Origin of the sequence: Bacillus crepusculi, from assembly GCF_014764715.1 — a bacterium.
Taxonomy (GTDB): domain Bacteria; phylum Bacillota; class Bacilli; order Bacillales; family Bacillaceae; genus Bacillus.
On record NZ_JACXXE010000006.1, the window covers coordinates 1 to 57671 of the forward strand.

55 protein-coding genes and 3 other annotated features (1 of these 58 running past the window's edge) are annotated in these 57671 nt (G+C 42.3%); of the genes, 50 read left to right on the plus strand and 5 right to left on the minus strand.

Annotated elements, in window-relative coordinates; all coding sequences use genetic code 11:
* Window positions 1-18 precede the first annotated feature (18 nt).
* Window positions 19-1062 (minus strand): lactonase family protein, encoded by a 1044-nt coding sequence (locus IEE86_RS11665; protein ID WP_191097381.1) that lies wholly within the window; start codon window positions 1060-1062, stop codon window positions 19-21.
* 432 nt (window positions 1063-1494) lie between these two features.
* Between IEE86_RS11665 and ilvE the strand changes: the two genes are divergently transcribed.
* The 17 genes from ilvE to IEE86_RS11750 all read left to right on the plus strand — a co-directional run bounded on the left by ilvE (window position 1495) and on the right by IEE86_RS11750 (window position 21845).
* Window positions 1495-2409, plus strand: coding sequence for a branched-chain-amino-acid transaminase (gene ilvE / locus IEE86_RS11670; RefSeq protein WP_191097382.1), 915 nt, complete (start codon window positions 1495-1497; stop codon window positions 2407-2409).
* A gap of 8 nt (window positions 2410-2417) precedes the next feature.
* Window positions 2418-2664: a binding site (T-box leader), on the plus strand.
* A gap of 122 nt (window positions 2665-2786) precedes the next feature.
* Window positions 2787-4511 (plus strand): acetolactate synthase large subunit, encoded by a 1725-nt coding sequence (ilvB, locus tag IEE86_RS11675; RefSeq protein ID WP_191097566.1) that lies wholly within the window; start codon window positions 2787-2789, stop codon window positions 4509-4511.
* On the plus strand, window positions 4508-5026 hold the full coding sequence (ilvN, locus tag IEE86_RS11680) for an acetolactate synthase small subunit (RefSeq protein ID WP_007501584.1): 519 nt from the start codon (window positions 4508-4510) through the stop codon (window positions 5024-5026). Before ilvB ends, ilvN begins: the two co-directional genes overlap by 4 nt.
* 18 nt (window positions 5027-5044) lie before the next feature.
* Window positions 5045-6073 (plus strand): ketol-acid reductoisomerase, encoded by a 1029-nt coding sequence (gene ilvC / locus IEE86_RS11685; RefSeq protein WP_099726960.1) that lies wholly within the window; start codon window positions 5045-5047, stop codon window positions 6071-6073.
* Entirely contained in the window at window positions 6060-7613 is a 1554-nt protein-coding gene (locus IEE86_RS11690) for a 2-isopropylmalate synthase (protein ID WP_191097383.1), read from the plus strand. The genes ilvC and IEE86_RS11690 overlap by 14 nt, the downstream gene beginning before the upstream one ends.
* Window positions 7614-7631: 18 nt before the next feature.
* Window positions 7632-8729, plus strand: a complete 1098-nt coding sequence (gene leuB / locus IEE86_RS11695) for a 3-isopropylmalate dehydrogenase (protein WP_191097384.1) — start codon at window positions 7632-7634, stop codon at window positions 8727-8729.
* Between the two features lie 42 nt (window positions 8730-8771).
* Window positions 8772-10187, plus strand: coding sequence for a 3-isopropylmalate dehydratase large subunit (gene leuC, locus IEE86_RS11700; RefSeq protein ID WP_191097385.1), 1416 nt, complete (start codon window positions 8772-8774; stop codon window positions 10185-10187).
* A gap of 13 nt (window positions 10188-10200) precedes the next feature.
* Window positions 10201-10800 (plus strand): 3-isopropylmalate dehydratase small subunit, encoded by a 600-nt coding sequence (leuD, locus tag IEE86_RS11705; RefSeq protein ID WP_191097386.1) that lies wholly within the window; start codon window positions 10201-10203, stop codon window positions 10798-10800.
* A 125-nt stretch (window positions 10801-10925) separates the two neighbouring features.
* Window positions 10926-11933 carry a DNA damage checkpoint antagonist DdcA gene (gene ddcA, locus IEE86_RS11710; RefSeq protein WP_191097387.1) on the plus strand — a complete coding sequence of 336 codons (1008 nt, stop codon included), beginning with the start codon at window positions 10926-10928 and terminating at the stop codon, window positions 11931-11933.
* Between the two features lie 240 nt (window positions 11934-12173).
* Window positions 12174-13448 carry a trigger factor gene (gene tig / locus IEE86_RS11715; RefSeq protein WP_191097388.1) on the plus strand — a complete coding sequence of 425 codons (1275 nt, stop codon included), beginning with the start codon at window positions 12174-12176 and terminating at the stop codon, window positions 13446-13448.
* A gap of 251 nt (window positions 13449-13699) precedes the next feature.
* Window positions 13700-14965 (plus strand): ATP-dependent protease ATP-binding subunit ClpX, encoded by a 1266-nt coding sequence (clpX, locus tag IEE86_RS11720; RefSeq protein WP_191097389.1) that lies wholly within the window; start codon window positions 13700-13702, stop codon window positions 14963-14965.
* A gap of 137 nt (window positions 14966-15102) precedes the next feature.
* Complete coding sequence (gene lonB, locus IEE86_RS11725; protein WP_191097390.1) at window positions 15103-16764, plus strand: ATP-dependent protease LonB; 1662 nt, start codon at window positions 15103-15105, stop codon at window positions 16762-16764.
* Between the two features lie 171 nt (window positions 16765-16935).
* Window positions 16936-19260 (plus strand): endopeptidase La, encoded by a 2325-nt coding sequence (gene lon / locus IEE86_RS11730; protein ID WP_191097391.1) that lies wholly within the window; start codon window positions 16936-16938, stop codon window positions 19258-19260.
* Entirely contained in the window at window positions 19257-19844 is a 588-nt protein-coding gene (gene yihA, locus IEE86_RS11735; protein ID WP_191097392.1) for a ribosome biogenesis GTP-binding protein YihA/YsxC, read from the plus strand. Before lon ends, yihA begins: the two co-directional genes overlap by 4 nt.
* 245 nt (window positions 19845-20089) lie before the next feature.
* Window positions 20090-20230, plus strand: a complete 141-nt coding sequence (locus IEE86_RS11740) for a hypothetical protein (RefSeq protein ID WP_017367733.1) — start codon at window positions 20090-20092, stop codon at window positions 20228-20230.
* A gap of 70 nt (window positions 20231-20300) precedes the next feature.
* Window positions 20301-21449, plus strand: a complete 1149-nt coding sequence (locus tag IEE86_RS11745) for an MFS transporter (RefSeq protein ID WP_191097393.1) — start codon at window positions 20301-20303, stop codon at window positions 21447-21449.
* Window positions 21450-21845, plus strand: a complete 396-nt coding sequence (locus IEE86_RS11750) for a glycine-rich domain-containing protein (protein WP_191097394.1) — start codon at window positions 21450-21452, stop codon at window positions 21843-21845.
* 227 nt (window positions 21846-22072) lie between these two features.
* Here the strand turns inward: IEE86_RS11750 and IEE86_RS11755 are convergent, their stop codons facing one another.
* Window positions 22073-22558 (minus strand): hypothetical protein, encoded by a 486-nt coding sequence (locus IEE86_RS11755; RefSeq protein WP_191097395.1) that lies wholly within the window; start codon window positions 22556-22558, stop codon window positions 22073-22075.
* A gap of 243 nt (window positions 22559-22801) precedes the next feature.
* On the opposite strand from IEE86_RS11755, the gene hemA reads away from it, so the two are divergent.
* The 8 genes from hemA to ysxE all read left to right on the plus strand — a co-directional run bounded on the left by hemA (window position 22802) and on the right by ysxE (window position 31612).
* On the plus strand, window positions 22802-24169 hold the full coding sequence (gene hemA / locus IEE86_RS11760) for a glutamyl-tRNA reductase (RefSeq protein ID WP_191097567.1): 1368 nt from the start codon (window positions 22802-22804) through the stop codon (window positions 24167-24169).
* A gap of 7 nt (window positions 24170-24176) precedes the next feature.
* Window positions 24177-25007 carry a cytochrome C assembly family protein gene (locus tag IEE86_RS11765; RefSeq protein ID WP_191097396.1) on the plus strand — a complete coding sequence of 277 codons (831 nt, stop codon included), beginning with the start codon at window positions 24177-24179 and terminating at the stop codon, window positions 25005-25007.
* A 37-nt stretch (window positions 25008-25044) separates the two neighbouring features.
* Entirely contained in the window at window positions 25045-25980 is a 936-nt protein-coding gene (gene hemC / locus IEE86_RS11770) for a hydroxymethylbilane synthase (protein WP_191097397.1), read from the plus strand.
* Complete coding sequence (locus tag IEE86_RS11775) at window positions 25977-26768, plus strand: uroporphyrinogen-III synthase (RefSeq protein WP_191097398.1); 792 nt, start codon at window positions 25977-25979, stop codon at window positions 26766-26768. The genes hemC and IEE86_RS11775 overlap by 4 nt, the downstream gene beginning before the upstream one ends.
* Complete coding sequence (hemB, locus tag IEE86_RS11780) at window positions 26765-27736, plus strand: porphobilinogen synthase (protein ID WP_191097399.1); 972 nt, start codon at window positions 26765-26767, stop codon at window positions 27734-27736. Before IEE86_RS11775 ends, hemB begins: the two co-directional genes overlap by 4 nt.
* Before the next feature lie 27 nt (window positions 27737-27763).
* Window positions 27764-29056: a glutamate-1-semialdehyde 2,1-aminomutase gene (gene hemL, locus IEE86_RS11785; RefSeq protein WP_191097400.1), complete on the plus strand. Its 1293-nt coding sequence runs from the start codon at window positions 27764-27766 to the stop codon at window positions 29054-29056.
* A 254-nt stretch (window positions 29057-29310) separates the two neighbouring features.
* On the plus strand, window positions 29311-30543 hold the full coding sequence (locus IEE86_RS11790) for a LysM peptidoglycan-binding domain-containing protein (protein WP_191097401.1): 1233 nt from the start codon (window positions 29311-29313) through the stop codon (window positions 30541-30543).
* A gap of 37 nt (window positions 30544-30580) precedes the next feature.
* Window positions 30581-31612, plus strand: a complete 1032-nt coding sequence (ysxE, locus tag IEE86_RS11795; RefSeq protein WP_191097402.1) for a spore coat protein YsxE — start codon at window positions 30581-30583, stop codon at window positions 31610-31612.
* A gap of 66 nt (window positions 31613-31678) precedes the next feature.
* On the opposite strand, the gene IEE86_RS11800 is transcribed toward ysxE, so the two are convergent.
* Complete coding sequence (locus IEE86_RS11800) at window positions 31679-31867, minus strand: hypothetical protein (RefSeq protein WP_003216497.1); 189 nt, start codon at window positions 31865-31867, stop codon at window positions 31679-31681.
* A gap of 169 nt (window positions 31868-32036) precedes the next feature.
* Window positions 32037-32266, plus strand: a binding site (T-box leader).
* Between the two features lie 60 nt (window positions 32267-32326).
* Here IEE86_RS11800 and IEE86_RS11805 point away from each other — a divergent pair.
* The 20 genes from IEE86_RS11805 (at window position 32327) to pheA (ending at window position 50385) form a co-directional block, all read left to right on the plus strand.
* The gene (locus IEE86_RS11805) at window positions 32327-34969 is read left to right on the plus strand and encodes a valine--tRNA ligase (RefSeq protein WP_191097403.1); all 2643 of its coding nucleotides are present in this window, start codon (window positions 32327-32329) and stop codon (window positions 34967-34969) included.
* 65 nt (window positions 34970-35034) lie between these two features.
* Window positions 35035-36342, plus strand: coding sequence for a bifunctional folylpolyglutamate synthase/dihydrofolate synthase (locus IEE86_RS11810; protein WP_191097404.1), 1308 nt, complete (start codon window positions 35035-35037; stop codon window positions 36340-36342).
* Between the two features lie 181 nt (window positions 36343-36523).
* Window positions 36524-37219 (plus strand): prepilin peptidase, encoded by a 696-nt coding sequence (locus tag IEE86_RS11815; protein WP_411955698.1) that lies wholly within the window; start codon window positions 36524-36526, stop codon window positions 37217-37219.
* Window positions 37220-37375: 156 nt separating this feature from the next.
* Entirely contained in the window at window positions 37376-38392 is a 1017-nt protein-coding gene (locus tag IEE86_RS11820) for an SPOR domain-containing protein (RefSeq protein WP_191097405.1), read from the plus strand.
* Window positions 38393-38569: 177 nt separating this feature from the next.
* Window positions 38570-39139, plus strand: coding sequence for a Maf family protein (locus tag IEE86_RS11825; RefSeq protein ID WP_191097406.1), 570 nt, complete (start codon window positions 38570-38572; stop codon window positions 39137-39139).
* A gap of 48 nt (window positions 39140-39187) precedes the next feature.
* A complete protein-coding gene (gene radC / locus IEE86_RS11830) occupies window positions 39188-39862 on the plus strand; it encodes a RadC family protein (RefSeq protein WP_191097569.1) in 675 nt (224 codons plus the stop codon).
* 90 nt (window positions 39863-39952) lie between these two features.
* Window positions 39953-40972: a rod shape-determining protein gene (locus IEE86_RS11835; RefSeq protein WP_191097407.1), complete on the plus strand. Its 1020-nt coding sequence runs from the start codon at window positions 39953-39955 to the stop codon at window positions 40970-40972.
* A 27-nt stretch (window positions 40973-40999) separates the two neighbouring features.
* On the plus strand, window positions 41000-41899 hold the full coding sequence (gene mreC / locus IEE86_RS11840) for a rod shape-determining protein MreC (RefSeq protein ID WP_191097408.1): 900 nt from the start codon (window positions 41000-41002) through the stop codon (window positions 41897-41899).
* Window positions 41896-42414 (plus strand): rod shape-determining protein MreD, encoded by a 519-nt coding sequence (gene mreD / locus IEE86_RS11845; protein WP_191097409.1) that lies wholly within the window; start codon window positions 41896-41898, stop codon window positions 42412-42414. The genes mreC and mreD overlap by 4 nt, the downstream gene beginning before the upstream one ends.
* Window positions 42415-42468: 54 nt before the next feature.
* Entirely contained in the window at window positions 42469-43152 is a 684-nt protein-coding gene (gene minC, locus IEE86_RS11850) for a septum site-determining protein MinC (RefSeq protein WP_191097410.1), read from the plus strand.
* A 2-nt stretch (window positions 43153-43154) separates the two neighbouring features.
* Window positions 43155-43958, plus strand: coding sequence for a septum site-determining protein MinD (gene minD / locus IEE86_RS11855; protein WP_191097411.1), 804 nt, complete (start codon window positions 43155-43157; stop codon window positions 43956-43958).
* 109 nt (window positions 43959-44067) lie between these two features.
* Window positions 44068-44859, plus strand: coding sequence for a M23 family metallopeptidase (locus tag IEE86_RS11860; protein WP_191097412.1), 792 nt, complete (start codon window positions 44068-44070; stop codon window positions 44857-44859).
* Window positions 44852-45721 carry a M50 family metallopeptidase gene (locus IEE86_RS11865; RefSeq protein ID WP_191097413.1) on the plus strand — a complete coding sequence of 290 codons (870 nt, stop codon included), beginning with the start codon at window positions 44852-44854 and terminating at the stop codon, window positions 45719-45721. The genes IEE86_RS11860 and IEE86_RS11865 overlap by 8 nt, the downstream gene beginning before the upstream one ends.
* A 66-nt stretch (window positions 45722-45787) precedes the next feature.
* Window positions 45788-45860: a sequence feature (ribosomal protein L21 leader region), on the plus strand.
* A gap of 12 nt (window positions 45861-45872) precedes the next feature.
* Window positions 45873-46181, plus strand: coding sequence for a 50S ribosomal protein L21 (gene rplU / locus IEE86_RS11870; protein ID WP_041090936.1), 309 nt, complete (start codon window positions 45873-45875; stop codon window positions 46179-46181).
* Window positions 46182-46195: 14 nt separating this feature from the next.
* Entirely contained in the window at window positions 46196-46534 is a 339-nt protein-coding gene (locus tag IEE86_RS11875) for a ribosomal-processing cysteine protease Prp (RefSeq protein ID WP_191097414.1), read from the plus strand.
* Window positions 46535-46546: 12 nt separating this feature from the next.
* Window positions 46547-46831, plus strand: a complete 285-nt coding sequence (rpmA, locus tag IEE86_RS11880; protein WP_003216586.1) for a 50S ribosomal protein L27 — start codon at window positions 46547-46549, stop codon at window positions 46829-46831.
* 257 nt (window positions 46832-47088) lie between these two features.
* Entirely contained in the window at window positions 47089-47682 is a 594-nt protein-coding gene (locus tag IEE86_RS11885) for a sporulation initiation phosphotransferase B (RefSeq protein WP_191097415.1), read from the plus strand.
* A 21-nt stretch (window positions 47683-47703) separates the two neighbouring features.
* On the plus strand, window positions 47704-48990 hold the full coding sequence (obgE, locus tag IEE86_RS11890) for a GTPase ObgE (RefSeq protein WP_191097416.1): 1287 nt from the start codon (window positions 47704-47706) through the stop codon (window positions 48988-48990).
* 55 nt (window positions 48991-49045) lie between these two features.
* The gene (locus IEE86_RS11895) at window positions 49046-49489 is read left to right on the plus strand and encodes an ACT domain-containing protein (protein WP_059375694.1); all 444 of its coding nucleotides are present in this window, start codon (window positions 49046-49048) and stop codon (window positions 49487-49489) included.
* Between the two features lie 17 nt (window positions 49490-49506).
* Window positions 49507-50385, plus strand: coding sequence for a prephenate dehydratase (gene pheA, locus IEE86_RS11900; protein ID WP_191097417.1), 879 nt, complete (start codon window positions 49507-49509; stop codon window positions 50383-50385).
* A 23-nt stretch (window positions 50386-50408) separates the two neighbouring features.
* Here pheA and IEE86_RS11905 read toward each other — a convergent pair whose 3' ends face one another.
* Together IEE86_RS11905 and IEE86_RS11910 are read right to left on the minus strand one after the other, a co-directional pair.
* Window positions 50409-50951: a transcription repressor NadR gene (locus IEE86_RS11905; protein WP_191097418.1), complete on the minus strand. Its 543-nt coding sequence runs from the start codon at window positions 50949-50951 to the stop codon at window positions 50409-50411.
* 3 nt (window positions 50952-50954) lie between these two features.
* Window positions 50955-52097 carry an IscS subfamily cysteine desulfurase gene (locus tag IEE86_RS11910; protein ID WP_191097419.1) on the minus strand — a complete coding sequence of 381 codons (1143 nt, stop codon included), beginning with the start codon at window positions 52095-52097 and terminating at the stop codon, window positions 50955-50957.
* A gap of 97 nt (window positions 52098-52194) precedes the next feature.
* On the opposite strand from IEE86_RS11910, the gene nadB reads away from it, so the two are divergent.
* The 5 genes from nadB to IEE86_RS11935 form a co-directional block, all read left to right on the plus strand.
* Window positions 52195-53766, plus strand: a complete 1572-nt coding sequence (gene nadB / locus IEE86_RS11915) for an L-aspartate oxidase (RefSeq protein ID WP_191097420.1) — start codon at window positions 52195-52197, stop codon at window positions 53764-53766.
* Window positions 53748-54611 (plus strand): carboxylating nicotinate-nucleotide diphosphorylase, encoded by an 864-nt coding sequence (gene nadC / locus IEE86_RS11920; RefSeq protein WP_191097421.1) that lies wholly within the window; start codon window positions 53748-53750, stop codon window positions 54609-54611. The genes nadB and nadC overlap by 19 nt, the downstream gene beginning before the upstream one ends.
* Entirely contained in the window at window positions 54598-55707 is a 1110-nt protein-coding gene (gene nadA, locus IEE86_RS11925; RefSeq protein ID WP_191097422.1) for a quinolinate synthase NadA, read from the plus strand. Before nadC ends, nadA begins: the two co-directional genes overlap by 14 nt.
* A 131-nt stretch (window positions 55708-55838) precedes the next feature.
* Window positions 55839-57065 (plus strand): SafA/ExsA family spore coat assembly protein, encoded by a 1227-nt coding sequence (gene safA / locus IEE86_RS19620; RefSeq protein ID WP_191097423.1) that lies wholly within the window; start codon window positions 55839-55841, stop codon window positions 57063-57065.
* Between the two features lie 133 nt (window positions 57066-57198).
* A protein-coding gene (locus tag IEE86_RS11935; protein ID WP_224740956.1) for a YhcN/YlaJ family sporulation lipoprotein crosses the window boundary here: on the plus strand, window positions 57199-57671 show its 5' portion. Its footprint extends 151 nt past the window's final position; the window shows 473 of its 624 coding nt (coding positions 1-473); the start codon lies at window positions 57199-57201; the stop codon falls past the right edge of the window.

Consider the following 57671-nt stretch of genomic DNA (forward strand, 5'->3'; position numbering starts at 1 on the left):
AAATTGAAGGCTTTTTAATTACCCTAAAAATTTCACGCAAACCGGATGGGGAACGGTGATGTCTGATTGTAAGACAGTGAGTCGTCCGGTTTCTTTGTCGCGTTTGTATAACACAAGGTTGCTAGATTCTTGGTTTGAACAGACGAGGAATTCTTCTGTTGGATCAAGCACAAAGTCTCTAGGCCAGCTTCCTTCAGAAGAAGCAATCTCAACAAGGCTTAGTTTGCCGTCATCGTCTGCTTTGAAAATCGCAATGCTGTCATGTCCGCGATTTCCCGCATATACAAATTGGCCGTCTGAAGAGACATGAATCGCGCTGCCTTGATTGTTCTCTGTAAAGTCGCTTGGAATGGTTGCAATGGTTTGGATCTCTTCAAAATGCCCGTCTTCAAAGTAACGAAGCACAATTACCTCTGAGCTTAGCTCTGTCATCACATATGCCACAGGTTTCGTTGGGTGGAATGTAATATGACGAGGTCCGCTACCTGGTTTTGCTTCAAATGTATGAGCAAGCTCGAGTTTGCCGTCTTCTTTCTTATACGTATAAATGCCATCTGTTCCTAGGTCAACAGCCACTGCAAATTGTTCATCTGGTGTCAGACCCATAAAGTGGGTGTGCGGTTTTTCCTGACGGTCTTCGTTTGGTCCAGTTCCTTCATGCTGCGCCTGTGAAAGCGTGCGGATGACTGAGCCGTTTTCAGCATCAATTTCATACATCTCTGCTGTTCCTTTATGATAATTCGCTGTAAAAGCTGTTTTTGTTTGACTGTCCACGCTGACGTGACAAGGAGAAGCGCCATCGGCAAGCTCTTGGTTGATGAAACGAAGTGCGCCGGTTTCAGGATCAATTTGATACGCAGCAAGACCGCCCTGTGATTCTTTTTTCACCACAGCATACACAAATTTTTGAGAATCTGAGACGGTTAAATATGTAGGGTTTTCAAGTTCAGCAGCTACTTCTACTTGTTCAATCTGCTGCTTGTCCGTATTTAATGTAAAAGTATAGATGCCTTTACTGTCTCCCTTTGTATACGTTCCGATATAACCTCTGATGTTAGCCATGTATTGCCCTCCTTCTATTAGATGCTCTCATTCTATCATAAATTCATAGGAAAACGCTTTAGAAAGGTATGTCGAAGGAAAAACAAAAGCGGTGAAATCTAACAACATTTATGAAAAACAATGTGAAAAAATATCACAAAAGTTTGTTCAAAAGAAAACCGGTCATGTAAAGTAAATAAATTGAAGAAAAAATACAAAAAATTTTAAGTTTTTTCATTCCTTGTCTAGCAAAGGTGTAAGCGTATACATTCTATTTTGATTAGTCTAAATTGTCTAATAATTTTAAAAATGCTGTTGACACTGTATGGAAAGCGGCGTAAGATGGGTTCAACAAAAGCTAAACAAACACCGAGAGCAAGCGTCAGACGCTTCAAAGTAAAGTGTCTGAAAATTCAACTACTTTTTGTTTGAAAGAGAGGGTGCTCACTGAAAATGGAAGACCAAAAGGAACAGTGGATCTTTTTAAACGATGAACTCGTGAAAAAAGAGGATGCGAAAATTTCAGTTTATGATCATGGCTTCTTATATGGTGACGGTGTGTTCGAAGGTATACGCGTGTATAACGGAAATATCTTTCGAATGAAAGAACATTTAGACCGCCTGTATGATTCCGCCAGATCCATTATGCTGAACATTCCATATTCACTTGAGGAACTCACTGAAAAAATGATTCATACAGTTGAAAGGAACGGCCTAAAGGATGCCTATATCCGCCTTGTCGTCTCAAGAGGAGCTGGTGATCTTGGTTTAGATCCAAACAACTGCGGGAGAGCCAACACAGTGATCATTGTAGAGCCGCTGGCCATCTTTCCAAAGCACCTATATGAAACAGGTATTGATATTGTGACGGTACCGACAAGGCGAAATCGTCCTGATGTACTAAGTCCAAAAGTGAAATCATTAAACTACTTAAATAACATTCTTGTCCGAATCGAAGCCCATATGGCCGGTGTGAGTGAAGCGCTGATGCTGAACGATCAAGGGTACGTGGCAGAAGGTTCTGCAGACAACGTGTTTATTTATAAAAAAGGCAAGCTTTATACACCACCAGGTTATATCGGCGCTCTTGAAGGCATCACACGAAACGCCATCATGGAGATTGCAGAAGACTTAGGCTATGAAGTGAAAGAAGAGCCATTCACAAGACATGATGTGTATACAGCAGAAGAAGTTTTTCTGACAGGAACCGCAGCCGAAGTCATCGCCGTTGTAAAAGTTGACGGCCGTACAATCGGTGAAGGGAAGCCTGGGCTCCATACAAACAAACTTCTTGAACAATTCCGCAAGCGAGTCGTTGAAGAAGGAGAAAAAGTCGTCTTTACAGATGAAAACATTCACGCAAGCTAAATAGATATCGATAAACGTTGAAGAGGACTAGTAGCTTTAGAGTCAGTATCTACAGAGAGCCGGTGCTAGCTGGAAACCGGTGTTACTTTCTAAAGTGAACTCACCTCTGAGTGTCTGCTTGAAATGATAGTAGGGCAGACCGAGTGAATAGCTTCACTCGTTACCAAAATGGACGAAAGATGTCCATGAGACGGCAGCATGATTTGCCGTGAACAAGGGTGGTACCGCGAAAAAGAAAGCTTTTTCGCCCCTTTGACCTAGTGAAAAGTAGTGTCATTGTGGGGTGAGAAGGCTTTTTTATATGGTCTCATATCTCTATCTTGAATAGAAAAGGGGGAAAGGACTTGACTGAAGCAAGACAAAGAGGAGGAAATCAAATGGGGACAAATGTACAAGTGGAGACGGAAAAATCAAAAGCACCACAAACGATGAACGGTGCACTCATGTTAATTGAAGCACTCAAAAGAGAGAAAGTAGAAGTCATTTTCGGATATCCAGGCGGAGCCGTTTTACCGATCTACGATAAAATTTATGATTCTGGTTTATTTCATGTCCTGCCAAGGCATGAGCAGGGAGCAATTCACGCAGCGGAAGGGTACGCAAGAGTATCTGGTAAACCGGGCGTTGTCATTGCAACGTCAGGACCTGGTGCGACAAACCTTGTCACAGGAATTGCAGATGCGATGATTGATTCACTTCCTCTAGTTGTATTCACTGGACAGGTGGCAACCTCAGTCATTGGCTCGGATGCTTTCCAAGAAGCAGATGTACTCGGCATTACAATGCCCATCACAAAGCACAGCTATCAGGTAAGACGTCCAGAGGATTTACCGGGTGTCATTAAAGAGGCATTCCACATTGCAACAACAGGCAGACCTGGTCCAGTTTTGATTGATATTCCAAAAGATGTTGCAGGCATTGAAGGAACGTTTGAGTACGATCAGCCAATTGATTTACCTGGCTATCAGCCTAAAGTTGAGCCAAACTATTTGCAAATTCGCAAGTTAGTAGAAGCTGTAAGCAGAGCAAAGAAACCTGTTATTCTAGCAGGAGCTGGCGTTCTTCATGGCAAAGCGTCTGAAGAATTAAGACAGTATGTAGAGCAGCAGCAAATCCCAGTCGCTCATACATTGCTTGGACTTGGCGGATTTCCAGCAAAGCATCCTCTTTTCCTAGGAATGGCGGGCATGCACGGCACATATGCGGCGAACATGGCGCTTCACCAATGTGACTTACTCATTTCAATCGGAGCGAGATTTGATGACAGGGTAACAGGTAACCTCAATCATTTTGCAAAACATGCGAAGGTCGCTCATATTGACATCGATCCAGCGGAAATTGGCAAGAACATTCATACCCATATTCCAGTTGTTGGAGACAGCAAGCTAGTACTTGAAGAGCTGATCAAGCAAGACGGGAAACAAGGGGAATCAGACGAATGGAAAAACCAATTAGATCAGTGGAAGGAAGAATATCCACTCTGGTACGTTGAAAACGAAGCAGAGGGGTTTAAGCCTCAAAAGCTGATTGAATATATTCATCAATTCACAAAAGGTGAAGCCATTGTGGCAACTGATGTCGGACAGCATCAAATGTGGGCGGCACAGTTCTATCCATTTGAAAATGCAGATAAGTGGGTAACATCTGGCGGGCTTGGCACGATGGGCTTTGGATTACCGGCAGCCATCGGCGCGCAGCTAGCTGATCAAGAGGCAACGGTTGTGGCGATTTTAGGAGACGGAGGTTTCCAAATGACCCTGCAAGAACTTGCCGTTATCCGTGAGCTGAACCTTCCAGTCAAAGTGATTGTGCTCAATAATCACAGCCTTGGAATGGTAAGACAATGGCAAGAAATTTTCTACGAAGAACGCTACTCATATTCTAAATTTTCAGAGCAGCCAGATTTCGTAAAATTATCTGAAGCTTATGGCATTAAAGGAATCAGAATCTCATCAGACGAAGAGGCGAAAGAAAAGCTTGAAGAAGCGTTAACCTCTAGAGAGCCTGTTTTCATCGATGTCAATGTAGCGAGAGATGAAAAAGTATTCCCGATGGTCGCACCGGGGAAAGGACTTCATGAGATGGTGGGGGTGAAACCTTGAAAAGAATTATTGTGTTGACTGTATTAAATCGATCAGGCGTACTGAACAGAATCACAGGCCTTTTTACAAAAAGACACTACAACATTGAAAGCATTACGGTCGGCCATTCTGAGATTCAAGATGTATCACGCATCACGTTCGTCGTCCATGTAGATCAAGAGAAAGACATCGAACAGCTGACAAAACAGCTAAACAAACAAATCGATGTCCTCAAAGTAACAGACATTACAAACCAATCAATCGTTCAGCGAGAGCTGGCTTTGATAAAAGTCGTATCTGCACCAGCATCTAGAATGGAGATCACAGGGGTCATTGAACCGTTTAGAGCCTCTATTGTAGATGTGAGCAGAGAGAGTGTCGTCATTCAGGTGACAGGTGAGTCTTCAAAAATTGAAGCACTCATTGAATTACTTAAGCCATACGGCATTAAAGAAGTCGCCAGAACTGGCACAACGGCCTTTGCGAGAGATAATCAGCAAAAGCCACAAACAAATAAAACAATTTCAATTGTCTAAACAAAAGGAGAGAGTCAAATGGTAAAAGTATATTATAACGGTGATATTCAAGAAAACGTATTAAATGGTCAAAAGGTTGCCATCATTGGTTACGGTTCACAAGGTCATGCACATGCACTGAACTTAAAAGAAAGCGGCGTAGACGTGATCGTTGGCGTGAGAAAAGGTGGATCTTATACAAAAGCACAAGAAGACGGCCATCAAGTATTCACAGTAAAAGAAGCAGCAGCACAAGCAGACGTCGTGATGGTTTTACTTCCAGACGAACAGCAAAAGAAAGTATATGACGAAGAAATCAAAGATCAATTAGAAGCTGGCAACTCACTTGTATTCGCACACGGATTCAACGTCCACTTCCACCAAATTGTTCCTCCAAGTGACGTAGACGTATATCTTGTGGCTCCAAAAGGCCCAGGACATCTTGTGAGAAGAACATACGAGCAAGGCGCTGGTGTACCTGCCCTATTTGCTATCTACCAAGATGTATCAGGTCAAGCGAAAGACAAAGCACTTGCTTATGCAAAAGCAATCGGCGGAGCAAGAGCGGGCGTACTTGAAACAACATTTAAAGAAGAGACGGAAACGGATCTATTCGGTGAGCAGGCAGTTCTTTGTGGAGGTCTTACTTCATTAGTAAAAGCAGGTTTTGAAACATTAACAGAAGCTGGTTATCAGCCAGAACTTGCATACTTCGAGTGTTTACATGAGCTGAAACTAATCGTTGACCTTATGTATGAAGAAGGACTAGAAGGAATGAGATATTCAATCTCTGATACAGCACAATGGGGTGACTTCGTATCAGGACCACGCGTTGTGGATGCAAAAGTAAAAGAATCAATGAAAGCAGTCTTGACTGACATCCAAAACGGAACATTCGCGAAAGAATGGATTGTTGAAAACCAAGTGAATCGCCCACGTTTCAATGCTATCAATGAAAGTGAAAGTGAGCACCAAATTGAAATCGTTGGAAGAAAGCTTCGTGAAATGATGCCTTTCGTTAAACAAGGAAAGAAAAAGGAAGCGGTGAGCGTCGGTGCGGAAAATTAATTTTTTTGACACAACACTTCGAGATGGAGAGCAATCACCAGGAGTGAACTTAAATGCACAAGAAAAGCTAATCATTGCAAAGCAGCTTGAGCGCCTTGGGGTTAATATCATTGAAGCGGGTTTTCCCGCTTCATCCCGAGGGGATTTCTTAGGCGTACAAGAAATTGCTAGAACAATCAAAAACTGTTCAGTTGCAGGGCTTGCACGATGTGTGAAAGGTGACATTGATGCTGCATGGGAAGCATTAAAAGATGGAGTGGAACCAAGAATTCATGTCTTTATTGCGACCTCTGACATTCACCTGAAGTATAAACTAAAGAAAACACGCAAAGAAGTTGTAGAACAGGCTGTTTCAATGGTGAAATACGCGAAAGAACGCTTCCCAGTTGTCCAGTGGTCAGCAGAAGATGCGTGCCGTACAGATCTTGCTTTCTTAGCAGAAATTGTAGAGAAGGTCATTGACGCTGGGGCAAGTGTCATTAACTTACCGGATACAGTTGGATACCTAGCGCCAAAAGAGTACGGCAATATCTTTAAATATATGAAGGAACACGTTCCAAATATCGACCGCGTGAATTTGTCAGCACACTGTCATGATGACCTTGGCATGGCTGTGGCAAATTCACTTGCAGCAATCGAAAATGGAGCAGATCAAATTGAAACAGCTGTCAACGGTATCGGAGAGCGTGCTGGGAATGCCGCTTTAGAAGAGATTGCAGTAGCTCTTCATATTCGAAAAGACTTTTATCAGGTCGAATCAACGATTCAATTGAATGAAATTAAGCGTACAAGTGATGTAGTGAGCAAATACTCAGGTATGATGGTTCCGCGTAATAAAGCAGTCGTTGGAAACAATGCGTTTGCACATGAATCAGGTATTCACCAAGATGGTTTCCTCAAAGAAAAAACAACCTATGAAATTATTTCTCCAGAGCTTGTCGGTGTCACAACAGATGTGCTTGTCCTTGGCAAACACTCCGGAAGACATGCATTTAAAGACCGCATGAAAACACTTGGCTTTAAACTAACGGAAGAAGAAATCAATAAGTTCTTCGAAACGTTCAAAAACTTAACGGAGAAGAAGAAAGAAATCACGGATGATGATTTGATTTCTATTATATTAGAAGAAAAAGTAGCAGACCGAAAAATTGGCTACGAATTTGAAAGCCTTCAAGTACATTATGGTACAGAACAAATGCCAACAGCAACGGTTTCTCTTAAAAATCAAGAAACGCAGGAAGTCATTCAAGAAGCAGCTACAGGTGCAGGCAGTGTAGAGGCTGTGTACAACACGCTTGAGCGCTGTATGGAAGAAAGAATTCATTTGTTAGACTACCGCATTCAATCAAATGGAAAAGGCAGAGACGCGTTAGCAGAAGTATATGTCACTGTTTCAATAGAAGAAAAAGATACAGCAGGCCGCGGTGTGGCGCAAGATGTGCTGGAAGCATCGGCTAAAGCTTACGTCAATGCAGTGAATAGGCATCTAATCTTTAAATCAAACCTAATAGAAATTGAGAAACACCACGCGATCTCATAGGAAAGGAGGAAGGCTTTCATGAAAAAGAAAATTGCACTTTTGCCCGGCGATGGAATCGGACCGGAAGTCGTCGCATCAGCAGTCGCTGTACTGCAAGAAACAGCGGCTCAATTTCAACACGAATTCGAATTTGAAACTGCGCTCATTGGCGGGATAGCGATAGATGAAAAAAACAACCCGCTCCCAAAGGAAACAGTAGATGTATGCAAAAGCGCAGATGCGATTTTATTAGGAGCAGTTGGCGGACCAAAGTGGGATCAAAACCCGCCAGAGCTTCGACCGGAAAAAGGCTTGCTTGCCATTCGGAAACAACTGGACTTATTTGCAAACATCCGTCCTGTCAAAGTGTTCGATAGCTTAAGCGAGGCGTCACCATTAAAGCAAGATCATATTAGCGGCGTCGATTTTGTCATCGTTCGTGAATTAACAGGCGGTCTCTATTTTGGTGAACCAAGCGAGCGCTATACAGATGATGAAGGAAAAGAAGCGGCTGTGGATACGCTTCTTTATACAAAGGAAGAGATTGTCCGTGTATTAAAAGAAGCATTCGACATGGCCTTAACGAGACGGAAAAAAGTGACGTCTGTGGATAAAGCGAATGTCCTTGCTTCTAGTAAACTATGGCGGGATGCGGTAGAAGAAGTTGCATCCGAGTATCCAGAAGTCAAATATGAGCATATGCTCGTTGATAATGCCGCCATGCAGCTTATTTATAAGCCGGCTCAATTTGATGTCATTGTGACAGAGAATATGTTTGGCGACATTTTAAGTGACGAGGCTTCTATGATTACTGGGTCACTCGGTATGCTGCCATCTGCTAGTCTATCAAGCACAGGCCTCCATTTATATGAGCCGATTCATGGTTCAGCACCCGATATTGCGGGGCAAAATGTCGCAAACCCTCTGGCAACCATTTTGTCAGCAGCCAGCTTGCTTAGAACATCCTTTGCATTAGAAGAAGAAGCGGCTGCAATAGAAGAAGCTGTGGAAGCGGTTCTTGCCTCTGGCAAACGCACAAAGGATTTAGCGGCTAAAGAGGGAACGTATCAAACGACTAACGATATCACCACAGCAGTTGTAGATGCACTGAAACAACGTGCGAAAACAATTGTATAAATAGAAATCTTGTTGAATTAGGTAGAGGGAGGAAAAAGGGTTATGCCTCGAACAATCATCGAAAAAATATGGGATCAACATGTTGTCAAAAGCGGCGAGGGGAAACCAGACCTTTTATATATTGATCTGCACTTGGTGCATGAGGTGACGTCACCTCAAGCATTTGAAGGATTAAGACAAAAAGGGCGCAAGGTGAGAAGACCTGAAAACACGTTTGCGACGATGGATCACAACATCCCGACTGTCAATCGATTTGTGATCAAGGATGAGGTTGCGAAGAAGCAGGTGAGTGCTCTAGAGCGTAACTGTGCTGAATTTGGTGTCCGTCTAGCTGACCTTCACAGTGTAGACCAAGGAATTGTCCATGTCGTTGGGCCAGAGCTTGGTTTAACATTGCCGGGGAAAACAATCGTTTGCGGAGATAGTCATACATCAACTCACGGCGCATTTGGCGCACTTGCCTTTGGAATCGGGACAAGTGAGGTTGAGCATGTGCTTTCCACACAAACACTTTGGCAGCAGCGTCCGAAAACGTTAGAAATTAGAGTAGACGGAAAGCTGCAAAAAGGGGTAACTGCCAAAGATGTGATTTTAGCAGTCATTGGTGCACATGGTGTGAAGTTCGGTTCAGGTTATGTGATTGAATACACCGGGGAAGTATTCAGAAACATGACGATGGATGAGCGGATGACCGTTTGTAATATGTCGATTGAAGCAGGCGCAAGAGCAGGATTAATTGCACCTGATGAAGTGACCTTTGAATATTGCCGCGGACGCAAATATGCACCGCAGGGCGAAGATTTCGAAGCAGCCATTGAAGAATGGAAAGAGCTTAGAACAGATCCGGGTGCAACCTATGATAAAACCATTGTTTTAGATGGAAATGAGATTTCACCAATGGTTACGTGGGGAATTAACCCAGGAATGGTTTTGCCTGTGGATGCATCGATCCCGGGGCCTGAGGATTTCGCGCAAGAAGATGATCAAAAAGAAGCACTCCGAGCTTATGAGTACATGGGGGTTCATCCGCATCAGCGTATTGAAGACATTACGATTGAACATGTCTTTATCGGCTCATGTACGAACTCAAGAATGACTGATTTACGCCAAGCAGCTTCTATGATTGAAGGACAAAAAGTAGCTGATCATGTCAGGGCGATTGTGGTGCCTGGCTCTCAAAGTGTTAAACTGCAAGCAGAAGAAGAAGGTCTTCATGAAATTTTCCTTGAAGCAGGCTTTGAATGGAGAGAATCTGGATGCAGCATGTGCCTCAGCATGAATAACGATGTGGTGCCAGAAGGCGAACGCTGCGCGTCGACGTCAAACCGTAACTTTGAGGGACGTCAAGGGAAGGGTGCAAGAACGCATCTTGTCAGCCCGGCAATGGCTGCAATGGCTGCCATACATGGCCGATTTGTCGATGTCAGGAAGTTTAATCAAGAGAAAACAGTCGTGTAAGGAGTTGTCATAGATGGAGCCTTTAGTCACTCATAAAGGAAAAGCCGCTGTGCTTAACCGTATTAATGTAGATACAGATCAAATTATTCCAAAGCAATTTTTGAAAAGAATTGAACGAACAGGATATGGCCGATTTGCGTTTTTTGACTGGCGGTATTTAGCCGATGGCAGCCCAAATCCTGATTTTGAGCTGAATCAGCCAATCTATGAAGGAGCATCCATTTTGATCGCAGGAGAAAACTTCGGCTGCGGATCATCTAGAGAGCATGCACCTTGGGCCCTTGATGATTATGGTTTCAAAATTGTCATTGCGCCATCATTTGCAGATATTTTTCATCAAAACTGCTTTAAAAATGGGATGCTTCCGATTCGTCTTGATTATGATGTGTGGAAAACATTTGCAGCATCATATGAGTACAAGGGGTATGAGATGACGGTTGATCTGGAGAAACAGCAGATAGAAGACCATGAAGGGAATATAACCCCTTTTGAAGTAGACCCTCACTGGAGAGAAATGCTTCTGAATGGCTATGATGAGATCTCATTAACCTTATTATTAGAAGATGACATTCAGGCATTTGAAGAAAAACGCAGCAGCTGGCTGCGTGCATAAACAACGAGAAGTCGTCCGCCCGAGGTGTGACGGCTTCTTTTTTGCATGAAAACCTCTCGTTACTTGTGTTTACTAACCTTCGTTGGTAAACTGATAAAAAATATGCGCCCGAAAGGAACGTAAGCATGAAACATGACAAGAAGAAAGATAATGTCATTTTGTTTCCTGGTCTGAAAGAAAGACTGATTGAAAAAGGAATGGCAGCATTAAAAGATAAACAGTATCAAGAGGCGCTTCAGTTATTTTCAGAAGCGAAATCTTATGATGACGATGAAGAATCCGATATTCATCTCGGCATGGCGATTTGTTTTCTGGAGCTGGGTGAGCTGCAGGATGCAAAGCGTGTTTGTGAAAAGATGTTAAAAGAAGGGTATGGTCACTACTTTACCGTGCTTCAAGTGTATATGACCATTTTAATTCAGCTGAAAGAATATGAGGAAGTCAAACAGACGATTGAGGCCGTACTCGAGGAAAACCACCTTCCAGCAGAAAGCGCGGAGCATTTTTACAAGCTGCTCGAATTTAGTAGAAAGATGATTGAATCGCCTGAAGAGATCTTAGATGAAGACGAGAGTGATAGCGGTGAAATCAATATAGATGATATGCTGGAACGGCCGGATGAACAGGTCCAGTTCATCCATTCATTGAAAGACCGGAATATTGCACCGCACATGGGTCTATTAAATACGATCTTACAAAAACCAGATGGAAACCCTGTCGTTAAATCTTTGATCTTGCAGCTTCTGTCAGATCATGATGTGGCAAAGCCGGTACATGTGACAAAATTCGGAGATTCATTAACGCTTGTTCCTTCTGAGGCCGTAAAGCCAGAGCAGATGCCGCTTTTGCAGCAAGTACTGCGTATGCTCGATGATACGCTTGGCAATGAGAACCCGACCCTTTACCAAGGCGTGGAAGAGTTATGGCGCCGGCACTTATTTGTGCTTTATCCATTTCTCCCTAAATACACAGATCCGAATCTTTGGGCTGCGGCTCTTCATAAAGTCGGCTACGAGATGCATGGGATCGAGATTGACCTCGAAGAATTGCATCTATTATATGATTTTAACGAACAAGAGCTGAGAGAAGCTTGCACAATGCTGAAAGATATTGAAGAAATTTCTTATTTGTAATTTGTTGATTTAGTTGAAAGACGGACTTGTTATGTTATAATATAATGGTTGTATTTGTGCATATATAGTGCAGTTGTCAGATTCAAACGGTTGAAAGACGATATGTATAATCAAGTCAAATGTTGTATACATAATACCGCTTCTTTAGCGGAGTGCGTGGTTTTTGATTGGACGAAGTCTTTATGATGCTTTAGAATGTAACAACGCACAATCTGAATAGATTTTTGGAGGGAAACACACATGTCAGTAAAATGGGAAAAACAAGAAGGTAACGAAGGCGTCTTAACAGTAGAAGTTGACGCTGAAACATTTAACAAAGCACTTGATGATGCATTTAAGAAAGTGGTTAAGCAAGTATCGATCCCTGGATTCCGTAAAGGGAAAGTACCACGTGGCCTTTTCGAGCAGCGTTTTGGTGTAGAATCTCTTTATCAAGATGCATTAGATATTCTTCTTCCTGTTGAATATCCAAAAGCAATCGATGAAGCTGGTATCGAGCCAGTTGACCGCCCTGAAATCGATGTTGAGAAAATCGAAAAAGGCGAAAGCTTAATCTTCACTGCAAAAGTAACAGTGAAGCCTGAAGTAAAACTTGGTGACTACAAAGGTCTTAGCGTAGAAAAAGACGACACAACTGTCACTGATGAAGATGTACAAGAAGAGCTAAAAGCATTGCAAAACCGTCAAGCTGAGCTTGTTGTCAAAGAAGAAGGCGTAATTGAAAACGGCGATACAGTTGTTCTTGATTTCGAAGGATTCGTTGATGGAGAAGCATTCGAAGGCGGAAAAGCTGAGAACTACTCTCTTGAAATAGGTTCTGGTTCATTCATCCCTGGTTTCGAAGAGCAACTAGTTGGTCTTGAAGCTGGCGCTGAAAAAGACGTAGAAGTGACTTTCCCAGAAGAATACCATGCTGAAGACCTTGCAGGTAAACCAGCTGTATTCAAAGTGAAAATTCATGAAATTAAAGCAAAAGAACTTCCAGCACTTGACGATGAGTTTGCTAAAGATGTTGATGAAGAAGTAGAAACTCTTGCTGAATTAACTGAAAAAACGAAGAAACGTCTTGAAGAAGCAAAAGAAAACGAAGCAGAAGGAAAACTTCGTGAAGAGCTAGTAGCGAAAGCTTCTGAAAATGCGGAAGTTGACGTCCCACAAGCGATGGTTGACACAGAGCTAGACCGCATGATGAAAGAATTCGAACAACGTCTTCAAATGCAAGGGATGAACCTTGAGCTTTACTTCCAATTCTCTGGTCAAGATGAAGATGCGCTGAAGGAACAAATGAAAGAAGATGCTGCTAAACGCGTGAAATCTAACCTAACACTTGAAGCAATTGCTGCTGCAGAAGACTTACAAGTGTCTGACGAAGAAGTAGAAGAAGAACTTTCAAAAATGGCTGAAGCATACAACATGCCAGTTGAAAATATCAAACAAGCGATTGGATCTACTGAAGCAATGAAAGAAGATCTAAAAGTTCGTAAAGCAATTGATTTTCTTGTAGAAAACCGTTAACATGGTGCATAATAATAAAACAGGGCGCGAGTGACTCGTGCCTTGTTTTGTACAATTTTTGACTTATCATCGCTTCTTTTGGAAACGATAGGGTAAGTCACATCTTTCTGTTATACATATCTCAATGTGCAGTGTTAGAAACACATCATTACCGTCTTTTAGGAAAGTATGGTAAAATGCATACATACTGGACCCAGAAAGGTAGCTGACTGTTAGCTACAGGCAAGTGAAGAAGAATAAGGGGTGAAAGAATGTTTAAATTCAACGAGGAAAAAGGTCAATTAAAATGCTCGTTTTGCGGAAAAACGCAAGATCAAGTGCGTAAACTGGTCGCAGGACCTGGCGTATATATATGTGATGAATGTATCGAGCTTTGCACGGAAATAGTTGAAGAAGAGCTCGGCACTGAGGAAGAAGTTGAATTCAAGGATGTTCCGAAGCCTCATGAAATTCGGGAGATTCTTGATGAATATGTCATCGGACAAGAGAATGCGAAGAAATCCTTAGCTGTAGCGGTTTATAACCACTACAAACGGATCAATTCTAACAGCAAGATTGATGATGTTGAGCTTTCGAAAAGTAATATCTCTATGATTGGACCAACAGGAAGCGGTAAAACATTACTTGCTCAAACGCTTGCTCGTATTTTAAATGTACCATTTGCGATTGCAGATGCAACATCACTAACTGAAGCAGGTTATGTTGGTGAAGACGTAGAGAATATTTTACTGAAGCTGATCCAAGCGGCAGATTATGATGTAGAAAAAGCGGAAAAAGGCATTATCTACATCGATGAAATCGATAAAGTAGCAAGAAAATCAGAAAACCCTTCTATCACTCGTGATGTATCTGGGGAAGGTGTACAGCAAGCCCTTTTGAAAATTCTTGAAGGAACAGTCGCAAGCGTGCCGCCTCAAGGTGGACGTAAGCACCCACATCAAGAATTCATTCAAATTGATACGACAAATATTCTCTTTATTTGTGGTGGAGCCTTTGACGGCATTGAGCAAATCATCAAACGCCGCTTAGGTCAAAAAGTCATTGGATTCGGTGCTGAAAATAAAATCGAAGACCTTGAAAAAGAAGTCCTTCTATCAAAAGTACTGCCGGAAGACTTGCTTCGCTTCGGTTTAATTCCAGAATTCATTGGTCGTTTACCGGTTATTGCAAGCTTAGAGCCGTTAGATGAAAAAGCACTTGTAGAAATCTTGACAAAGCCTAAAAATGCGCTAGTCAAGCAGTATACAAAAATGCTTGAGCTTGACGATGTAGAGCTTGAGTTCGAAGAAGATGCTCTTAGCGAAATTGCGAAAAAAGCAATTGAGCGTAAAACAGGAGCTCGTGGTCTTCGCTCAATCATCGAAGGGATCATGCTTGATGTGATGTTTGATCTTCCATCTCGTGATGATATTGAGAAATGTGTCATCACTGGTGAAACGGTTGCTAATGGTGAACCGCCGCGTCTTGTGTTAAAGGACGGCACAGTTGTTAATAAAGATACAAAAACATCTGCATAAGAGAAGTGCTCACTCCTGAATCTTTTTGATTCAGGAGTTTTTTATTTATCGTGGAAGATGTGTTTATTCCGTCCAGCTCTAGGAAATACTAGCAGACAGAAACCAATACATACGATAGATGAAGGAGGGAGCACCGATTGAGCTGGACAGGAATCGTACTATTCATACAGCTGTTCTTTGGTATCGTCATCGGGCTGTACTTTTGGAACCTACTGCGAAATCAGCGTACACAAAAGGTGACGATAGACAAAGAATCAAAGAAAGAAATGGAAGCACTCAGAAAGATGCGGTCGATCAAATTGAGTGAACCTTTATCTGAGAGAGTCCGGCCAAAGGGGTTTCAAGATATTGTAGGGCAGGAAGACGGCATTCGTGCATTAAAAGCGGCACTATGCGGGCCTAACCCTCAGCATGTCATCGTCTACGGACCGCCGGGTGTTGGAAAAACAGCCGCTGCCCGTCTCGTCATGGAAGAAGCGAAGCGTCACGCTGATTCTCCATTTAAGAAAGATGCGGTGTTTGTAGAGCTTGATGCCACAACTGCGAGATTCGATGAACGAGGCATTGCAGACCCCTTAATTGGTTCCGTGCATGACCCGATCTACCAAGGGGCAGGGGCGATGGGACAGGCAGGCATTCCTCAGCCAAAACAGGGAGCCGTCACGCACGCTCATGGCGGGGTTTTGTTTATAGATGAAATTGGTGAACTTCACCCGATCCAAATGAACAAAATGCTTAAAGTGCTTGAGGATCGGAAAGTCTTTTTAGACAGTGCTTATTACAGTGAGGAAAATACCCAAATCCCGAATCACATTCATGATATTTTTCAAAATGGGTTGCCGGCAGATTTTCGATTGATTGGTGCGACCACTAGAACGCCGGACGAAATTCCACCAGCGATTAGATCAAGATGTTTGGAGATTTTCTTTAAAGACCTTGATCAGCACGAGCTGAAAATCGTCGCCGCCAAGGCTGTACAAAAAATTCAAAAGGAATTAAGCGATGAAGGCCTAAACCTGTTAACCTCCTATGTGAAAAATGGACGTGAAGCCGTCAATATGGTACAGATCGCAGCTGGTATGGCAATCACTGAAAACCGAAAAGACATCACGTTAGCTGATGTAGAATGGGTGATTCATTCAAGTCAGCTGACACCAAGATATGAACAAAAAGTACCAGAAAAACCAAAAGTAGGAGTCGTCAATGGCCTTGCTGTTTATGGACCGAACAGCGGCGCTCTGCTTGAGATTGAAGTAAGCATATGTAAGGCGCTTGAGAAAGGCAGTATCAACATTACAGGTATTGCAGAAGAAGAAAGCATTGGCAATCAGTCTAAATCCATTAGACGAAAAAGTATGGCCAAAGGCTCTGTTGAAAATGTATTAACAGTACTTAGAAACTTAGGCATACGCACAAATGAATATGATATCCATATAAATTTTCCAGGCGGTGCCCCTATTGATGGGCCGTCTGCTGGAATTGCGATGGCTACCGCGATTTTTTCAGCCATACATCAAATTCCGATCGATCATCTAACCGCCATGACGGGTGAAATTGGATTGCAAGGTCAGGTGAAGCCAATCGGTGGGGTGATACCGAAAATTAAAGCAGCCAAACAAGCTGGTGCCAAAACAGTGATTATCCCATATGACAACCAGCAATCAATCTTACAAGAGATTGAAGGTGTGACCATTGTGGCTGTGAAGCATTTCCAAGAGGTGCTGGATCAGTGTTTGGTTAATCCACCAGACGAGAAGAAAGATGGACTAGAAGACGAAATGAAAAGAAAATCTGTTTAATCCCCATCATATATGGGGATTTTTTAGTGAAATAGATCTTTTTTTCTTTTTCAAGATAAAAAGAAAGGGTATACTACGATAAGATCATCCTTTCTCAGGTCTTTTACATTGTACAAGACTGAAACAGGTATATTATAATGATTCATACTAGTGACGGAGGTGTCAATCAACATGGCAGATGAAATCAAAAAGAATGTTCCGCTCCTTCCATTGCGAGGTTTGCTTGTTTATCCAACCATGGTTTTGCATTTGGATGTTGGACGAGAGAAATCTGTTCAAGCATTAGAACAGGCAATGATGAACGATCATATGATTTTTCTAGCAACACAGCGGGAAATTTCAATAGATGAACCAGGTGAAGAAGAAATTTTCAAAGTCGGCACCTACACAAAAATTAAACAAATGCTGAAGCTGCCAAATGGAACGATTCGAGTACTTGTAGAAGGCTTAAATCGAGCACAGATTGAATCCTATGTGGAGCTTGAGGACTATACGTCAGTCGATATTAAAGAATTGGCAGAAGAAGAATTAAAGGACGCTGAAGCAGAAGCACTCATGCGCACTTTGTTAGATCACTTTGATCAGTACATAAAAATTTCAAAAAAAATCTCAGCTGAAACATATGCAACGGTGACAGATATTGAGGAACCGGGAAGAATGGCAGATATCGTCGCTTCTCACCTGCCGTTAAAATTAAAAGACAAACAAGAAGTGCTGGAAACAGTAGAGGTCAAAAAACGGCTGAACCGGGTGATCAGCCTGATCCACAATGAAAAAGAAGTACTGGAGATTGAAAAGAAAATCGGGCAGCGCGTGAAACGTTCAATGGAACGTACGCAAAAAGAATATTATTTGCGTGAACAAATGAAAGCCATTCAAAAAGAGCTTGGAGACAAAGAAGGGAAAACGGGCGAAGTCAGTTCATTGATGTCTAAAATCGAAGAGTCCAGCATGCCGGATTCAGTTCGTGAAACGGCGCTAAAAGAATTGAATCGTTATGAAAAAATCCCTTCAAGCTCTGCTGAGAGCTCTGTGATTCGTAATTATATTGATTGGTTGATCAATCTTCCATGGGGCATCTATACAGAAGATCGTCTAGACTTAAAGCTAGCCAGCCAAATTTTGGATGACGAGCACCATGGGCTAGAAAAAGTCAAAGAGCGTGTGCTTGAATACCTTGCTGTACAGAAGCTGACAAACTCATTAAAAGGACCCATTCTTTGCTTGGCAGGACCTCCCGGAGTAGGGAAAACGTCACTTGCAAAATCCATTGCCAAATCACTTGATCGAAAGTTTGTCCGTATTTCTCTTGGCGGTGTACGTGATGAATCTGAGATTCGTGGTCATAGAAGAACATATGTAGGTGCGATGCCAGGCCGTATCATTCGCGGGATGAGTAAGGCAGGCACTATGAATCCGGTGTTTCTTTTAGATGAAATTGATAAGATGTCCTCTGACTTTAGAGGGGACCCGTCATCTGCGATGCTTGAAGTACTAGATCCAGAGCAAAATCATAACTTTAGCGACCACTATATTGAAGAGACATTTGATTTGTCTCAGGTGTTATTTATCGCCACTGCCAACAATTTAGCAACCATTCCTGGTCCACTTCGTGATAGAATGGAGATTATCACGATTGCAGGGTATACAGAGGTTGAAAAAGCAGAGATTGTGAAAGACCACCTTCTGCCGAAGCAGCTAAAGGAACATGGATTAAAAAAAGGGAACTTACAGCTTCGTGAAGCAGCGATTTATGATATGATTCGCTATTACACAAGAGAAGCAGGAGTTCGCGGATTAGAGCGTCAGCTTGCGGCGATTTGCCGAAAAGCGGCAAGAGCGATTGTGGCAGAAGACCGTAAACGCATCACCGTGACGGAAAAGAACCTATCTGAATTTCTTGGAAAAAGGCTTTACCGGTATGGTCAGGCTGAAACGACAGATCAAGTGGGTGTTGTCACAGGACTTGCGTATACCACAGTTGGCGGAGACACCTTATCCATTGAGGTATCACTGTCGCCGGGGAAAGGCAAGCTTTTGTTAACAGGTAAGCTTGGTGATGTCATGAGAGAATCTGCGCAGGCGGCATTCAGTTATATTCGTTCCAAAGCAGATGAACTGAATATCGATCCTCATTTTAATGAAAAGCATGATATTCATATCCATGTTCCAGAGGGTGCGGTTCCAAAGGACGGGCCATCAGCTGGTATCACCATTGCGACGGCTCTTGTATCAGCACTCACAGGACGTCCTGTGTCAAAAGAGGTTGGTATGACAGGAGAGATTACGTTAAGAGGAAGAGTGCTTCCGATTGGCGGACTAAAAGAAAAAGCATTAGGCGCACATCGTGCAGGACTTAAAACCATTATTCTTCCAAAGGACAATGAGAAGGATATTGATGATATTCCTGAAAGTGTGAGAGAAGGACTAACCTTTATTCCGGTCTCACATTTAGATGAAGTGCTTGAGAAAGCGTTGGTAGGAGAGGGAAGATGAAAGTAACAAAATCAGATATCGTCATTAGTGCGGTGAAACCAGAGCAGTACCCGAGCGGAGGACTGCCTGAAATCGCTCTTGCTGGACGATCAAATGTTGGAAAGTCCTCGTTCATCAACTCATTGATTAATCGTAAAAATTTAGCGCGTACGTCTTCTAAACCAGGTAAGACCCAGACGCTTAATTTCTACATTATTAATGATATGCTCCATTTTGTGGACGTTCCAGGCTACGGCTTTGCCAAAGTATCAAAAACAGAGCGCGAGGTCTGGGGTAGAATGATCGAAACGTATATTACAATGCGTGAAGAATTAAAAGCAGTCGTCCAAATCGTGGATCTGCGTCATAAGCCATCGGTAGATGATGTGAACATGTATGAATTCCTGAAATATTACGGAGTTCCCGTGATCGTCATCGCAACAAAAGCGGATAAAATTCCAAAAGGCAAATGGGAAAAACATGCGAAAGTCGTCAAACAGACGCTCGACATTGTCCCATCAGATGAACTCATCTTATTCTCTTCGGAAACGAAAAAGGGGAAAGATGAAGCCTGGAATGCGATCCTTGCGAAGATTAACAGCTAAGAAGATAATAAAAAGTTGTAAGAAAACATTTGTTTTCTTACAACTTTTTTTCATATGCTGAGAAAAACGTAGAACTTGAAGGAAAGCGATTAAGTTTAAATTCGTTTTGTTTCTAGAAACACTCAAATTGTTGAGTGCTGAAAATTTATTAAACAGCGACTGAATTATAATTAAATACCATATTTACAAATAAAAGTAATTTTGATAGTATGAAATTGAAAATATTTCAGATAGGAGTGATAATAATGAAATTAAAAGCAAGAACTTGTTACAATTACTCACTAAATGAAATGAAGGAAAAACAATCAAAACTAAAGGCGAGAACATGCTATAATTACTCGCTAAATGAAATGAAAGAAATGCAAAAGGAATTAAAGAAAAAGTAAGAGAGTATGATCAGAAACAGAGGTTTTTTAGAATCTCTGTTTCTTGACACTTAAATAAGGAATAGTGTACATGAACATTAGTAGAGTGAATACATTAGTTTATTTGGATACTATGGTTGTTTTCATAGGAGCATTAGTTTGGACTGGATTGCCTCTTTATTTCTTTGAGATGACTGGTTCATATTTTTATGCAGGCAGTATGTATCTGATTGGTGGCTTTTCATTTATTTTAAGTAATATTGTGAGCAATTATTTATTTAAAGTTTTATCTAGATACACGGCAAAATTTTTCGTCACCACATTGTCTATCCTAACCATTGCTTCGTTTTTTGCTTTAAACAATCAATTATTTAATCTAATGTTTTTTTTAATGCTTGCTTTTCAATTTTTTATAAATGGCTTATCGTTTATTTTAGAATCAGGTTTTAACATGTATTTATCCAATCAACCCCATAAAGATATTGCATATCGTAATATGTTTTTACTCTCAGCTAAAACAATTGGTTTTTTTAGTGGGCCAATTTTGTTTATATTCTTTGGATCGGAAATGTATCTTGTTTTTCTGCTCTTTTTTATTGGTTTGTTGGTTTATGAGTATTTGTATCCAATTGTTGCCCATTTGAAAATCGAAAGTATATCTTTCGCGAATGTTGAAATATTTAAAAAAGTACCAAAAAGTTATTTGTTCATCATGTTTATTGATGGGATGTTTTTACCTGTAGTAATGAATTATTCGTTTATTATTCTGAAAGAAACGTTTTCGGCAAGTGATCTTACTGTATCATTATTTTGGCTAATTGGCGGAGTATCGGTTTTACTAGGAAATCTATTGATCCGAAGAATGGATATACAAAAAATATATTCGAAAGTCTATCTTATAACGATATATCTCATGTTTGGGTTAATTCTAATGATTTTAGCGCCCAATAGTTCACTGTTTTTAGTTGGTTTTTTTATTTTGACACTCATTAACCCGTTGTTTATGAGCTTAATCAAAGCATCTTTTTTAGTATTTTTTGATCCGCACTATAGAAGTATGGCGCTCGCAGGTATGAATACATTGAATCAGCTAGGAACGATTTTGATTATTACAGTGATTACATTCATGTTGGAAATTTCAAAATTTTTCAATATTTATTACATCATTCCATTATGTCTTTGTATAGGGATCATGCGATTTTTGATTCTAAAAAATATTTTGAAAAGGGGAATTCAATGAATGGATAAAGTGAGTTATCCTGACTTTTCGGTGGACTTAGTTGAAGCATGTTTGAAGTTTGGTTACTATTTTGAAGGAATGAATAAAGAGAATGTCACTCGATTAGTAGATCAATACAAAAAATTTTGGTTTATGATCAAAAAATATCCCGATTGTTCTTTTGCCCCAAATACTGAAATTGATGAGGTTTGGCATTTACATATGCTGTTACCTCAAAACTATTATTATGATTGTATGTCTTATTTCGGCATTATTTTAGCTCATGATGCTGGATTTGGGAATCAAGCTGATGAAGTGGATATATTAAATGAAATGTTTGATAGCGGGAATGATTTATGGGAAAAAGAATTTGGTTTTAGATTGCCTGATGAAAATGAACTTGAAAGGAAACCGTAAAATTGATAATAATTGCTTGACAGCGACACTAATATCAATTTAATTATACTTGACATAAGGAAAGAAAAACAAAACCGTCTTATCTGCAAAAATGGTGCTACACAAGCAACTGCAGATAAGGCGGTTATTGTCGTCGGTATCAATTAAAATACATATTATTCTTCTCGTAAGATGTGTATTATAAAAACAGCCAATTGGTGGCTTATTAAACAATTTTATTGTATAAGTTATTTCCTTTTTAAAAATAATAAGAGGAGACTGACGGCAATCAATACATACGGCCAGTACAATTCAAAACCGGAAGTAGGGATTGAAAGTGTGCTAAGTTGCTTTGTAATTTGTTGGAAGAAATAAAGGAATAGACCTAGTGCAATGAGAACAACACTTTCTATTCGATATTCCTTTTTCTGTGATGACTTCATCAAAAGCGCGAGGCCAACGATGAACACAATCATTGTAAATGTATCTGGCCAGTGTTCTAATTTCGGCTGAAGGATAAAATGTAGCGAAAGGCCCGTCATGAGCATACCGATAAACACATGAGAAGTTTCCTGCTCCTTCTTTCCTTGATATAAGAAAGCAAGGCCAAAAAACAGTACAAGTGTATACCATTTCTCCTGGTCCTTCCAGAAGTCAAATTGACCTCCTGAGAGAATGGCATAAAGCGCTACAGCCAGCAAAGTGAGCGGCAGCAAAATGGATTTCTTCTTCAAAGATGTCACCTTCTTTTAAGCAGATCATTTGTCCGCACGCGCCAAATCTGGTAAATTGCTTGAAGTGATGATATGGCATAGTTGGGTGTCGAACATTTTTCTACTATATCACAACATTTTTGAAATCTGTTCACAATTTTTATCCAGTTAAAAATGAATATATGTTATAATCATTATAAATAATAAATTCTATATTGTAATTATTATAAATTAGACAGGGCGTTGGGGGTGCAAGCTGAAGTTATGCATATTCTTGTTGTGGGTTTAGATTATAAAACAGCCCCTGTTGAGATACGGGAACAGCTGAGCTTTGAACCGAGTGAGCTCGGAACAGCGATGTCCAAGCTTAAAGAAGAAAAAAGCATTCTAGAGAATATCGTCATCTCAACATGTAACCGAACGGAGATCTACGCAGTTGTAGATCAGCTTCATACTGGCCGGTTTTATATAAAAAGATTTTTAGCAGATTGGTTTGGTTTAGAAAAGGAAGATGTCTCTCCATATTTGAAGTTTTATGAAAATGATGGAGCGGTTGAGCATTTATTCCGTGTCGCTTGTGGACTGGATTCCATGGTGATAGGTGAAACACAAATACTCGGCCAGGTGCGATCCAGCTTTAAAGTAGCTCAAGAGGAGAAGACCATTGGTACCGTTTTCAATTATTTATTTAAGCAGGCGGTCACCGTTGCGAAACGCTCTCATGCGGAAACGGATATTGCGTCTAATGCCGTCTCTGTCAGCTATGCAGCTGTCGAGCTTGCCAAAAAAATCTTTGGACGTCTTTCTGATAAGCATGTCCTTATTCTTGGTGCGGGTAAAATGGGCGAGCTTGCGGCACAAAACCTTCAAGGCCAAGGAATTGGTCAGGTGACGGTCATCAATCGAACATATGAGAAGGCAAAAGAATTGGCCGGTCGTTTTTCAGGAGAGCCTAAAAGCTTAAACCAATTAGAAAAGACATTATCAGAGGCAGATATTGTCATTAGCTCGACTGGTGCTAAACAATTTGTCATTACAAAAGAAATGGTCGAAGGTGCAAATAAAAAGCGGAAGGGCAGACCCTTATTTATGGTGGATATTGCTGTACCCCGCGATTTAGATCCCGCCATTTCTGACGTAGAGGGTGCTTTTTTGTATGACATTGATGACCTTGAGGGCATTGTGGCAGCTAACTTAAAAGAGCGCCGCGTGGTGGCTGAGCAGGTTGAGCTTCTCATTGAAGCAGAGATAGTTGAATTTAAGCAATGGCTCAATACGCTCGGTGTTGTTCCTGTTATTTCTGCTCTAAGAGAAAAGGCGCTCACGATTCAAGCGGATACGATGCAAAGCCTTGAACGAAAGCTTCCAAACCTCACACACCGTGAAATGAAGCTGTTAAATAAACATACGAAAAGCATCATCAATCAAATGCTGAAAGATCCTATCTTAAAGGCAAAAGAAATTGCCGGGGAGCCGAATGCAGAGGAGAAGCTTTTACTCTTTAAGGAAATCTTTGATTTACAGGTTGAAGATGAAGAGCAAAATGTGGAGCCTGTCCAAGTAGAGCAAGGGTCATTTCAGCTGTTTAAATCAAATATGGCACAAGGCTTTGCTACAGTTGCCAGTGAGTGATTAAGCGATGATGGAATCCATTGTAGCGAGACTCAACGAAGCGACGATCTTGATCTATGCACTAAGTGTCTTGTTCTATTTCATAGATTTTCTTCAACACAACCGGAAGGCTGGAAAAATGGCTTTCTGGTTGCTTTCTATTGTCTGGCTGCTGCAAACAGTCTATATGTTTTATATTATGATGGAAACAGACCGATTCCCTGTGTTGAATGTAGCAGAGGGGTTATATTTTTATACGTGGGTGCTTGTGACACTGTCACTTGTCCTCACAAAAGTATTACGCGTTGAGTTTATTGTTTTTTTTACAAATGTGATTGGTTTTTCCATGATGGCGATTCACACCTTTACCCCATCTGATCTCCATTCGGCTGAATTGGCGGGTAAGCTGACGAGTGAACTGCTCGTGATTCATATTACGATGGCCATTTTATCATACGGTGCCTTTTCACTTTCATTTGCTTTTTCGCTTCTTTATCTCTTTCAATATCGTTTGCTGAAAAAGAAACAATGGGGAAAATGGCTTCTGAGAATTGAAGACTTATCCAAGCTTGATCATATGGCCTACGTGTTAAATATTATTGGCGTGCCAATGCTCTTGCTTAGTTTGATTCTTGGCATTATTTGGGCATATATTTCGTATGATACGTTGTACTGGACAGATGCAAAGGTGCTTGGTTCGTTTATTATGCTGTTTTTATACGGCTTTTATTTATATATCAGATTGGTGCGAAATATGCAGGGCAAAGTCGTGGCACGGTGGAATGTCGCTTCATTTCTTGTGCTGATGATCAATTATTTTCTGCTTGGTAGCTTATCAACCTTTCATTGGTTTCAATAATGATGAGTCTTAAGGGCATTGTCGGGAGGAAGACGTATTGCGTACAATTAAAGTAGGTTCTAGACGAAGTAAGCTTGCAATTACACAAACAAAATGGGTCATTCAAAAGCTGTCTGAACTAAACCCTTCTTATTCTTTTGAAATAAAAGAGATTGTGACAAAGGGTGATCAAATTTTAGATGTAACCTTATCAAAAGTGGGCGGAAAAGGACTGTTTGTCAAAGAGATTGAACAGGCGATGCTGAATCATGACATCGATATGGCGGTGCACAGCATGAAGGATATGCCAGCCGCTCTTCCGGAAGGTTTAGTCATTGGCTGTATTCCTGAGCGTGAAGATGTGCGGGATGCACTTATTTCGAAGAATCATCTTCGTCTTCATGAGCTGCCAAAGGGAGCGGTTGTGGGGACGAGCAGCTTACGTCGCAGTGCCCAGCTTCTTCAGGAGAGACCAGATCTTGAGATTAAATGGATCCGGGGAAACATTGATACAAGACTTGAGAAACTGAAAAATGAAGAATATGATGCCATTATTCTAGCGGCTGCCGGTCTATCCAGAATGGGGTGGAGCAAGGAGGTTGTGTCGGAATTTTTATCTCCTGATACATGCCTGCCCGCCGTTGGACAAGGTGCGCTGTCGATCGAATGCCGCGGAGATGATGAAGAGCTATTGAAGCTTTTAGCTCAATTCACGAATGAATATACGAAGAAAACGGTTCTTGCTGAAAGAGCCTTTCTTAAACAAATGGATGGCAGCTGCCAGGTGCCGATCGCTGGTTACGCCACGATGAATGAACGTGATGAAATTGAACTGACGGGTCTTGTGGCATCAGCTGATGGACATACAATTATTCGAGAAACAGTGACTGGGACTGAACCTGAGGCGATTGGGACAGCGTGTGCGAAGCAGATGGCTGATAAGGGAGCGAAAGATTTGATCGACAAGGTGAAAAAGGATCTGTCCTCCCAATGACCATCGCCAAATCGCTTCACGGACAGACGGTGCTTGTCACTCGAAATGAACGTCAAGCGGGCGTGTTTCAGCAGAAAATTGAAGCGCTGAACGGTCATGCTGTTTTAACTTCTCTTATAAGGTTTGAGCCGGCGCTCACAAAAGAAAAAGCGGAGGCCTTTTTAAAGGACTTAGAGAATAGCCATTGGCTTGTTTTCACGAGTGTGAATGGTGCATCTTTTTTTCTTAGCTATATACAAGAGCATCATTTACATAAGAGTTTATCCCACTTGAAAGTGGCTGCTGTAGGAGAGAAAACCTCTGCCTATCTTGAGCAGCAAGGCTTCAAGGTGGATGTGGTCCCAGAACGATTTATAGCGGAAGAGCTGGCAGATGCCTTACTTGAACAGGTGCATCCGGGAGAGTGTGTGTTTGTAGCAAAAGGACACCTGTCACGAGATGTGGTGAAGCAAACCCTCGTTCCACTTGGCATAGAAGTAAAGGAATGGATTTTATATGAAACAGTCAAGGATGAGGAGGGAATTGCCGCTCTTAAATCGGCAATGATGGAGCAATCATTTGATTTTATTACATTTACGAGCTCATCCACTGTGCATTCTTTTATGCATGCCATGGAGGCAGATGTAGCGAAGTTAGCGTCAGCTGACACTTGTTTTGTGACGATCGGTCCTCTGACAAAAGAGGCACTGCTTCAATACGGGATTTCTTCTGAAACCCCAGATACTTATACGATAGACGGGATGCTTGATTTGATGTGCCGTCTATCTGAAAGGAAGTTGAACCAATGATGAAATTTAATAGACACCGCAGATTGCGTACAAGCGCAGGAATGAGAGAGCTAGTCAGAGAAACCTTTTTGAGACCCTCTGATTTTATTTATCCGATCTTTTTTGTAGAGGGAGAAAATGTCCGGAAAGAAGTCCCTTCAATGCCGGGTGTCTATCACATTTCGGTGGATCTTGTGAAAGAAGAGGTTCAGGAGCTTGTTGATCTTGGCATTAAATCCATCATTGTATTTGGTGTCCCAGATCATAAAGACCATGTTGGCAGTGAGGCGTATCACGATCATGGCATTGTTCAAAGAGCCACGCTTGAGATCAAAAAGCACTTCCCTGAGCTTGTTGTCATTGCAGATACTTGCTTATGCCAATATACAGACCATGGACATTGCGGAATCGTTGAAGATGGTGAAATTTTAAATGATGAATCTCTTCAGCTTTTAGCAAAAACAGCTGTTAGCCAAGCACGCGCAGGTGCAGATATCATTGCTCCTTCAAACATGATGGATGGCTTTGTTGTTGCAATCCGTGAGGCACTTGATGAAGCTGGTTTTATTCATGTGCCTGTGATGTCATATGCCGTGAAATACGCAAGTGCTTTTTACGGTCCGTTTCGTGATGCGGCGCATAGTACACCGCAGTTTGGAGATCGTAAAACGTATCAAATGGACCCTGCAAACCGTTTAGAGGCGCTGAGAGAGGCGCAGTCTGACGTCGAAGAGGGGGCTGACTTCCTGATTGTCAAACCATCTCTTTCTTATTTAGATATTATGCGTGATGTGAAAAATGAATTTACACTCCCTATTGTCGCTTACAATGTGAGCGGAGAGTATGCAATGGTCAAAGCCGCTGCTCAAAATGGCTGGATTTCTGAAAAAGAGCTTGTTCTTGAAATGCTGACAAGCATGAAACGTGCAGGAGCAGAATTAATCATTACGTATCATGCAAAAGATGCAGCAAAATGGCTGTCAGAATAAAGAACGGAAAGACAGGAGGACGTTGAAATGGGACGTAGCTATGAAAACTCGAAGCAAGCATTTAAAGAAGCGCAGCAATTAATGCCTGGTGGTGTCAACAGCCCTGTACGTGCATTTAAATCAGTTAACACAGACCCTATTTTTATGGAGCGAGGCAAAGGTTCAAAGATATACGATATTGATGGAAATGAATATATCGATTATGTCTTATCATGGGGACCGCTCATTTTAGGACATACGAATGACCGTGTGGTTGAAAGCATTCAGCGAGTAGCTGAATATGGGACAAGCTTCGGTGCTTCTACTTTAGTTGAAAATGAATTAGCTAAGCTTGTCACAGAACGAGTTCCTTCCATTGAGGTTATTCGGATGGTCAGCTCTGGAACAGAGGCGACCATGAGTGCGCTTCGTCTAGCTCGCGGCTTTACAGGCAGAAATAAAATTGTGAAATTTGAAGGCTGCTATCATGGCCACGGTGATTCTTTACTAATTAAAGCGGGTTCAGGTGTGGCAACGCTTGGACTTCCAGATAGTCCTGGTGTTCCTGAAGGTACTGCAAGTAATACGATCACAGTGCCATACAATGATTTAGAAAGCATCCAAGTTGCTTTTCAAGAATTTGGAGACGATATCGCAGGTGTGATTGTAGAGCCGGTTGCAGGAAATATGGGCGTTGTTCCGCCGCAAGAGGGGTTCTTGCAAGGATTGAGAGATATCACGGAGCAATACGGATCCTTACTCATTTTTGATGAGGTCATGACAGGCTTCCGAGTAGATTATCACTGCGCGCAAGGCTATTTTGGCGTCAAGCCTGATCTGACGTGCCTTGGTAAAGTGATTGGAGGCGGTCTCCCGGTCGGCGCTTATGGCGGAAGAGCGGATATTATGAGACAAATTGCGCCAAGTGGTCCGATTTATCAAGCAGGAACGTTATCTGGTAATCCTCTTGCGATGACAGCAGGCTTAGAAACCTTAAAACAGCTGACACCTGAGTCGTATGAAGAATTTAGACGAAAAGGCGATCGGCTAGAAGAAGGCATTTCGAAAGCAGCCAAAGCACACGGGATTCCATTAACGTTTAACCGTGCGGGTTCCATGATCGGATTTTTCTTTACGAATGAAGAAGTCATGAATTATGACAAAGCGAAAACAGCTGATCTCGCTTTATTCGCTGAATTTTACAAGGAAATGGCTGACCACGGCATCTTCCTTCCACCTTCTCAATTCGAAGGATTGTTCCTATCAACTGCTCATACGGATGAAGACATCGAATATACGATTGAGACAGTGGAAAAGGTTTTTCAAAAACTACAACGATAAACAATTTAGCGTGATAGAAAGCCCTTGAAGTCTAGAAAGGACGAGTACTGGAGCGGAGCGAATTTAAGATTCGTGAGCACCGGCACGCGGGACTGACAAAGAATGAGAGGGTTTGTCTACACGCTGGGCCGATATGGGGACATATCGGCTTTTTTGCGTCGGAGAAAACCAATCATATTTTCACCGCCTCCCACATACACCTGTATTGACATCTAATTTTATTTTGAAGGATTAGATGAAAGGAGGACACCGACTTGTCTCAAAACAATCGATTACAGTTTTCGGTAGAAGAATCCATTTATTTCAAAAGCGGACAGGAAGTCAGTGAGCTGCTGTCAATTTCTCTCGATCCTGACATTCTCGTTCAAGAAGTGAATGATTATGTTTCCATTAGAGGTTCACTCGAGCTAACAGGAGAATACAACATAAATCAAGAGGAGCTATTGGGTGAATTGAGTTCCTATGCATCATACAGGCAAGCTGATGAGGTGAAGGTAAGAGAGGATGGAACAGCAGAGCTTCTGCATCAATTTCCAGTCGATATCACCATTCCTAAGAACAAGATCAGTCATTTAAATGATGTGTTTGTGTTTATTGATGCATTTGATTACCAGCTGACAGAAAGTCGTTTGCTCACCATTCAGGCTGACTTAGCGATTGAGGGTCTGTTAGATGAGGAAACGCCTCAAGCTCCTGTAGAGGATCCCTATGAATTTGTCCATCGGTCTGAAGAGGAGTATGGCGATGTGACCTATGAATATCAGGCGCAGCCGGAACTTGAGGACCAAGAAGAGCTGCAAGGTGATGAACGTGAGGATGACGATGAACAGGCTGCATTACAAAATGACGTCCGAACGGAGCAAGAAGAAATAGACATAGAGCTGGTGAATATGGAAGAAGAGGAAGAGCCGGAAGAATTAGAAGAGCCGGAGGACCAAGAAGAAGCAGTGGCGCTTGGTTATCGCTCCATCCCCGAGGCAGAGGTGCAAGAGCCACCATTTTTTGAACCGCCTAAGCTATTAGAAGAAGAGGAGCGAGATGAGACGTTCTTTGAGGTGGAAGTGAGAAGAGATCCTGAAGCAGCCGAAGAGCAAGAAGAAACAGTGCCAGCGTATCCGGCATTTGAACCAACTTCTTATCAGATGGAGCCAGATGACACTTATCAAATTGAACGATTATATGAACGGGAAGCCCCAAAAGTGTATGAGTCTGCTCAAGAAGCGGAGGAGCCTGAAGATGACGTGAGAGAAACGTCTGGCAGTGAGAATTCTCTTTATTTAACGAAGCTGTTCGCTAAGCAGGAGGAGGAAGATTTTTCTCGCATGAAAATTTGTATAGTTCAGCAAGAAGATACGGTCGATCGTATTTGTGAGCGATATCAGTTGAATGTGCAGCAGCTCCTTCGAACGAACTCATTATCGGTTGATGCGGAGCTTGAAGAAGGGCAGATTCTTTATATTCCTGAATATCAAAAAAGCAATGCATAGCAAGCGATGACCGACCGAGAAAATGTGGTGAGTGAACGTGGATGAAATTCAATCTGTCCTATACGAATACGGGCTTGAGGCTGAATACATTGAACCCGTCAGTCCAGCAGTCGTCAAGGTGTATACAAAGCAGGGCGTATTTGCACTAAAGCGAGTAAAAGCCAATCGGCAAATGCAATTTACAGAGCAAATGCTTGAATTAGAATCAAAAGGTTATCGCTCCTTTGTGCCGATTTATCGGACGAAGAGCGGTTCCTTTTTCTCTAGTCATCGGGAAAGTCAGTACGCATATTATCTCATGCCATGGCTGACGAATGAAAAGCGAGAAGAGCAGGACGATAAACATGAATATTTATTTCAAGAGATTGCAAGACTTCATAAACGAACTGAAGTGATGATGGACATCACAGAGCAAGAAATTGAAGCTCACTACACACACATCAAGACCAAATGGGAAACAGAAAAAGACATGTATGAACGGTTCATAGAGCGGGCAGAGCAAACGTGGTATATGTCGCCATTTGAGCTGGCCGCTGCTATGTATTTTTCAGAAGCGATGTCTGCTAGTGAATTTGCGCTTGAGCGGTTAGAGGATTGGCATGAGGAAATGAAAGATCAAGAGACAACACGTGTAGTGTTAAATCATGGGCAGCTGTCAATCCATCACTTTTTGTATAATGATGTAGGCACGGGGCATTTCACCAATTTTGAGCGGTCCAAAAAGGCCGCCCCCATTTATGACCTTCTGACCTTTTACTTTCGGACATTCAAAACCTATCCTACGTCTTGTCCTGAATGCACGTCCTTGTTTTATACGTATCAAAAGGGAAATCCTCTTCGGGAGGAAGAGCTCCATTTGTTCTTAAGCTACCTTGCTTATCCGCAGGGTCTGTTTGATACGGTGAAAGCCTATGAAGCAGGCGGGCAGGATGAGATGGAAAGCTGTCAGCAGCTGTTAAGAGCGTATTGGCAAATGAAAAATTCAGAGCCGACCGTCATGAAGATTCACGAGATTGAACAGGCTAGACGGCTTGAAGAAGAACAAAACGCCTCGTCATCAGCAGAATGACGAGGCGTTTTGTGTTGACTTTATCATTTCTTTGCAACGGAATGGTCGATACATAAGTGTGCGTTTTTAAAACCAGTCAAGATGAAAGGCACAAGCGAGAAAAATAAGAATACCAAGGATGAGGACGTCAAAGGTTGTGGGGAAAATGATCGTGCGAAACCCTTGAAATATGGCGATCGGGAGAACGACTTGGGAGGCGACTGCCCGAATTTGTCTAAGCCAGGGGGGAAGTGTGTAAGGATTGATCTTCTTCAAAATCAAACGCCCTCCTTCTTCATTTTGTTATTATCATATGGGCAATAGGGCAAAGGGTGCCTGCCCAATTTGTATAAAGCAGAAGAAAAGCGGAAAAGATGATTGACGAAAACAAAAGGCATTTAGTAATATTAATAAAAGATGAGTATAAGCTGATGAACGTGATATATCGTAAGCGTGGACCAGGAAGAGTACAAGCAAGACCCAAAAGAGAGGGAAACCAATAGCTGAAAGGTTTCCTAGGATACACTTGTTTGGAAGGTCGCCTGTGAGCTTAATTTCTTGAATGAACAAGTAGAGAAATTCGGGAGAACCCCGTTATCCTTTAGAGTGTACGGGACACGTGTATGTGTTCTGTGAAAAAAGGTGGTACCGCGAAAAAGCTTTTTCGTCCTTTTATAAGGATGGAAAGGCTTTTTTTTATGTTTCATCAGCCGAAAAAATGTGGAGGTAACACAAATGGGAACTAATAATCAAGAAATGCCAACAAAGTACGATCCAAATGCGATTGAAAAAGACCGCTATACGTACTGGCTTGAAGGGAAATTTTTCGAAGCGCAAAATGACAAAACGAAAGATCCATATACAGTCGTCATTCCTCCACCAAACGTGACAGGAAAATTGCACCTTGGACATGCGTGGGATTCAACACTTCAGGACATCGTAACGCGCATGAAACGGATGCAGGGCTATGACGTTTTATGGCTCCCAGGAATGGACCATGCCGGTATTGCGACTCAAGCAAAGGTAGAGGCAAAGCTTCGCGAAGAAGGCGTAAGCCGTTATGACCTCGGACGCGAAAAGTTTGTGGAAGAAACGTGGAAGTGGAAAGAGGAATATGCAGATTTTATTCGCAGCCAGTGGGCGAAAATGGGTCTTGGTCTAGATTACTCACGTGAACGCTTTACATTAGATGAAGGTCTCAATAAAGCGGTTCGCCAAGTATTTGTTCAATTATATGAAAAAGGGCTTATCTATCGCGGAGAGTACATTATTAACTGGGATCCCGCCACAAAGACTGCACTTTCTGATATTGAAGTGATTTATAAGGATGTTCAAGGTGCGTTTTATCACTTGAGATATCCGCTTTCAGATGGAACAGGTTCGATTGAAATTGCGACAACAAGACCTGAAACGATGCTTGGAGATACGGCAGTAGCTGTGCACCCTGATGATGAACGTTATCAGCATTTGATTGGAAAAACAGTCGTTTTACCAATTACAGGCCGCGAGATTCCAATCGTCGGTGATGACTATGTGGATATGGAGTTTGGTTCAGGAGCTGTGAAAATTACACCTGCTCATGATCCGAATGACTTTGAGCTCGGAAACCGCCATGGGCTAGAACGAATTCTTGTCATGAATGAAGATGGCACAATGAATGCAAATGCGCTGAAATACAAAGGCATGGATCGCTTCGAATGCCGTAAACAGCTCGTGAAAGATTTACAAGAAGAAGGCATTTTGTTCAAAATTGAGGATCATATGCATTCAGTTGGACATAGTGAGCGAAGCGGAGCTGTAGTTGAACCTTACCTATCGACACAATGGTTTGTGAAAATGCAGCCGCTGGCGGATGAAGCGATCAATCTGCAAAAAGGGGATGACCAAGTCCAATTTGTTCCAGACCGATTTGAAAAGACGTATTTACACTGGATGGAAAATATTCGTGATTGGTGTATTTCTCGTCAGCTATGGTGGGGACACCGCATTCCGGCTTGGTACCATAAAGAAACGAAAGAAGTATACGTTGGACTTGAAGCACCAGAAGATATTGAGAACTGGGAACAGGACAACGATGTGCTTGATACATGGTTTAGTTCAGCGCTTTGGCCTTTCTCTACAATGGGCTGGCCGGATGCGGGCAGTGAGGACTTTAAGCGTTACTACCCAACAAACCTGCTTGTAACTGGCTATGATATCATTTTCTTCTGGGTATCTCGTATGATCTTCCAAGGTCTTGAATTCACAGGAGAAAAACCGTTCAAAGATGTCCTGATTCATGGGCTCATCCGCGACGAACAAGGGCGTAAAATGAGCAAGTCGCTTGGCAACGGAATTGATCCAATGGAGGTCATCGACAAATACGGTGCGGATTCATTGAGATATTTCTTAGCGACTGGAAGCTCACCAGGTCAGGATCTTCGCTTTAGCTTTGAAAAGGTTGAATCCACTTGGAACTTTGCGAATAAAATTTGGAACGCATCCCGTTTTGCTTTAATGAATATGGATGGTTTAACGTATGATGAGCTTGACTTAACAGGCGAAAAATCAGTCGCTGACCAATGGATTTTAACCCGCTTAAATGAAACGATTGAAAGTGTCACACAGCTTGCTGACAAGTATGAATTCGGTGAAGTGGGCAGACATTTATACAACTTCATTTGGGATGATTTCTGTGATTGGTATATTGAAATGGCGAAGCTTCCGCTTTATGGAGAAGATGAAGCTGCGAAGAAAACGACTCGTTCGATCCTTGCGTATGTATTAGATCAAACGATGAGACTCCTTCATCCGTTTATGCCATTCTTAACAGAAGAAATCTGGCAGCATCTACCGCATGAAGGTGAGTCCATTACTGTAGCGGCATGGCCTAAGGTGAAGCCGGAGCTTTCAAATGAGCAAGCCTCTGCTGATATGAAGCTGCTTGTTGAACTCATTCGTTCTGTTCGTAACATTCGCAGTGAAGTAAACACACCGATGAGCAAACAAGTCGAGCTTTACATCAAAGCATCTACAGCTGATGTACAGGAACGTTTAGAGAAAAACCGTTCATATATTGAGCGTTTTACGAACCCAAGTGTCCTTGAAATTGGCACAGATGTCCCTGCTAGTGAAAAGGCGATGACAGCTGTTATTTCTGGAGCAGAACTCATTCTGCCGCTTGAAGGCTTAATCAACTTAGATGAAGAAATTGCTCGTCTGCAAAAAGAGCTTGATAAGCTGACAAAAGAAGTCGAGCGCGTACAGAAAAAGCTTGGCAATGAAGGCTTTATGAAAAAAGCGCCTGAAAGTGTCGTAGAAGAAGAGCGTGCGAAGGAACGTGATTATGTCGCAAAACGCGAAGCTGTTCAAAAACGGATTGAAGAGCTGAAAGCATAAGGGTGAAAAGACGGCTCCGAACGAAATGGAGTCGTCTTTTTTGAAAATTTCGTATGAAATGAGAGATGACATTGTTTACAACCTATCACGAAGCCATTGAATGGATTCATAGCAGACTGGCCTTTGGCGTAAAACCGGGTCTTGAAAGAATGAAGTGGCTAATGAACAGACTAGACCATCCGGAACAACACATAAAAGCGGTGCATGTTGCTGGTACAAATGGAAAAGGTTCAACCATTGCATTTACTCGTTCCATTTTACAGGCAGCCGGCTATTCAGTTGGAACCTTCACCTCTCCATTTATTTTAACGTTCAATGAACGAATCAGTGTAAATGGGGACCCCATTCTCGATGAAGATTGGCTGCGTTTGGTGAATGAGATCAAGCCTTATGTTGATGAATTAGATCAAACAGAGCTTGGCGCAGCAACAGAATTTGAAATCATTACAGCATGTGCATTTGTTTATTTTGCTCATGTGCGTCAAGTAGACTTTGTCCTATTGGAAACAGGGCTTGGCGGAAGGCTCGATTCAACAAATGTTGCTGTACCGATTTTAACGGCCATTACGTCAATTGGCCATGACCATATGGCGATTTTAGGCGACACACTTGAACAGATTGCAGCTGAAAAAGCGGGCATTATTAAAGATGGTATTCCGATGATTACGGCAGTTCATCAACGAGAGGCCCTTTCTGTCATTCAAAGCGCCGCAAAAGAAAAGAATGCCGTATGCATCTCATTACATGATACATGTACCTTTGATGAGCAGCAGCCAACAGAAACAGGTGAACGTTTCACATTACGCACCCCAAAAAGGCAGTATCCACAGCTTGAAACAGGGTTAATTGGAACGCATCAAAGGCAAAATGCTTCCCTTGCTGCTTTACTCATTGAATGGCTGGAGCAAGAAGGCTATATTAACGTGACAGAAGAGCAAATATATGAGGGCATTCGGCAGGCAGTTTGGGCAGGAAGATTTGAAAAGGTCAAAGATCATCCTCCTGTTTATTTAGATGGTGCTCATAATGAAGAAGGGATCGACCGATTAATCGAAACCGTACAAGCCCATTTCTCAAATAAACAGGTGCATGTATGTTTTAGTGCTTTAAAAGACAAGCCGTACAAGCAAATGATTCAAAGGCTTGAAGCTATTAGTGCGTCAATTCATTTTGTTTCGTTTGATTTTCCAAGAGCTGAATCAGCGGAGAAGCTTTATGGATGCAGTCAGTTAGATGCAAAGTCGTATGATGATGACCCTCATGCAGTGCTTGAATGGATTCAGAAAAAAAGCGATGATCCTTCGGCAATTATCCTTGTAACCGGCTCCCTTTATTTTATTTCAGATATACGAAATCGTATTTTAGGGTCATGAAAAGACGCAAAAGGCTACCAGGCCATTTGTGTCTTTTTCTTTTGATATGGTAGAAGGAGGATAACATCATATTTTCACTAGGTGTTCAATGTACATGACTATGGTACAATCCGGTCTATCTTATCCCCGGAAGGAGCCGCTGAATTTGATTGAGATTTTTGTGTTTCTTGCAGGCATCACCATGGGATCGTTTTTTCATTTGGTCGGTGAAAGGCTGCCGGGAAAGCGATCCATTCTCTTTCCTCGTTCTCACTGCATAGCATGTAAACAGCCGCTTTCCCTCCACGAGATGATCCCGCTTGTTTCGTATGTTGTTTTGAGAGGGTCCTGTAAACATTGCGGCACTCGATTGTCTTTGCTGTATCCAGCGGTGGAGCTGCTGTCAGGCAGTCTTTTTTTGCTTATATATAGGACCACTGGTTTCTCGTTTGAATCCTTTTTTCTTGTGATTCTTTGTAGTTTATTCGTGATTGCTGTCGTGAGCGACCTTCTTTATATGAGGGTGCCAAACGAGCTGTTTCTCTTCTATTTCCCTCTTTTCGTCATATACCGCACGCTAGAACCGCTTCTTATTTGGTGGGAGGGAGCGGCTTCTCTTCTATTTTGCTTTTTCTTGTTTGATCGTTTAGATCGTTTTAAGCCAAATAGCATGGGTGGAGCGGATGTGAAGCTGTTCAGTGTGCTTGCGTTTTGCTTTGGCTTTAAGCCGTTTCTTCTCATTCTTTTTCTTTCATCTGTCATTGGAATGGTATATGCAAAGGTGTTTTCCTTTCGATCAGACGAGCCATTTCCCTTTGTTCCTGCGATTGCTTTATCTTTTTGGCTGTATCTCTTTTGGGCTCATGTCATACTCCCGTTCGGCGGGTCGACCGGATGAAAAAATTGGCGAACACTTTTTTAACCTACCGACAAAAGTCTTGTTCTTTTTTTTATCTGCTATGTTAAAGTGTGAAACAGAAAGAAGGACGGGTTAAATTCGCGCTGATTCATTGGACAAAAAGGTCTTTCTTACAAACAATGTAGAAAGCGGGGAATGACAGTGAAAAAAAGGCAGGCAAAAAAACAAGGGTTGAAGGTTAATATTAATGGCAAGGAAGAAATGCTTCATGAAGAAGAGCATCAGCCAAAAAAACAGCAAGAGGATCAAGTGACATTTTCGAATTGGGAGGAAAAGAGGCAATCGGAACAGGAGACAGCTGCGTCTCAGGAAGATCCGTCTAAACCGAAAGAAGAAGATTTCCAGTGGGACGATGCAGCGGATCATATTTACCACTCTGATCCAAAGGTCGTCACGCCTTATCAAAAGAAAAAAGGTTCATTTGATCAGAAGTTTAGTAAAAACCGCGGACCCTTCAAGAGAGTGATGACAACGATTGTATTTGCAGTGGTTCTTGGGACAGGCCTCGGCGTGTTTGCATTAAGCTTAAGCAAAGACAGTACAGTAAATCCGTCAGGCGGTGACCATATCAGTGTCTCAGCATCCGGAAACCAATCCTCGATGAAAGCCGGAGGGGATGCGCCGCCAGCAGGTGATACAGAAGAATCAAAAGAGAATAAAGATGAAAAAAGTGCATCTGGCAGCTTTTCAACCTTCGTTGTACAAGCAGGAAAGTTTTCCTCTGAAAAAGGAGCAGATGATTTGGTGACCAGTTTAAAAGATGCAGGATATGCGGGAAAAAAAGTCTCAATGGATGATGGCTATTATGTGATTGCCGGGCTTGCGACAGAACAGGGCATGACAAGTGCTGTTGGGAAGAAGCTGATCGATCAGCACTTTGAGGCGTGGGGAGGCAAGGAGCTCTCATTTCAAGTGCCAGATGAGCTGACTGGTTTAATAGAGAAGGCTTCTGTATTATCTTCAAAGGTGATTGCAGGGGATGAAGTAGAGAACAAGGAAGTCACGCAGCTGATCTCGGAGCTGGAAAGTGCCAAAACAACGGACGCATCAGCTAAAAGTAGTTTGCTGAAAGCGGTACAACTCTTAAATGAACCAACTGCTGAAAATGGATGGAGATCTCAGCAAGCACTGCTTGATCAGTTAAATACGTAAAATCATTTTTTAAGAGAGTAAACTAGTCAAAAAATGACTAGTTTTTTTCTTTTGCATCCAACATAATGATGAAGGAGCATGAAAAATGAATTTTCATAAATTGTCGGTAAGATGTACATTTGATAGGATGAATGGGTATCTTACTTCTTAGGCTAAACCCTGAAAGGATGAACGAACATGAACCAATTAATTCTCGCATCTCAATCACCTAGAAGAAAAGAATTGCTTGATCTAGCAGGGTTTTCTTATGAGATTCAAGCAAGTCAATTAAAAGAAGAAATAAATCGAAACCTTTCACCAGCTGAGAACGTCCAATGGTTGGCAGAACAAAAAGCAAATGATATTCAAAAAATACATTCTAAAGCTGTGATTATTGGTGCAGATACGATTGTTGCAATTGACGGCAAATGTCTTGGGAAACCAAAAGACAAGGAAGAAGCGTCTGCGATGCTTCAATTATTGTCAGGAAAGACACATCAAGTCTTGACTGGTGTCACGATTCAGTCAGAGAATAGAAAAGAAACATTTTATGAACAGACAGAAGTGACATTTTGGACTCTTACGCAAAATGAAATAGACCGCTATATCGAAACGGGCGAACCGCTTGATAAAGCGGGAAGCTACGGCATCCAAGGGAAGGGCGCACTGTTTGTTCAAAAAATAAACGGTGATTATTTTTCCGTTGTAGGTCTCCCTATTGCCAAAACAGTTAGAGTGCTTGAAACATTTGGAATCACCCCTTTTTGATGACGGGAAGGAATTCTAAAAGGAGTGTTCCTCATGAACGATTTCCCTATGTTGCTTAAGCATTTCCCTCATGATGAAAAGCCGCGAGAACGATTTGTCAAATATGGTCCAAGCAGTTTATCAAACCATGAACTCGTCGCGATCCTTTTGAGAACAGGCACAAAAAAGGAATCTGTTCTTCAAGTTTCTGCAAGACTTCTGCAAACCTTTGGCGGTCTTCGCTCTGTAAAAGAAGCATCTATTGAAGAGCTGTCGAAGATTCGAGGCGTTGGAAAAGCAAAGGCGATTTCCCTTTTAGCTGCATTAGAACTTGGCACTAGATTACACCATCAATCGACGGACAACCGTTATGTCATCCGCACGCCAGAGGATGGGGCGAATTTTGTGATGGAAGATATGAGATTTTTGACACAGGAAAATTTCGTTTGTCTTTATCTCAATACAAAAAATCAAGTGCTTCATAAACATACCGTGTTTATTGGAAGTCTGAACTCATCGATTGTTCATCCGCGCGAAATTTTCAAAGAGGCTTTTAAACGTTCGGCTGCTTCATTTATATGTGTGCACAACCATCCATCTGGAGATCCGACGCCTAGCAGGGAAGATATTGAAGTCACTAAGCGACTTTTTGAATGTGGAAAGCTGATTGGAATACAGCTGCTTGATCATCTTGTCATAGGTGATCAAAAATTTGTGAGTTTGAAGGAAAAAGGGTATTTGTAACACTTTTTTTTTCAATGTTTTACGATATAATAGAGTTTATGAGTTTTTCCCTAAAGGGAATTTTGGTTTAAGAAAGGAAGATACATACATATGTTTGGAATTGGTACAAAAGACCTTGGAATAGATCTTGGAACAGCGAATACGCTTGTTTTTATTAAAGGAAAAGGCATTGTTGTGAGAGAACCTTCGGTCGTAGCTTTGGAAACTGATACGAAGTCTATAGTGGCAGTCGGAAATGATGCTAGAAACATGATTGGCCGTACACCTGGTAATGTTGTGGCACTTCGCCCAATGAAAGACGGAGTCATTGCAGATTACGAGACAACAGCAAAGATGATGAAATATTACATTAATCAAGCACTTAAAAACAAAGGGCTGTTTGCTCGTAAACCTTACGTGATGGTATGTGTACCATCTGGTATTACAGCGGTAGAAGAGCGTGCAGTCATTGATGCAACAAGACAAGCTGGTGCACGTGACGCATACCCTATTGAAGAGCCATTTGCTGCGGCAATCGGTGCTAACCTGCCTGTATGGGAGCCAACAGGAAGTATGGTTGTGGATATTGGCGGCGGTACAACAGAAGTGGCCATTATTTCACTTGGCGGCATTGTGACGTCTCAATCGATCCGTGTTGCAGGAGATGAAATGGACGATGCGATCAGCAGCTACATCCGCAAAACGTATAATCTCATGATTGGTGACCGTACTTCGGAAGCAATTAAAATGGAAATCGGTTCTGCTCAGCCAGACGTGCATGATGAGATGGACATTCGCGGACGTGACCTTTTAACAGGTTTGCCAAAAACGATCTCAATTACGGCAGAAGAGATTGCAAAAGCGCTTCGCGATACGGTGGAAACAATTGTTGATGCGGTGAAAGCTACTCTTGAAAAAACCCCACCTGAGCTCGCAGCAGACATTATGGATCGTGGAATCGTATTAACAGGCGGCGGTGCATTGCTGCGTAACCTTGACAAAGTCATTAGCGATGAAACGAAAATGCCAGTCATCATTGCTGAGGACCCACTTGACTGTGTAGCGATCGGAACAGGGAAAGCACTCGAACATATTCATTTGTTCAAAGGAAAATCAAAAGATAATCGATAATCGGGCGTAAATAAAGAGGTGTAAGACATGCCGCAGTTTTTTATGAATAAAAGATTAATGTTGCTCCTTGTCTGTGTCATCGTACTGGTGGCCATGATTGGTTTTTCAGTGAAAAGCGGCAGAGGTGCTTCATGGCCGGAAAAATTAGTGGGGGATACGACAGGCTTTTTTCAAGGTGTCTTTCATAAACCATCACAATTCATTGCCGGTATGTATGGGAACGTACAAGATTTAAAGAACACATATGATGAAAACGAGCGTCTTCGAAAAAAACTTGATGGACAAACCCAGTATGAGGCGAAACTTCAAGAGCTAGAGGACGAAAACAAAAAGCTTCGCAAGCAGCTCGGATATGTGAACTCTATTCGTGATTATACGCCAATTCTATCGACTGTTATCGCGAGAAACCCGTCCCTTTGGGATAGTTTTGTGATGATTGATAAAGGGAAAAAACAAGGCGTTGACAAGAATATGGCGGTCACAAATGAGAGTGGTGCGTTAATTGGGAAAATTGAAAGTGATAAGCTCAACAATTTTACTTCGACTGTAAGGTTGCTAAGCTCTACAGACCAAAATAATAGAATTTCAACGAAAATTTTTGCGAAAAAGGGCAAAGAAGAACTCAATGGAATTATTAACGGATATGACAGCAAGAAAAAGATGCTGACAATGAATATTTTAAAATCCGATGCTGATGGAGATGTCAAAAAAGGCGATCTTGTTGAAACATCTGGAGCAGGGGGCGTATTCCCTCAAGGCTTAACGATTGGTAAGGTAAGTGAAATCGAGCCAGACCATTACGGATTGACAAAAATCATTTATGTAGAACCAGCGGCTGAGCTCAACAATTTAGACCGCGTGATTGTGGTGAATCGCAGCACAAGTACGGCAGATGCATCTGAATTGACGAAGGAGGAAGGCTCGTGAAACGTGTCCTTCTTGCTTTCGTCATGTTGTTTATCTTCGTATTTGACAGCATTTTTGTCGATTTAGTGAAGCTCCCATTTGTTTCAGAGAATCAAATTTTAGCCCCTCATTTCATCTTACTCGCACTTGTATTTATGACTGCTTTTGTGAATCAAAAATATGGTGTGATTTACGGATTTATCTTTGGACTTTTATATGATATTTCGTATACAGGTATACTTGGTGTTCACATGTTTGGCTTTGGGGCGCTTTGCTATTTGTTAGCGAAAGCTTTCAAAGTCCTTCAGACAAATATCTTAGTCGTTGTTTTTATGTCGGTTATTGCTGTTTCCGTTATGGAGTTTTATGTATACGGCGTTCAAGCGACGATTCAACCAGGGATTATGTCGTTTAATACGTATGTCATCGAACGCTTTATTCCAACGATTCTTTTAAATACTGCTGCGTCTCTCATACTTGTTGTGCCGCTTAGGCTCTTTTTCATCAATGTGAAACAAGGACTGATCGACGAATAAAAGCAGGAGTTTGTCCAATTACGGCGAAATGAGTATGTTGTTGAGGTGAGCATCTTGAAAACTCAAAAACAGCAATATGTGACAATAAAAGGTACAAAAAACGGTTTAACCTTACAGTTACATGATGACTGTTCGTTTGATGACCTTCTTTCTGGCTTGCGAGAGGTTCTTTTGCTTGAGCAATATACAGATGGAAGAGAAGGACATAAGGTCAATGTGCATATTAAACTTGGTTTTCGGTATTTAACAGAGGATCAGGAGGCGCGTTTGACTGAAGCGGTGTCTGAAAATGAACATCTCGTCATTCACTCCATTGAAAGTGACGTCATGTCAACTGAAGAGGCAAGACGATTAAAAACAGAGGCTGAAATCACCTCTGTAGCGAAAATTGTCCGCTCTGGACAGGTGCTGTATGTCGAAGGGGATCTCTTATTAATAGGAGATGTCAATCCTGGCGGAACCATTCGTGCAGGGGGAAATATTTTTGTGCTCGGTGCATTAAAAGGCGTGGCGCATGCTGGATGCAATGGGAACAAACAAGCTGTCATTGCGGCATCTCATATGATTCCAACACAGCTTCGCATCGCACAAGTTTTTAACCGTGCACCCGATCAAAAAGAAGATGGAAATGAAATGGAATGTGCTTATTTAGATATAGATGGCAATATGATCATTGAACGCCTGCAGCAATTGGCTCATATAAGACCTAATCTGACAAGGCTTGAGGGAGGAATGTGAAATTGGGCGAGGCTATTGTGATTACCTCAGGAAAAGGCGGCGTTGGCAAAACAACAACATCTGCAAACTTAGGCACAGCACTAGCAATTCAAGGGAAAAAAGTGTGTCTAGTTGATACCGACATTGGCCTTCGAAATCTGGATGTCGTGATGGGGCTTGAAAACCGCATTATTTATGATCTAGTCGATGTAGTAGAAGGAAGATGCAAAATCCACCAAGCGCTTGTAAAAGATAAGCGCTTTGAAGATCTTTTGTATCTTTTACCCGCTGCTCAAACAAGCGATAAAACGGCTGTAGAGCCGGAGCAGATCAAAGAATTGATTCAGTCATTGAAACAAGACTTTGATTATGTGGTCATTGATTGCCCTGCTGGAATTGAGCAAGGCTTTAAAAATGCCGTATCAGGTGCGGACAAGGCAATTGTTGTCACGACGCCTGAGATCTCAGCCGTAAGAGATGCGGACCGAATCATCGGTTTATTAGAACAGGAAGATATCGAACCGCCTCGTTTAATTGTCAACCGCATTCGTACACACATGGCGAAAAATGGCGATTCAATGGATGTAGATGAAGTTGTACATCATTTATCGATTGATCTTCTTGGCATTGTAGCAGATGATGATGATGTGATTAAGGCTTCAAACAATGGTGAACCTATTGTGATGGATGCTAAAAACAAAGTATCAATTGCGTACCGCAATATTGCACGCCGCGTACTAGGCGAATCTGTTCCACTGCAATCATTTGATGAAGAAAACAAAGGGATGTTTGCAAAGCTCAAAGCATTTTTCGGTGTTAGAGCATAGCCATTCACGTGAGATTAGACCGATTCGATGAGAATCGGTCTTTTTGTTGCATATCAGATGAGGGCGTCACATAAAATGTACAAACTGTTTGTATGTAAAGGGTGATCTCATGAAAAGAGTGGACGAGTACCGAAAGAAAATCGCGCAGCGCCGTAAAACGATGCAGTCAGCTGCTCCTCCTAAGAAGACGGCTTTCAAGAAAAAAGAAGATATCCCGCCATGGGTCATGTTGACAGAGGAAGAAAAGCATTCTGGCTCGTCTTCTTATGAACTGTTGTCGCACCAGCCGAAAAAGTATCGGCATCCGTTGTTTAACCCCAATACCTTTGTGCTTAAATGTTTACTCTCAGCGTCCCTTGTGTTGATTGCAGCTATTTCGTTTAAAGGCCAGACAGGTCCGTTTCAGCAGCTGAAGCCAATGATTAGTCAAACCTTTGAGCAAGATTTTCAATTTGCTGCAGCCAACAGGTGGTTTGAGAAAACAGTTGGGAACCCGCTTGCCTTCTTAACCGAGAAAAAGGAAGATCCAAAAGACGTACAAGCCAATAAAGAACTGGCTGTACCCGCTTCTGGAAAAGTGCAAGAAACCTTTACACAAAATGGTGCAGGTGTCAAAGTCGAAACATCAGCAGAAACCATTGATAGTATGAAAGAGGGCTATGTTGTAGAGGTGAAAAAGAAAAGTGATACAGGGCTTACAGTAGTTGTGCAGCATGCGGATAACAGCTATAGCTGGTACGGTCAATTAAAGGAAGCCGATGTGGCCTTATACGATTTTGTCGATAAGGGTGAAAGAATTGGTCAAATTTCACTTGATGATCAAGGAAAGGGTACGTATTACTTTGCCATCAAGCAAAATGAACAGTTTATCGACCCCATTCAGGTGATGACCTTTGAATAGATGGATGATCATGCTGACGAAAATACACATTCACCCGCTTCTTTGGAGTGTGATGGCGTTTGCGATTCTTTCAGGTCAAATTAAGCCGCTGCTTTGTCTGCTCATGATTGTCTGTGCCCATGAGCTAGGACATGCAGCGGCAGCTTGCTATTATCACTGGCGCATTCGGCGGATTTTTTTACTTCCTTTTGGTGGAGCGGTTGAAGTAGAAGAGCATGGGAACCGTCCGCTAAAAGAAGAGCTGGCAGTCATTTTATGCGGACCGCTTCAGCATGTGCCGCTCCAGCTCATAGCATGGCTTCTTATGGAGGCTTCTCTTATCTCTCACGACGTGTTTACGATGTTCACCTTCTATAATATGGCGATTTTCCTTGTAAATCTTTTGCCCATTTGGCCGCTTGATGGCGGAAAATTATTCTTTTTGCTCTTATCTGTTTTTTACCCTTTCCAACGTGCACATGCCCTTGCAATAAAAGGATCGCTTGTCTTTTTCAGCCTTTTGACAGCAGGTTTACTCTGCTTTGCGCCGCTGCAATTCAATGGCTGGGTGTTGCTCACATTTTTAGCTTATTCACTCGTAATGGAACACCGGCAGCGGCATTACGTCACGGTTCGCTTTTTACTAGAACGGTATTATGGTAAAAAAGAGCAAAAGGTAGAGAAGCTCATTCCGCTTAGAGCAAGTGCTGAGGAGAAAGTGTATGAAGTAATGGCCCGATTTCAAAGGGGCTGTAAGCACCCAATTATTATCGAAAGAGATGGCGTGAAAATGAGCCAGCTTGATGAAAATGAACTGCTACATGCTTATTTTTCAGATCGAAGAACCACCTCCTCGATGGAAGAGCTTCTTTTACCGTACTAATAGTGAAAATACATTGACATTCTGTCTCTAGTTTGATATATTTTTTAATGTTATGGATATGTAGCACCCGTGCTACAACCGCACGGAGCAGGTGTAAAGTGCCTATGGCCCCCTGTATTCGGCGAGTCTGAGTTTATTAGGAGGTGCAGAGATGTACGCAATTATTGAAACTGGTGGTAAACAAGTTAAAGTTGAAGAAGGTCAAACTGTTTATGTTGAAAAACTAACTGCTGAAGCAGGTGAAACAGTTACTTTCGAAAACGTATTGTTTGTCGGCGGAGACACTGTTAAAGTGGGTAATCCTTCAGTTGCTGGAGCAACAGTAACGGCTAAAGTTGAAAAACAAGGTCGCGGTAAGAAAATTACTGTGTTCAAGTACAAACCGAAGAAAAACAACCACAAAAAACAAGGTCATCGTCAACCTTACACTAAAGTTGTTATCGAAAAAATCAACGCTTAAGGCGTGTGAGTGATATGATCAAAGCAACCATTACTCGGTCAGCGGCAGATGAAAGCATTACGTCTTTTCAGATGACTGGACATGCCGAGTTTGCTGAAAAAGGTCAGGATCTCGTTTGTGCAGGTGTATCTGCTGTTGTTTTCGGTTCAGTCAATTCAATTATTGCACTGACAGGAATCGATCCACTGCTCGATATTGGAGAAGAAGGCGGCTATTTCACCTTTGAATTGCCGGCTGATACAGATCCAGTATCCTTTGAAAAAGCCCAGCTGCTTTTAGAAGGCATGGTCGTTTCCTTAGAGACAATTGAACGAGATTATCACGATTATGTGAGAATATTAACAAAAAAATAGGAGGTGAACTTCATGCTTAGATTAGATCTTCAATTTTTCGCATCTAAAAAAGGGGTAGGTTCTACAAAGAACGGACGTGACTCTGAGTCTAAACGTTTAGGCGCTAAACGTGCTGATGGTCAATTCGTAACTGGTGGTTCTATCCTTTATCGTCAACGTGGAACGAAAATCTATCCAGGTGAAAACGTTGGACGCGGAGGCGACGACACTCTTTTCGCTAAAATCGACGGAACGGTTAAATTCGAACGTTTCGGTCGTGACCGTAAAAAAGTGAGCGTATATCCTGCGGCACAATAATTGCTAAAAACTCCGGTCATTGACTGGAGTTTTTTTCACTTTTTACAAGCAGTACCGAAGATGATAAAAGAAGATGCACTCCATAAATGTCAAAGAACGTTTGCTGACTTTGCCTCATTTTCTCCTATACGATCAGAAAAAACAACCTTTCCTCACATAACTAGTGTTTTTCTATGCTGTCTTCTCTGTTATAATTCAGGGAGACATAGTGATGATAAGACTCCTAAAAGAGAGACCAAACGATTGGGAGTGCGATAATGGAAGAGATATCAAGTAAACAAAATGAAAAATTAACTCACGTTGCATTAACAAATGAATTGATCTATCTGCTCAGTCGTTCAAGACACGACTGGATGAATAAATTGCAGCTGATTAAGGGCAACTTGACATTAGAAAAATATGACCGAGTGTTTGAAATTATAGAAGAAATGGTCATTGAAGCACAGCATGAATCCAAACTCTCAAATTTAAAAATTCCCCAATTGGCCTATTACTTTCTAACATTTAATTGGGAGTCGCATTTTATCACCCTAGAATATGAAGTGCTTGGTGAAGCCCGAGACTTATCAGCATATGAACCACAGCTGCTAAAGGTATCACGGGAGTTGTTTTCGATATTCGATCAATCAGTTTGCCAAAAAACTGAAAATCATTTAACGGTCACGTTCCAAACAGATCATGAAGAAAATGATGTGATCTTATATTTTGATTTCAAAGGAAAATTAACAAGTTTGGATGCGTTAAATGCGTTTCATGACGCAAACTATCCATGTATGAGTATAACGCAATTTCATGTGACAAGTCATGAGTCCATGATTGAGCTTTGTTTGAGGCAAGAACGAGATATGTGATGCAGAGAAACGGAGGAAGTTATGTTTGTAGATCAGGTTAAAGTGTATGTTAAAGGCGGTGACGGCGGAAACGGTATGGTGGCGTTCCGTCGTGAAAAATATGTACCAAAAGGCGGCCCAGCAGGCGGCGATGGTGGGAATGGTGCAGATGTTGTGTTTGAAGTAGACGAAGGGCTCAGAACGTTGATGGACTTTCGTTATAAACGTCATTTCAAGGCTGATCGCGGCGAGCATGGGATGAGTAAAAACCAGCATGGCCGAAATGCAGAAGAAATGATTGTTAAAGTTCCACCGGGTACGGTTGTCACAGATGCAGAGACGGAACAAGTATTAGCCGACTTAACAGAGCATGGGCAGCGGGCAGTCATTGCAAAAGGCGGACGTGGCGGACGTGGGAATTCACGCTTCGCAACACCGGCAAACCCTGCACCACAGCTTTCTGAAAATGGTGAGCCAGGAAAAGAACGTGACGTCATCTTAGAATTAAAGGTGCTTGCGGATGTTGGACTTGTTGGTTTCCCAAGTGTCGGGAAGTCGACGCTGCTTTCGATTGTCTCTTCGGCTAAACCGAAAATTGCAGATTATCATTTTACAACGCTTGTACCGAATCTAGGCGTTGTCGAAACAGATGATAACCGAAGCTTTGTCATGGCGGATCTGCCAGGACTCATTGAAGGAGCGCATGAAGGCGTTGGCTTAGGTCATCAATTTTTACGTCATATTGAGCGTACACGCGTGATTGTCCATGTCATTGATATGTCAGGACTTGAAGGGCGTGACCCATATGAGGACTACGTGACGATCAATGAAGAGCTTGAGCAATACAATATGAGATTGACAGAACGTCCGCAAATTATTGTGGCCAACAAAATGGACATGCCAGATGCAGCTGACAATCTAGCCGCATTTAAAGAAAAACTAACAGATGACTATAAAGTGTTCCCAATTAGTGCGATCACAAGAGAAGGGCTTCGTGAGCTTTTATTTGAAATCGCCAATCAGCTTGAAACCACACCGGAATTCCCGCTCTATAATGAAGAAGAGCTGTCTGATAACCGCGTGATGTACAGATTTGATGAGGGAGATGCACCATTTGAGATTACAAGAGATCCTGATGGTACGTTTGTCTTAACTGGTAAAGCACTTGAGCGACTGTTTAAGATGACAGATTTCTCAAGAGATGAATCCGTTAAACGATTCTCTAGACAATTACGCGGAATGGGTGTCGATGATGCCTTGCGTGAGCGTGGTGCGAAAGATGGCGATATCATTCGTCTGCTTGAGTTTGAATTTGAATTTATTGATTGATCAAAAGGAGGGTCCAGTCCATGGACTCTCCCGTTTTTAAAAGGGGAGAAAACAGGTGAAAGAAGAAACGTTCTATTTAGTGCGAGAGGATGTACTTCCAGATGCGATGCGAAAAACGCTTGAAGTCAAAAAGCTGCTTGATCGCAAAAAAGCGGATTCAGTTGCTGATGCTGTTCAAAAAGCGGATTTAAGCCGCAGTGCTTTTTATAAATACCGAGATGCTGTTTTTCCGTTTTATACGATGGTCAAAGAGCAGATTATCACATTGTTTTTCCATCTTGAGGACCGGTCTGGTGCTCTATCAAGGCTGCTCCAAATTGTGGCTGACTCTGGCTGTAATGTGTTATCTATTCACCAAACCATTCCGCTGCAAGGAAGAGCGAATGTCACCCTATCGATCAGTACGGCTGGCATGGCAGATGATATCAATACCGTCATGAATCATTTAAGAAAACTCGAATTTGTCGAAAAAGTTGAAATTCTAGGTTCTGGAGCGTAAAGGAGAGATCATAGCAGATGAAGCAATTAACTGTAGGTTATTTTGGACCAGAGGCAACATTTACTCATTTGGCCGTATGCTCTTGCTTTCCAAAAGATGCAGTGCAGCAGGCCTATGCAACGATCCCGCAATGCATGGATGCTGTGTCAAAGGGCGAAGTAGATTTGGCGGTCGTTCCGCTTGAAAATGCACTCGAAGGATCTGTGAACTTAACGATTGATTATTTAATTCATGAAGAAGCACTATCCATTGTTGGTGAAATGACAGCACCGATTCGGCAGCATTTGCTTGTCCATCCATCGAGAGCGGAGAGCTGGGAGACGTTAGATGCGATTCAATCACATCCTCATGCGATTGCCCAGTGTCATCAATTTCTGAAAAAGCAGTACCCTCATATTCCGCACCGGCCAGTAGAATCAACAGGCTATGCAGCGAAATACATCAGTGAGCATCCAGATGAAGCAGTTGGTGCGATTGCCAATGAGATTGCCGCAAAAACGTACGGATTGACCATTGCGAAAAAGGACATTCATGATTATCCGCACAATCATACACGCTTTGTTATTTTACATAAAGACCCTAAGGCATCGTTCCCAATGAATTCTGGTTTTTCTTCAAAACCAAAAACGACCATTGTAGTCAGTCTGCCAAAGGACGACCAATCAGGTGCATTGCACCGCGTGCTGTCTGCTTTTTCATGGCGAAATCTCAACTTGTCAAAAATTGAATCCCGCCCGACAAAAACAGGTCTTGGACACTATTTATTTATCATTGATATTGAAAAAGAAATGGATGATGTCCTTGTCCCTGGTGCGATTCAAGAATTAGAAGCGATTGGCTGTGAAGTCAAACTGCTCGGCAGCTACCAAACATATGAATTAACGAATGAAAAATAGTGTCCTATTGGGGACACTATTTTTTAGTCTTTAATTAAAAATCCAGCGTCATCCAGCGCTTGTATGGCTTGGTCAAGCTGCTTTTGACTGTAAGAAGTCAGTGTATGTAAGTGAACGCCATCTGTTAGTTCTGACAAGTAGGAGGCGCCAGTGTGAGAAATATGATGAACGAAATCAGCTACTTGTTTACGTGTGCTGACGCGAATAGAGGCGGTCAGCTCTCCGTAGACTGGGTGCTCTATGATCACGTCTTTCACCGTCACACCAAAATCTACAATCAGTGTCAGCTCCTCTTCTGTACGAAGAGGATCATGCTTGCAGGCGATGATCTGTTCAATTTCAGTTTCTGGTGCATGCAGCGGTGCCATATATACATAGCCTTGGCTTGTGGCAATAATGGGTTCGTTTTTTGCTTTTAATAATGATATATCCTGTACAATGACTTGTCGTGATACAGCGGCCTTTTTAGCTAAAAAGCTTCCAGTGAGCGGTGTATCTGTTTCTTTCAGCCACTTTAAAATGGCATTTCTTCTTTCTTCGCCAATGAGTTTCCTCTCTTGCTCCACGTCTTATGCTCCTTTCTTCTCCTTTTGCAAGCGCTCAAATGTATGCAAAAGCTGATCGATGTCCTCTTTTGATGACTGTCGTCCAAATGATATTCGAATGAATTGAAGGGCATCACGATCTGATACTTGTAATGCCTTTACAGCAGGGGAAGGATGATGGTAACCAGAAGCACATGCACTTCCAGTCGATATACAAATCCCATGCCGGTTACACGCTAACATTACATATTGTCCTTCAAACCCTTCAAAAAAACAACCAATAATATGAGGGAGCATGCGGTGCTTGCCATGATCCTGAAGCGTACGGACAGGCAATTGCCGTTTTTTTAGCTGCTGAAGAAAATAATCACGAAGCTGCTCATTTAGTTGATGCTGCTCATCTAGCTTAAGCATCACTTGTTCACTCGCCGCGGCAAAAGCACCGATACACGGAACGTTCACAGTTCCAGGGCGTAAGCCGTTTTCCTGAACTGCACCTGCATATATAGGCTTCCAAGGGACATGTGCGCCCATATAGACAGCACCAGCGCCCTTAGGTGCATACACTTTATGACTAGAGATGGACATGGCATCGACCCCAAGTTCCTTGATGGACACACGGATTTTTCCGAATGTTTGCACAGCATCTGTATGAAAAAAAATGTGTCTTTCCTTTAAAAGCGGTGCTAATTGAGCTAGTGGCTGGATTATACCTGTTTCTGAGTTTGCATGCTGGATGGACACTAGTCCTGTTTCAGGCAATAAAGCTTTTTGAAGTATGTCCTCTGTGATGATCCCATCTTGATTCGGTTCAATGATCGTGACCTTTACGCCAAAGCGCTGTAAGCTACTAACCGCGTGATGCACAGATGGGTGTTCCACTGATGTTGTGATGACATGCTGTTTATGTGCTGGCAGCCCATTTGTGATTGATTGAATCGCAAGGAGATTGGATTCAGTTCCGCCGCTTGTAAAGTAGATGCCGCCTGATTCGCCTTCAAGAATTGTAGCGAGTGATTGTCTACTGTAAGTCAATATGTCATTTGCTCTTCCCCCTGCATCATGAAGACTGCTGGCATTCCCGTAATAATCTTTACTTAGCTGCTGAAATACATGCAGTGCTTCCTCTGAAACAGGTGTAGAAGCTGCGTAATCTAAATAGACCAAACCATCCATCTCCTGTGTGAAAATTTTTTCTTGTATTTATTGTAGTGTTATGTAATGATATGTGTCAAGACAGGTGTAAATGACAGGAGGGGCGATTGTGTCATCAATCAAAAAAGTCATTGTGGTGGGATCAGGCATTGCAGCGCTTTCCTTTGCAAAAACCATATCAGAAAGCTGCCAAGTCATTATGATGACAAAACAACAATTTTCCTCTAGTAATTCCATGCTGGCACAAGGAGGAATCGCTGCTGCCTTCTCAGCGCATGATTCAGTTGATCAGCATGTGCAAGACACACTGGCTGCCGGCTGTGATCATAATGATGAAAGGGCCGTACAGGAGATCGTCAGTCTTGGAAAACATCTTGTGAAGCAGCTCGTAGCAGAAGGCTGCCCATTTGACCGGAATGAAGCGGGAATGCCGCAGCTAGGTAAAGAGGGAGCGCACACCACTCATCGCATTTTGCATGCAGGAGGAGATCAAACAGGCAAAACCCTCGTGCAATATTTGAAAAGTCAGCTTGGCACACATATTCATGTATACGAATATCACCATGTCATTGATCTACTGGTTCATGAAGGGAAATGTATGGGTGTTGTATGGAAAGACGAGAAAGGACACGTACAGACCATGACTGCAGATGCAGTTGTTTTATCCACTGGTGGCTGCGGGTCCCTATATGAGACAAACACAAATGACCCTTCTGTAACAGGAGATGGGCTGATGATGGCCTATCGAGCCGGGGCGCAATTAGTGGATCTCGAATTTGTTCAATTTCATCCGACCCTTTTGACGATAGCTGGAAAAGCAGTCGGACTCATTTCAGAGGCAGTACGGGGGGAGGGAGCTTATTTAGAAGATGAAACAGGCAGGCGGATCATGAAAGGCATTCACCCACAGACCGATTTAGCGCCTAGAGATGTGGTCGCTAGAGCTATTTTTCATGAGCAGCAATTAGGTCACCATCTATATCTCAACATCCATGAGATTCCGCATTTCTCGGCTCGTTTTCCAGCGATTGATGCAATGTGTCAGCGAGCGGGAGTCGATATGGCAGGCGGACGGCTACCCGTTTCCCCTGGTATGCACTTTTTAATGGGCGGAATCAAGGTGAATGAATATGGAGAAACCACCGTTCAATCCCTATTTGCGATCGGTGAAGCGGCTTGTACAGGTTTACATGGCGCCAATCGATTGGCGAGTAATTCCCTTCTAGAAGGTCTAGTTTTAGGAAGCAAAGCCGCTCGTCGTATTGAGCAATTGCCAAAACAGCCAAAAACAATCCCGTCTCTTTCTGTAAAAGAAATATGGTCTGTCCCGGCGATTTCAAAGGCTCAGATTAGAAAATGGATGACAGCATATGCTGCAATTGTCAGAGATGAAAAAGGCTTGCAGACCTTGCTCGATGAATTAAAACAAGTATCCTTTCAGCAAATTAATGTGAAGGATATCACAAACGAACAGATTGAATTAACCAATCAATGGGCTTTAGCGATTTGTCTCGTTCAGTCTGCACGACTCCGTACAGAAAGCAGGGGTGGTCATTATCGAAAGGATTATCCAAAGCGGAATGATGCTTTGTGGCAAGGGAAACAGATTGTACATGAAAATGGCGATATTTACATCATGAAAAATGAAAGGATCGGTGCCAAATGGAACGTTTACAGTTAAAACAAATGCTCACTCATTTTTTAAAAGAAGATATTGGCTTTGGAGATGTATCAGCTGATGCCATCTTTGGAGATAAGAAAGGAACAGCTTATATCATTGCGAAACAATCAGGCGTATTGGCAGGGTCACAAGTGGTTGACATGGGGTATGGCCTGCTGAATGAACAAATTCAAACTGAGCTGTTTTTCCAGGAGGGCGATTGGATTCATTCAGGCGCTGTACTGGCTCAAATAAGGGGCCCAGTCAACGACTTGCTCAAAGGAGAACGGGTCATTTTAAATTTATTACAGCGCATGACAGGTATCGCCACCTTAACGCATGAAGCAGTGCAGCGATTAGCTGATCCGTCTATTACAATTTGTGATACGAGAAAAACGACACCCGGCCTGCGCATGCTAGAGAAATACGCAGTCAAGGTTGGAGGCGGGAAGAATCATCGTTTCGGTTTATCAGATGGCGTGATGATTAAAGATAATCATATTGCTGCATGTGGTTCTATCCGTGAAGCTGTAGAGAAAGCACGAGCATACGCCGGTCATATGGTGAAAATTGAAGTCGAAATTGAATCAGAAACGCAGCTCATGGAAGCCATTGATGCAAAAGCGGATGTCATCATGTTTGATAACTGCTCTCCGGACGAAGTAAAACGTTTTAAACAAATGACGCCAGAGTCCATTCTGACAGAGGCTTCAGGGGGCATCACGTTAGAGACATTGCCAAGCTACAGGGGGACAGGAGTCGACCTTATTTCACTTGGTTTTCTAACACATTCTGCTCCAGCATTTGATTTTAGTATGAATATGGAATTCAGCCATAAAGGGGGAACGACTCATGTCCATGCTTGATGTACTAGCGAATCAACATTCGGCCATGATGCCAGATGAATATAAACACCGCTCTTATGAAGAAATGAAGCAGCGTGTGTTAGATATTAAACGAGCCTTTGGATCAAAGCTTTTTATACCAGGCCATCATTATCAAAAGGACGAGGTCATCCAATTTGCAGATGCAACAGGTGACTCATTACAGCTAGCGCAAATAGCAGCTGACAATCAGGAGGCAGAATACATTGTGTTCTGCGGTGTTCACTTTATGGCAGAAACGGCAGATATGCTGTCAAAAAAGAATCAGCATGTCCTTTTGCCTGATATGAGAGCAGGCTGTTCAATGGCTGATATGGCGAACATGAAACAAACCGATAGAGCATGGGAGCAGCTCACGGATCTGTTTCGGGAGACGATACTCCCGCTTACGTATGTCAACTCAACAGCTGATATTAAAGCATTTGTCGGCAAGCATGGCGGGGCAACTGTTACATCATCAAACGCTAAAAAAGTGCTCGAGTGGGCGCTTACGCAAAAAGAGCGGATTCTGTTTCTCCCTGATCAGCATTTAGGGCGTAATACAGCCTATGATTTAGGTATTCCGTTAGAAGAAATGGCTGTTTGGGATCAAGTAGAAGAAAAGCTCATCACCGATCAGCCGCTTTCTCGCATCAAAATGATTTTATGGAAAGGGCATTGCTCTGTACATGAGAAGTTTACCGTGCAGAATATTGATGAAACGAGAAAAAGAGACCGTGACATTCAAATCCTTGTTCATCCAGAGTGCACGCATGAGGTGGTAAGAGCTTCTGATCTAGCTGGTTCAACGAAATTTATTATAGATACGATCAAGCAGGCGCCAGCAGGAAGCAAGTGGGCGATCGGAACAGAAATGAATTTAGTAAAGCGCATCATAGATCAGCATCCAGATAAGCAAATTGAATCCCTTAACCCGGATATGTGTCCGTGTTTGACAATGAACCGTATTGATCTGCCTCATCTATTATGGTCACTTGAAAGCATTGAAAAGGGAGAGCCAGTCGGTTTGATTCAGGTCAATGAAGAGATAACAAAAGAGGCTTTACTCGCGTTAAATAAAATGCTTACGATTAAATAATGAATCAGCCCCTCCTATCAGAAAACAAGTTTTTATCATATTGGCTTGTAAATAGGCATAAATTTATGGTGAAACATATTGTACTTCTGACATAACCGATACGTTCACGTTTTGCATAGGAGGGGAAAACGTTGAAAATTCATATTGTGCAAAAAGGAGACTCCCTTTGGAAAATTTCAAAGAAATATGGAGTCGACTTTCAAGAATTGAAAAAACTAAATTCACAGCTCAGTAATCCAGATTTGATCATGCCGGGTATGAAGATCAAAATTCCATCTAGTGGTGTTCCTGTGAAAACAGATCATCAAAATGTGAAAGAAAAGCCAAAGCCGAAAGAACATCCGTATGTGAAAGAAAAGCCGAAGGATGTCGTGCAAGTGCAAGATACGAAACCGAAGGAAAAGCCAAATGAACCGGTACCTTATGTACCGCCAGTTCCAAAGATCGAACAGCCAGTTTTTCCGCAAGTCGATGTGAACTATTATCAGACCAATCTCTACCAGCCATTCACGCCTCCTCCCAAAAAAGAACATCATGAAAAGAAAGATCATGTTCATGAGAAGAAGGATCACAAGGATCATAAAGACCATTTTCATCATGAAAATAAGGACCATAAAGATCACAAGGACCATTTTCATCATGAAAATAAAGATCATCACAAAGATGAAGTGGCAAAGGGATATGATCCATTTATTCATATTCCGCATCAAAAAGAGGAGGGAAAAGATATGGAGCATAGCAATTACCCAAACCTTCCTAACTTCCCGCAAATGCCGAATGTGGGAGGAGCAGCGGTAGGGGGAATGGCCGAAAATAAAGAGCATCAGCACCATCATCATGAACCATATGACCCTTATTATGGTTATGGTCATGGTCATTACATGCCTGCGATGTACCCATATCCGCAGCAAATGGTGCCGGCTTCACCTATTTTACCGGGATCAGGACTTTGTTATCCGGTCCAGCCTTATTACCACCATCACATGATGCCATATTCTTACCCAGCCCAGCCGTATTATCCAGCCTATCAAGCGCCGGCTTACTACGGGGAACATCATGAGCATCACGCAAACGATGGACATCACTGGCACCACCATATGCATCCAAATGCAGGCGCAAATGCGAACGTGAATGCGAACGTGAATCAAGGCTTTTATCCAAACGCTTCAAACGAAGCCTATGGCAAGGAAGACTGCGGTTGTGATGACGGCATGAAGCATCATCATCAGCCATGGCCAGGACATTATCCAAATCCTGTTCCATATGGTCAAATGGGAGCTTATCCTGCTCAGCCTTATATGCAGCCATATCCAGGTCAATCCGTTTTTGCAAGACCAGAGGAAGACGAAGAAGATTAATGACAGAAGGGACGATCTCAATCGTTCCTTTTTTTGTTTATAACTGACAGCTTGATTTTCTCCTGAACTGTACATGCTAAAACAGAGCCTGTTTCGCGCTCATGAGATTGAATTTGTACAGGGGGTTTTTCGTTTGAGTTTGAGACAAAAATGGCAAAAAACAATCGCATTAGTGCTCCTTCCTATTGGTTTAACGGCATGTGGTACAAACGACAATGCGGGTGTAGATACACGTCATAATCAATCAGGCCAGCCGGTTGGTTATCATTCGAATAACCGTGCGGATGACAATAACCAAGATCATCAAGGGCCAGTTTCCGAACTCATGGAGGGAATGAACGGTGGGAATACAACGAATGTTGATTATCGCACCCGTCCTCAAACAGATGATCGAACGCCTCTCGCAGGTGGTGATGGACGCTATAGTCATGGGGATATGAACTATCATAACCAAATGTCGTTCTCTGGCTACGATAAACAAGAGAACGTGCAGCTTTCACGCAAAATTGCCAACCGGGTGAATAAAATGAACCATGTAGCAGACTCACAAGTCATGGTCACAGATGAAAATGTGTATATTGCCATAAAATCAGATGGACGTCTCAC

Coding starts and splice junctions, on each gene's coding strand:
- ddcA (WP_191097387.1), top strand. CDS start 10,926: ATGAAACATGACAAGAAGAAAGATAATGTCATTTTGTTTCCTGGTCTG.
- IEE86_RS11740 (WP_017367733.1), top strand. CDS start 20,090: ATGAAATTAAAAGCAAGAACTTGTTACAATTACTCACTAAATGAAATG.
- ilvE (WP_191097382.1), top strand. CDS start 1,495: ATGGAAGACCAAAAGGAACAGTGGATCTTTTTAAACGATGAACTCGTG.
- IEE86_RS11825 (WP_191097406.1), top strand. CDS start 38,570: ATGAACCAATTAATTCTCGCATCTCAATCACCTAGAAGAAAAGAATTG.
- mreC (WP_191097408.1), top strand. CDS start 41,000: ATGCCGCAGTTTTTTATGAATAAAAGATTAATGTTGCTCCTTGTCTGT.
- hemL (WP_191097400.1), top strand. CDS start 27,764: ATGGGACGTAGCTATGAAAACTCGAAGCAAGCATTTAAAGAAGCGCAG.
- hemA (WP_191097567.1), top strand. CDS start 22,802: ATGCATATTCTTGTTGTGGGTTTAGATTATAAAACAGCCCCTGTTGAG.
- ilvC (WP_099726960.1), top strand. CDS start 5,045: ATGGTAAAAGTATATTATAACGGTGATATTCAAGAAAACGTATTAAAT.
- IEE86_RS11805 (WP_191097403.1), top strand. CDS start 32,327: ATGGGAACTAATAATCAAGAAATGCCAACAAAGTACGATCCAAATGCG.
- radC (WP_191097569.1), top strand. CDS start 39,188: ATGTTGCTTAAGCATTTCCCTCATGATGAAAAGCCGCGAGAACGATTT.
- rpmA (WP_003216586.1), top strand. CDS start 46,547: ATGCTTAGATTAGATCTTCAATTTTTCGCATCTAAAAAAGGGGTAGGT.
- IEE86_RS11810 (WP_191097404.1), top strand. CDS start 35,035: ATGACATTGTTTACAACCTATCACGAAGCCATTGAATGGATTCATAGC.
- yihA (WP_191097392.1), top strand. CDS start 19,257: ATGAAAGTAACAAAATCAGATATCGTCATTAGTGCGGTGAAACCAGAG.
- rplU (WP_041090936.1), top strand. CDS start 45,873: ATGTACGCAATTATTGAAACTGGTGGTAAACAAGTTAAAGTTGAAGAA.
- IEE86_RS11750 (WP_191097394.1), top strand. CDS start 21,450: ATGGATAAAGTGAGTTATCCTGACTTTTCGGTGGACTTAGTTGAAGCA.
- obgE (WP_191097416.1), top strand. CDS start 47,704: ATGTTTGTAGATCAGGTTAAAGTGTATGTTAAAGGCGGTGACGGCGGA.
- lon (WP_191097391.1), top strand. CDS start 16,936: ATGGCAGATGAAATCAAAAAGAATGTTCCGCTCCTTCCATTGCGAGGT.
- IEE86_RS11835 (WP_191097407.1), top strand. CDS start 39,953: ATGTTTGGAATTGGTACAAAAGACCTTGGAATAGATCTTGGAACAGCG.
- leuD (WP_191097386.1), top strand. CDS start 10,201: ATGGAGCCTTTAGTCACTCATAAAGGAAAAGCCGCTGTGCTTAACCGT.
- IEE86_RS11885 (WP_191097415.1), top strand. CDS start 47,089: ATGGAAGAGATATCAAGTAAACAAAATGAAAAATTAACTCACGTTGCA.
- IEE86_RS11745 (WP_191097393.1), top strand. CDS start 20,301: ATGAACATTAGTAGAGTGAATACATTAGTTTATTTGGATACTATGGTT.
- IEE86_RS11815 (WP_411955698.1), top strand. CDS start 36,524: ATGGGATCGTTTTTTCATTTGGTCGGTGAAAGGCTGCCGGGAAAGCGA.
- IEE86_RS11875 (WP_191097414.1), top strand. CDS start 46,196: ATGATCAAAGCAACCATTACTCGGTCAGCGGCAGATGAAAGCATTACG.
- leuB (WP_191097384.1), top strand. CDS start 7,632: ATGAAAAAGAAAATTGCACTTTTGCCCGGCGATGGAATCGGACCGGAA.
- IEE86_RS11775 (WP_191097398.1), top strand. CDS start 25,977: ATGACCATCGCCAAATCGCTTCACGGACAGACGGTGCTTGTCACTCGA.
- IEE86_RS11665 (WP_191097381.1), bottom strand. CDS start 1,062: ATGGCTAACATCAGAGGTTATATCGGAACGTATACAAAGGGAGACAGT.
- nadA (WP_191097422.1), top strand. CDS start 54,598: ATGTCCATGCTTGATGTACTAGCGAATCAACATTCGGCCATGATGCCA.
- hemB (WP_191097399.1), top strand. CDS start 26,765: ATGATGAAATTTAATAGACACCGCAGATTGCGTACAAGCGCAGGAATG.
- nadC (WP_191097421.1), top strand. CDS start 53,748: ATGGAACGTTTACAGTTAAAACAAATGCTCACTCATTTTTTAAAAGAA.
- IEE86_RS11860 (WP_191097412.1), top strand. CDS start 44,068: ATGAAAAGAGTGGACGAGTACCGAAAGAAAATCGCGCAGCGCCGTAAA.
- IEE86_RS11765 (WP_191097396.1), top strand. CDS start 24,177: ATGATGGAATCCATTGTAGCGAGACTCAACGAAGCGACGATCTTGATC.
- tig (WP_191097388.1), top strand. CDS start 12,174: ATGTCAGTAAAATGGGAAAAACAAGAAGGTAACGAAGGCGTCTTAACA.
- ilvB (WP_191097566.1), top strand. CDS start 2,787: ATGGGGACAAATGTACAAGTGGAGACGGAAAAATCAAAAGCACCACAA.
- IEE86_RS11820 (WP_191097405.1), top strand. CDS start 37,376: ATGACAGTGAAAAAAAGGCAGGCAAAAAAACAAGGGTTGAAGGTTAAT.
- pheA (WP_191097417.1), top strand. CDS start 49,507: ATGAAGCAATTAACTGTAGGTTATTTTGGACCAGAGGCAACATTTACT.
- clpX (WP_191097389.1), top strand. CDS start 13,700: ATGTTTAAATTCAACGAGGAAAAAGGTCAATTAAAATGCTCGTTTTGC.
- leuC (WP_191097385.1), top strand. CDS start 8,772: ATGCCTCGAACAATCATCGAAAAAATATGGGATCAACATGTTGTCAAA.